Below are 57671 nucleotides of genomic sequence, written 5' to 3' on the forward strand. Positions count from 1 at the left end.
AGTGTTCCAGTGCCCTGTGCAGGGCGTCGACGGCCTTGTCCCACGAGGCCCGCACATCACGTGACGCGTTGAAGCCCCCGGCGGCCTCGAGGGCGCAGTAGCCGTGGAAGGTGCTGCGCAACAGGCGTACGGCGTCGGTGAGATCGGGCTCTTCGAGGCCGTAGGCGCGCAGCATGCCGTAGGTGATCTCGGCGGTGCGGCGCATCGCGCGGGAGTCGGCCGAGAGGGGCTGGTCGAGCCGGATCTGGGTGGCCGCGTACCGTCCCGGGTGCTTCAGCGCGTACGTCCGGTAGGCGCCGGCGAAGGCGGCCAGCGCGTCCTTGCCCGCGCATCCGGCGACGGCCGCCGCGATGTGGTCGATCATCTCCTCGCCCGCCAGCAGGGCGAGTCGGGTGCGCAGGTCCTGCACGTTCTTGATGTGCGAGTACAGGCTGGCGTCCTTCACGCCGAAGTGGCGCGCGAGGGCGGAGACGGTGACGTTCTCGTAGCCGACCTCGTCGGCGAGGTCGGCCGCCGCCGCGACGACCCGCTCGACGGTGAGCCCGGCACGGGCCATGCGCGTCTCCTTACCTAGAGGTCCTAGGTAACACTCTAGACCACCTAAGTGGGGTCGTGAAGAGGCGAGTTGAGTGGGGGGCGTGGCCGGGCGTCCGGCCTACGCCTCGGCGGCGACCCGGTCGACCCAGTCCAGCATCAGGGCGTCGAACAGCTCGACCTGCTCGATCTGGAGGTTGTGTCCGGCCAGGTCCAGCGTCGCGAAGCTCGCCCGCGGGTAGTGCGGCAGCAGCTCGAACTGGTCGAGGTAGCCGACGCTGGAGTCCTGCCGCCCGGTCAGGATCAGGGTCGGCCGCGGGAACGGCTCGCCGCCTTCCGGGCCCTCGGTGAGCTGCCAATGCCGCCGGACACGGGTCATCGCCTCCGTGTCGGCCACGTCGAGGCCGGACAGGATCTCCTCGCGGAAGCGCCGCGCCGTGTCCGGGGTCTGCACCACCGTGACCTCCTCGAACTCCTCGGCGACCCGCGGGTCGAGCGAGTCGAGCAGGCCGGGTTCGGTACGCAGCACCTGGTGGGCGGGGACCCTGCGTTCGGGGTGCTCGACCGCGTCGGCGAGCGGGCAGATCAGCGCCAGCCCGAGGACCTGCTCGGCCCGCGTCCTGGCGAGCGCGCGGGCGAGATAGCCGCCGTAGGACTCGCCGACGAGCAGGAACGGCTCGCTGCCTATGGTGCGGTCGACGAACTCCTCCACCGCCCGCAGCATGTCGTCCGAACTCGCCATGGACGGCGGGGCGGGCGACCTGCCCATCGCGGGGAGATCCGGATACAGCCGCCGGTACCCCTCGCGTCGCGCGAAGACCGGTTCCACGCAGCCGAGCATCAGGCGATGGTCGGGCGTCCAGCCGTGCAGGGCCAGGACGGGGCGACCGGCGCCCTTCTCGACGAAGTGCAGGGTCGTAGAGGTGTTGTCGGGCATGACGGATCCTCCTCGGTCAGGGGTGTGGTGACAGCCCGAGCATCCTGCCACCTGCCTCTGACAACGCGATCGCGCTTCGTGCCGAGGCGGCCCTCGGACCGAGCGGCTCATCGTGAGCCGCCTCGGACATCACCGCCTTCGGTGGGCGCGGTCGTCGTACTGTGGTGCGCCTTGACGTTCGCCGGTCGGGCGACACGGGGGTACGGGGGAGTTGGCCGGTGGGGGAGAAGCGGGCGGGTGGGCGTGAGCGGGACTTCCGGATCTTCTGGGGTGCGCTGACGCTCTCCGTCCTCGGGGACTCCTTCGCCCTGATCGCGCTGCCGCTGCTGGTGCTGGAGGCGACCGGGTCCGTCGCGCGCATGGGGCTGCTGACGGCGGTCGGTGGCGCGGCGATGGTGCTGTCCGGGGTCTTCGCCGGGGTGGTGGTGGACCGGGTGGATCGCAGGAAGTTGCTCATCGCCTGCGATCTGGTGCGGATGGTCCTGTACGCGCTCGTGCCGCTGGTGTGGCTCGCCGGGCCGCGGATCTGGCTGCTGTACACCGTGCTGCCGCTGTGCGAGGCGGTCGGCATGGTGTTCTCCGTCGCGTATGTGACCGTCGTACGCGGCCTGGTCGACGCCGACCGGATCACCGAGGCCAACGGCCGGTTGAACGCGACCGCCGCCGCGGCGGGGGTGGTCGGCCCGCTCGGCGCGGGTGTCGTGGCGGCCTGGGCGGGACCTGCGGCGGCGGTCGCGGTGGACGCGGCGAGCTTCGGCGTGTCGGCGGTGTGTCTGAGCCTCGTACGGTTCCGGCAGGGCGTGTCGCCCGAACCGGCCGTGGACCGGCAGGGGTGGTGGCGGGATCTGCTCGCCGGGGCGTCGTTCCTGCGACGCCATCCGGTACTGCGTGTCCTGACCTTGCTGCTGTTCCTGTTCAGCTTCCTGGAGTTGGGCCTGAACGACCTGATCATCTACCACCTCAAGCACGACCTCGGGCAGGGCGACGGGACCGTCGGCGGCGTCCTCGCGATCGGCGCGCTGGGCACGATCGCCGGGGCCCTGCTGGTGGCCCGGATACGCCGCCGCCTCGGCTTCGGCCCCACCTGGATCGGCGCGGTGATCGTCAGCGGCTGTGCGCTGGGCGGCATCGGTCTGGCCGGTGGGGTAGCGTCCGTCGCCCTGCTGACCGCGGCGTTCCTGGGCAGCGACAGCATCGCGGGCACATGCTCGATGTCCCTGCGCCAGGAGGTGACCCCGGAGCATCTGCTCGGCCGGGTCACCTCCGCGTTCTGGACCATCCACTACGCGGCGGCCCCCATCGGCGCGGCCGTGGTCACCTGGGCGGCACAGCGCCACGGCACCGCGGTGGTGGGCGCGGCCTGCGGCACGGCATGCGTGGGCATAGCGGCACTGGCCCTGTTCACCCCGGTACGTTCACGCCGCCCGGAGGCCGCGCCCGAGGGGGCGTGAGGGTGGGCGAGCCAGGTCAGTCCCGCGCGCTCCGGGTGATGCGGTACAGCACGTTCAGACGCAACGGCCCGTCGGGCGCGGTGAGATCGTCGAAGTCGTCGTCCGGGTTCCGGGTCATGCCGATCCGGCGCATCACCGCCTGCGAACGGAGGTTGGCGACCGTGGTCACGGCGAGGATCTCGGGAAGCCCGAGCGTGTCGAAGCCGTGGGCCAGGACGGCCCGCGCGGCCTCGGTGGCGTAGCCGTGGCCCCAGGCCGAGCGGGCGAGCCGCCAGCCGATCTCGACTCCGGTGAACGGCATACCGTCATCGACCCGGTCCAGGCCCGCGAAGCCGATGAACCCACCGCCGGCCCGCTCCTCAACTGCCCACCAGCCAAAGCCTCGACGGTCGAACTCGGCCCGGTAACGAGCCACGGAGGCATCGCTCTCCGCACGAGTGAGCGGGTCACCCAAGTGCTCCCGCACCTCGGGGTCGGCGTTCATCGCCGCCCAGGGCTCGAGGTCGGAGTCACGCCATCGACGCAGAACAAGGCGATCGGTACGCAGGTCAACCATGCCGACCAGTCAAGGCGAGACGGCACGTTCCCACAACCGGATTGATCCATCAGGTCACTTCGGCCGCTCCGCCTCCGTGAAGACGAAGGAGAACTCCCTGGGCTCGGCACGCAGGAAGTACTGCGGTAGGGGGCCCGGTCCGCAGGACTGGGTGCCGATTCCGTGGTGGGCGTGGTCGAGGTTGAGCCATACCGTGTCGCCGGGGGTCAGGTCGGTGAGGTGGGTGGCCCTGTCCAGTTGCTCGTTCGTCCAGCGTCGGGCGCTGAACCAGAACTCCGGGTCACCCTCGATCCTCAGGCCGCCGATCTCCGCCCAACGGACATCGGCACGGGCGCCGTTCTCCTGCGGGCGGACGTACGGGGTCTGGAGATCTTCTACGGTGGCGCACCAACGGCCGAGCTGAGACGCCGACTTGGTGTCCGGGTAGCCCTCGCCAGGGCCGCCGCCGAACCAGCGCGCCCGGTCCGCCGTACCCGGCAGCCCCAGCCTGATGCCGAGTCGCGGCAGCGGGACCGTCCATTCGCCCTCGGGCGCGACGGACACCGTCAGCTTCAGGCGGGTGCCGTCCGAGGTCCATCGGTATGTCGTGGTCAAGCCCGACTCCCGGGCCGCGGGCGCTACTCGGGTCCGTACGGTCAGCGCGTCGTCGCCCGGCTCGACCGCGTCCAGGCGGTGCCGCATACGGTGCAGGCCCAGCTTGCGCCACAGCAGGCCGTAGCGGGGGTCGGACTGCCACGGCGCGCCCAGGTCGTTGTCCGTCGGCGCCCGCCACACGTCCAGGCGGAGCCCGGTCACCTCGACTCCGCCGACGCTCCTGAGCGCACCCGTACGCGCGTCGAAGGAGGCCGGGCCGAGGCTGATCCGCTCATCGACGGACACGGGGGTCTCGGTCGGGGCGACCCGCACGGGTGGCCGCGTGGAGAGGGGGAACTGGGCCCAGGCGACCGGGTGTTCGCGAGGGGCCCACGCCGTGTCGGTCGCGAGCACCGCCCTGACCGTCCACCCCGTCTCACCGCCGCGCGCGTCCGGCGGCGGCTGCGGCAGCTTCACCACGGCCGATTCTCCTGGCGACAGGGCCGGGACCGGCAGCGGGCCCGACTCGACCGTCTCGCCGTCGACTTGACAGGACCAGGAGAACGTCAGCGCCGACAGGTCCGCGAAGTCGTACAGGTTGCGGATCCGTACGGCTCCGCCCGTCCCCTCGTCCTCGATACGGACCGGCTCGATCACCTTCTTGTACTCGATCAGCCCCGGCGACGGCGTCCGGTCGGGGAACAGCAGTCCGTCGCAGACGAAGTTCCCGTCGTGCAACTCCTCGCCGAAGTCGCCACCGTAGGCGAAGCCGAGGCGTTCGTCCCTGATGCCGTGGTCGATCCACTCCCAGATGAAGCCGCCCTGGATCCGGTCGTACGTCTCGAAGAGCCGCTGGTAGTCGGCGATGCCGCCGGGGCCGTTGCCCATCGCGTGGCCGTACTCGCAGAGAATGAAGGGGAGTCGGCGGCGCTTGAGGGTGCCGCCGTCCAGACCTCTGCCGATTCGCTCCACCTCCCCGTGGTACGCGTACATCCGTGAATACACGTCCACATCACGGCAGTCGATGTCTCCCTCGTAGTGCACGAGCCGCGACGTGTCCCGGCCGTGGATCCACTCGGCCATCGCCGTCAGACCCCGCCCGGTGCCCGCCTCGTTGCCGAGGGACCACAGGATCACCGCCGGGTGGTTCTTGTCCCGTTCGACCATGCGGGCGGCGCGGTCCAGGAGGGCCGGGGTCCAGCGGTCGTCATCAACGGGGTTGTCCCGCCAGGCCTGTTCGATGAAGCCGTGGGTCTCCAGGTCGCACTCGTCGACGACCCACAGCCCCAACTCGTCGCACAGTTCGAGGAAGGCCGGGTGCGGCGGGTAGTGCGAGGTGCGCACGGCGTTGATGTTGTGCCGCTTCATCAGCAGCACGTCCGCGCGCATGGTCTCCAGGTCGAGCGCGCGCCCCTTCTCCGGGTGCCATTCATGGCGGTTGACGCCCTTGAAGAGGATCGGCCTCCCGTTCACCGTGATCCGGCCGTCCGTCAGGGCGACCGTACGGAAGCCGATCCTGAGCGGTACGCGTTCGCCCTCCGTGGTCAGCACACCGTCGTACAGCGTCGGGGTCTCCGCGGTCCACGGCTCGACGGGCACGGTCACCGGCTCGCCGGTGGCGACCTCGATACCGAGCGCCGGGACGGTGACCCGGCCCGCGACATCCGAGTCGACCTTCAGCGTGCCCTCGCCCCGGACATGGTCGTACGCGGCGTGCACGAAGAAGTCGAGGACGCCGCCCGCGGGGCGATGCAGCAAGGTGACGTCCCGGAAGATGCCCGGCAGCCACCACTGGTCCTGGTCCTCCAGATAGGACCCGGCCGACCACTGATGGACCCGGACCGCCAGCACATTGCCGGTCGGCCGCAGCAGATGCCCCACCGCGAACTCGTGCGGCAGCCGCGAGCCCTGGAACGCACCGAGGTCCGTGCCGTTCAGCCAGACGCGGGCGCAGGACTCGACGCCGTCGAAGCGGAGAACGGCCCCGCCGTCCGAGGGCCAGCTCTCCGGCAGGTCGAAGACGCGCAGATGGTCACCGGTCGGGTTCTCGGTCGGCACCCGCGGCGGGTCGACCGGGAAGGGATAGAGGTGGTTGGTGTAGATGGGGGCGCCGTGGCCCTGGAGGACCCAGTGGCCCGGGACCGAGACCTCCGCCCAGGCGCCCGCGTCGAAGCCGGGCTCGGCGAACGCGTCGTCCTCGGCGTCGGCGGTGGCGGACAGCCGGAAGCGCCATCGGCCGTTCAGCGAGAGGGACGCCGCGTCCGAGGACGCGTACCAGGCACGCGGCGGCAGGAACCCCCTGCCCGGCGCGACATCCTCGATGTAGTCGGTGGTGGTACGGATGCGGAGGGACATCGGCATCGGTCTCCTGGACGAGATCGGCGTGTCGCTGCTGTCTGAGCCAGGGACCATCCTGCACGCAGTCCCCGAGACCGCGCCTCACCTTGCGCCCGACACCTCGCGAACCGGTCCGCCGCGGTCGTATACGAACACCGGGCGACAACCAGCCCACCCACTCGGTAGCGTCGCGCTCATGACACAGCCGCCCCACCCCTCCGTCCTCCCGCAGACCGAACTCACCCGCCACCGCCGCCTACGGGAGCAGGGCAGCCGCCGAAGGGCCGATCTCGACGCCATCCTCGACGCGGGGTTCATCTGCCACCTCGGCGTGATCGTCGAAGGGCGGCCCCTGGTCGTGCCCACGGTGTACGGACGGGACGAGCGCGTGCTGTATCTGCACGGCTCGGTGGCCAGTCGGAGCATGGCGGGCGGCGCCCCCGTATGCGTCACCGTCACCCATGTCGACGGACTCGTCCTCGCGCGCTCGGTGTTCGAGCACGGCGTGAACTACCGCAGCGCGGTCATCCACGGCACCGCCCGCAAGGTCACCGACCCGGACGAGAAGCTGGCGGGGCTGCGCCGGCTCACCGAGCACGCGACACCGGGGCAGTGGTCCTACGCCCGGCAGCCCAACCGCAAGGAGCTGGCCGCCACCACCCTGCTCGCCCTCTCCCTCGAGGAAGCGTCGGTCAAGATCCGTACGGGCGCCCCCGACGACGGCGACGGACCCGACGCCGAGCTGGGCATCTGGGCCGGAACCCTGCCGCTCACCGCCACCTGGGGCGCCCCCGAGCCCGACCCGCTGCTGCCGCCGGACACCCCCGTACCAGCCCACCTCGCGCGACGCGAAGGGACCCGGCACGGCTGACGCGCGGCCCGGGGCATACCGTGAGGAGTCGAATGCCCGAGCCGGGAGGAGATATGGATGGGTAGCCGCACCGCACTGGTCGAGGATCTGATGGAGCGATTCCCGCATGTACCGCGGGAAGCCGTCTTCAAGGAGGACCTGCTGCGCGGAGGCGTGGCCTTCGACGCCTCCGCACTCAGCGACAACGAGAGCGGCGAGGTCAAGCCGAAGTCGTACTTCATCTTCTCCTTCGACCACGGCACCCTGCCCGAACTGGGCGAGGCGGCACTGCGGCGCCCGCCCGAGGAGATCATCCTCACGGGCGGCCCGTACGACCTGCGCCGTACCGTCGTCTCGGTACGCGTCAACCCGGCCTCGCCCTACCGGGTGGCCGCCGACGAGGAGGGGCTGCTCGGCCTCTACCTCGACGGCAAGCGGATCGCCGACGTCGGCGTCCCGCCGATGCCCGAGTACTACCGGCACACCCTCTCCAACGGGAAGTCCGTGATGGAGGTGGCCCCGACCATCCAGTGGGGCTATCTGATCTACCTGACCGTCTTCCGCGTCTGCCAGTACTTCGGCGCCAAGGAGGAGTGCCAGTACTGCGACATCAACCACAACTGGCGCCAGCACAAGGCGGCCGGGCGGCCCTACACCGGGGTGAAGGACGTCGAGGAAGTCCTCGAGGCGCTGGAGATCATCGACCGGTACGACACCCAGAAGGCCTCCACCGCCTACACCCTCACCGGCGGCGCGATCACCTCGAAGGTCGCGGGCCGGGACGAGGCCGACTTCTACGGGCACTACGCCAAGGCCATCGAGGAGCGCTTCCCCGGACGCTGGATCGGCAAGGTCGTCGCGCAGGCCCTGCCGAAGGACGACGTACAGCGGTTCAAGGACTACGGGGTGCAGATCTACCACCCCAACTTCGAGGTGTGGGACCGGCGGCTGTTCGAGCTGTACTGCCCCGGCAAGGAGCGCTACGTCGGCCGCGACGAGTGGCACCGGCGCATCCTGGACTCGGCGGACATCTTCGGCGCGCGCAACGTGATCCCCAACTTCGTGGCGGGCGTGGAGATGGCCGAACCCTTCGGCTTCACCACGGTCGACGAGGCGATCGCCTCGACCACCGAGGGGCTGCGCTTCTTCATGTCGAACGGCATCACGCCCCGCTTCACCACCTGGTGCCCGGAGCCGACGACCCCGCTCGGCAAGGCCAACCCGCAGGGTGCGCCGCTGGAGTACCACATCCGTCTGCTGGAGGCCTACCGCGCCACGATGGACGACTTCGGTCTCTCCTCGCCGCCCGGCTACGGCCCGCCCGGACCGGGCCGCGCGGTGTTCTCCGTCAGCTCGTTCATGGACAGCCTTCCCGCACGGGACGACGCCGATGGCGCCAAGGATGCCGATGGCGCCGGGGAGCCGTCGCGCGCGTGACGCCCTGACCGGGGTGGGGTGTTGAGGGTCGTCGATGCGACGGACCCCGACGCCCCGCCCCGGTGGGGGTACGAACCCCCGTGCGGGACCCACGATTTCGTCGGCATCGCGAGCATCGCTGTCGGCCGCGAGCACGTGCATCCGATTCTCATCTCGGTGCCTCACACTGCCCTCATGTACATCACGGGGGAGGGCGCCGACCCGGCGTCCAGGCGTGTCACCACGCCCATGACGCAGGGGGACGCGCGCCGTTGAAGACGTATCTACGACGTTTGCCGCTGCGTGCGCGGCTCGGGCTGCTCGCCGCCGCCGCTGTGGCGGTCGCCGTGTCGGCGGTCGCGGTCGCCGCCTGGCTGCTCACCGAACAGCAGCTCAACAGCCAACTCGACGCCAACCTCCGCAGCGTACGGGCATCACCCGCCTACGTCGCAGAGCTTCTGAGGAGCTGTCAGTTCCAGGAGTCCGCGACCGAGCCGAACGCGGGGGACCGGACGCCGACTCCGTACACGGTTCAAGTCGTCACCGGCGACGGGACGGTGTGCACCGCTCCCGGCAGCTCCGCCATAGAGGTCGACGCCGGCGACCTCGCGGTGGCCCGCGGATTCCAGCGAGACGCCTTGCACGACGCCGAGTCCGAAGACGGGCAGGCGATGCGGGTCGCCACGTCACGCCCCGACGGACCGGCCGAACCGGGCGGGAACTACGCGGTGTCGATCGCACAGCCGTTGAGCGTGACGTCCAAGCCCCTGGACGGTCTCGCGTGGCTCCTCCTGGGGGTCGCGGGGGTGGGCGTCGTGGGCGCGGCGACCGCCGGGGCCGGTATCGCCCGTGCCGGGCTGCGCCCCATGAAGCAACTCACGGACGCCACCGAGCACATCGCCAGGACCGAGGATCTGTCCGTACGTATCCCGGTCGACGGCGACGACGAGATCGCGCGTCTCGGGAAGTCCTTCAACGCGATGACGGCCGCGCTGGCTTCGTCCAGGGAACGGCAACAGCAGTTGATCGCGGACGCCGGACACGAGTTGCGCACCCCGCTGACCTCGCTGCGGACCAATATCGAGCTGCTGATCCGCAGCGAGAAGACGGGCAGGGAGCTGCCCGCGGGCGTACGCGCGGATCTCCTGACGTCGGTCGGGGCCCAGATCGCCGAACTGGCCGGTCTCATCGGCGACATACAGGAGCTGTCCCGGCCGGACGCCGCGCCGGGCAGCGCGTCCCGGCAACTCGTCGCGCTGCACGAGGGTGCTGAGCGTGCCCTGGCGCGGGCGAAACTCCGGGGCAAGGAGGTGAAGTTCACCTGCGAGTTGGAGGACTGGTTCGTCTGGGCCGAGCCAGCCGCGCTGGAACGCGCCGTGGTGAACTTGCTGGACAATGCGGTGAAGTTCTCACCGGCCGGAGGCGCGGTCTCGCTGCGTCTCGAAGCGGGGCGGCTGTCGATCGAGGACGAGGGCCCCGGTATCCCGGCGGACGAACTCCCGTACGTCTTCGAGCGCTTCTGGCGCTCGCCCTCGGCGCGCAGCCTTCCCGGAAGCGGCCTCGGTCTGGCCATCGTCGCCAGGGCGGTCCACGCCTCGGGCGGAACCGTCGGGCTGCACCGGGCGCCCGGTGGCGGCACCTTGGCCGTCATGACCATTCCGGGAGCGCGGACTCCGCCACCGCAAGCCCCTCCAGCCGCTCCAGTTCCTCCCGTCCCTCCGCAGGCGCAGAGCCGGTTGCCGTCCTGAGCGGCAGGGGGTAATTCGCTGGCAGGTGGCCGATCGGGCGCGTTAGGGTGGCGGTCGTACGCCGGGACCGGATCGTGGTCGCCGGTAAGCGCCGGTGATTGCCGGTAACCGCAAGGGATGAAGGGGGTGTTGACCGATGACTGTTCTTGCGACGGGCGCTGCCCGCCTTCAGGAGTTCATCTCGTCCACCCCCGTGGCCATCGGCTGACACCCATCCACAGGCGCGCCCCCGCGCGCCCGCCGGGGCCACCCTTGTGAAGGGTCTCCCTTGACTTCCCTCTCCATGCAGTCCGCTTCTTCCGCGCTCGCCCCGTACGGCTGGGACGACGCGTGGGCGGAAGCGTTCGCCCCGTACGACGCCGAAGGGCTGATCGCCGGGCGGGTCGTCCGCGTCGACCGCGGCCGGTGCGACGTGATCACCGCCGACGGGGTGATGTACGCCGACACCGCCTTCGTCACCCCCCACGACCCGCTGCGGGTCGTGTGCACCGGCGACTGGGTCGCCGTCGAACCCGGGGGCAACCCCCGCTATGTACGGGCGTATCTGCCGCGCCGTACGGCCTTCGTGCGCTCCGCCTCCTCCAAGCGGTCCGAGGGGCAGATCCTCGCGGCCAACGTCGATCACGCGGTCGTCGCCGTGTCGCTCGCCGCGGAGCTGGACCTCGCCCGGATCGAACGCTTCCTCGCGCTGGCCTGGGAGTCCGGGGCGCAGCCGGTCGTGGTACTCGCCAAGGCCGACCTGGTGCCGGACGCGGCGACCCTCTCGTACCTCGTCCAGGACGTCGAGACGACCGCGCCCGGTGTGCCGGTCCTGCCGGTCAGTTCGCAGCGGGGGGAGGGGCTCGACGCCCTCGCCGCGCTGGTGTCCGGCAGCACGTCCGTACTGCTCGGGCAGTCCGGCGCGGGCAAGTCGACCCTTGCCAACGCGCTGCTCGGCGAGGACGTGATGACCGTCCAGACCACGCGGGACGCGGACGGCAAGGGGCGCCACACCACGACCACCCGCAATCTGCTCGCCCTGCCCGGCGGCGGCGTCCTCATCGACACACCCGGCCTGCGCGGGGTCGGGCTCTGGGACGCCGAGACCGGTGTCGGCCAGGTGTTCTCCGAGATCCGTGACCTGGCGGAGGGCTGCCGCTTCGACGACTGCGCCCATGACAGCGAGCCCGGCTGCGCGGTGCGCGCGGCGGTCGAGGACGGGGAACTGCCCGAGCGGCGGCTGGAGAGCTACCGGAAGCTGCTCCGGGAGAACCAGTGGATCGTCGCCAAGACGGACGTGCGGGTACGGGCGGAGCGGCGGCGTGAGTGGAAGCGGAAGGGTGCCGAGGGGAGGGCCGCGATGGAGGCGAAGCGCGGGCGGTGGCAGTAAGACCGGTCCAGGGGTGGGGAGTCGGCTCGTCCGGCTCCCCACCCCACCCCTCAGCCGGTCGGCCCCGCCAGGCGGGCGCGCAGTTCGTCGAGGTCGGCCACGAACCACGTCTGCCGCCCGCGATTGCACTCCCGTACGAAGTCACGCAGGGCCGAACTGGCCTCCGTATGACCGGAGATGTCACCGACCACCGCCAGGCCCATGCGGTACTGCACGAACTTCTGCACGATGTCTCCGGCGACGCGGGTACGGAGCTGGAAGAACGCCTCGTCGAACCGGTCGGCGGGCACGGCCACCCACGCGGCGCCCTGGTAACCGGCGTTGCCGATGAGATCCGTGGCATCCCGTTCGCCGCAGATCGGGTCGCCCTCAGGGGCGCATATCAGGACGGGGGTGTCGTGGATCTTCTCCAGGGTGCTCATGCCGGCCAAGGCTAGTTCGGCGGGCGGGCCACGGCGATCGCATTTGGCGCCATCGCCGTGGTCCCCGTCGTAATTACGGGATCCTCAAGCCCCTTCTCAACACGAAGGGGTGACAGGGTGTTTGTTACCCCGTCGGCGTGTCCCGGGCAGACATGGATCGCCGGTCCCGTGCCAGGGGCCGCCCGTGAAGAGAGTGCTCCGTATGATCCAGTTGCCGCGCGCGTGGGTAACCCGGCGCCGTTGCCTCGCTGTTCTGGCCCTCACCCTGCTGTCGACCACGGCTGCCTTCCCGGGCGCGTCCGCCCGGTCCGAGACGGCCCCGCTCTGGACCGGCACGTGGGAGGCCGCTCCCTCCGGGACCGCTCCCGAGCTTCCGGACGCCTCCATCCGCAATGTCGTGCACACCAGCGTCGGCGGTGTCGCCGCCCGTATCCACGTCTCCAACCGCCTCGGCACCGCGCCGTTGCGACTCGACGCCGTCACCGTCGCGTTGCGGCGTCCGGGCCCGAACGCCGGACCCGACGCGCTGCCCGGCTCCGTGCGCGCGGCCACCTTCGGCGGGGCCGCCTCCGTGACCGTCCCGGTGGGTGAGGACCGGATCAGCGACCCCGTCGACTTCCGGGTCCCGGCGGACAGCGACCTCCTCGTCACCGTGCACGCCCTCGCCGGTTCCGGCCCGGCGACGTTCCACGAGACCGCGCTCCAGACCGGCTTCGTCGCGCAGAGCGCCCAGCGGGCCGCCGACGTCGACGGAGCCGCGTACACCAGGACCGTCTCCCACTGGTACTACGTGAGCGGCGTCGATGTCCTGCGTCCGTCCGACGCGGGCAGTGTCGTCGCGTTCGGTGACTCCCTCACCGACGGCACCGGATCCACCCCTGGCACCAACCACCGCTGGCCGGACCGGCTTTCACAGCGCCTGAGCGCGCTGCCGGAGAGCCGAAGGCCCGGTGTGCTGAACGCGGGCATCGGCGGCAACCGTCTCCTTCTCGACGGAACGGGGCCGAACGCGCTCGCCCGCCTCGACGCCGACGCCCTCTCCCGCGGCGGGGTGCGCACCCTGATCGTCCTGGAGGGCATCAACGACCTCATCGTCGCCCCGTCCCAGAGGGACCCGGCCGCCTACGCACGGGCGTACCGGCAGATCGTGGCCCGCGCACACGCCCTCGGTGTCCGCGTCATCGGCGCCACGCTCACGCCGCTCGGCGGCCACAAGCTCTGGAGCCCGGAGCGGGAGAGCGTACGACAGGAGATCAACACCCTGATCCGGGGCCAACTCTTCGACGCGGTCGTGGACTTCGACGCCGTCGTCCGTGATCCGGCCCGTCCCGCCCGCATCCTGCCCGCCTACGATCCGGGCGATCACCTTCACTTCAACGACGTGGGGATGAAGGCACTCGCCGACACGATCGATCCCGCGCTGCTCGGTGGATGAGGCGAAGCTCGGACGAAGGCGAAGGCGCGTACAGGCGTTCCTCGCCGGTCAGTTCCGCGCCACCCAGCCCCGTTCGTAGGCGTGCCAGCCGAGTTGGAGCCGGGTCGTCACCCCCGCCAGTTCCATCAGCCGCTTCACGCGGCGCTGCACTGTCCGCAGCCCCAGGTCGAGTTGCTTGGCGACGCTCGCGTCGGTCAGCCCGGCGAGCAGCAGGGACAGGACCTGTAGATCGGTGCTGTCGGGGCCGCTCGGTCCGTCCTCGGTGATGTCGGGCGCTTCGAGCCGTAGCGGCAGCGCGCCCTGCCACACCGACTCGAAGAGGCCGCAGAGCAGTTCCAGCAGTCCGCTCGCGTGGACGACGAGCGCGGCCGGTTCCGTGATGGGGGAGGTGAGCGGCACCATCGCCAACGTCCGGTCGGCGACGACCAGTTTGGTCGGCACCGCGTCGACCACCCGTACCTCCTCGTCGCGGCCGAGCGCGGCGGTCAGTTCGGTGATGCCGTGGGGCTGGTCCAGCACGGTCCGTTCGACCACCACCCGGTAGCGGACGCCGCGGTCGGTGGCCTGCTCCTCCGCGTCGTTCTCCATACCGGACACGGCGACCGGGGCGCCGGTGACGAGGGCGCAGACCTCCTCGGTCGCGCCGAGTTGGAGCTGGAGGAAGCGCTGGGTGACCGCGGCGGCGCCGATCACCACCTCGACCAGGTCGTGCACCGCGGGTTCGGCCGCCGCCGCGCGGTACTCCTCGGCGAGCAGCGCCGCCGCCAGCTCCGCCTTCTCCAACTCGTGCCGCCGCTGGGTGAGCAGCGCGCCGAGGGCGACGCCGGGCGGTGCGGCGACCCAACGGCCGGGGCGCGCCGTCGACTGGGCCGCCAGGCCGTGGCGCTCCAGTTGGCGCAGGGCGCGCTCGGTGGCATGCGTGCCGAGGGTGAGCCGCCGCGCGAGATCGGACACATCGGCGGCGCCCACGGACACCAGTGCCCGGTACGCCGACTCATGCGTCTCGTCCAGGCCTATCACTGCCAGCATCAGCCGTCGTTCCTCCCGAAAGACCACCTTTGCGGTGCGGCACCGTGGCGGAAACCGGCCACGGCACAATCCCGCCTCAGCACAGCGTCGCCGTAGCCCCTTCCCCTCTGCCAAAGTGGCATCACCGCTGAACAACCGCGGTCCGCCAGAGCCGGATCGAGCCTACTCGACGGACAGGACGCGGAAGTTCCGCCTGCGCAGGGGAGATTGGGGACGCGCGTACCCGACGGACCCGGGCAGCACACCGGGTCAGGTCGCCCAGGCACCGCCGGGCGGTTTCCCCGTGGGGGGTGGAACCGTCCGGCGGCCGTTTCGGAATGGCCGAATTCCTCTCGTCCCGCCGCCCTATCAGACGGAAGCTCCCCTTCAATCGATTTTCCGCTTGCCCCATTTTCATATGGCCCCCACGAGGGACAATCGAGGGCATGAGCCAGCAGGGGGAGAAGCCCGACGAGCACGAGGGCGACTGGTGGGGGCAGTTGTACGACGACGCCACAGGGGACACGGCTGACACCGCATCGCCCCCGCCCGCCTACGACGCCGAACCCACCACCCTCCCGCCCGCCGACCCGGACGGCCTCGCGGACCTGGTCGCCGACACCGTGCTGGACGGCGCGCGGTACGGGACCTCCACCCTGCGCGCGGCCTCCGTACGCGGCGACCGCGCCCGCGACCGGGGCGAGCCGCGCCGGGACTCCCTGCTCATCGCCCGCTTCGGCACGGGCGAGCAGGCGCTCGTCCTCGTCGCCGTGGCGACCGGCGCTCCGGACACGCCCGGGTCCCACCGGGCCGCCGCCGAGGTGTGTCACTGGATCGGCCGGGCCGTCGGACGCAGCCATGCCCGCCTCGGCGAGGACCTCAGGGCCGCCCGGCGCGGCGATCTCAAGTCCGGCCTGCACCGGCTGACCGACCGCGGCCTCGGCAGGCTGCGCGCCCGCGCCGCCGAGCAGGGCGTCGAGCCCGAGGAGTACACCGCCTCCCTGCGCTGTCTGCTGCTGCCGGCCGACCCGTCCTGCCGTACGCGGGTGTTCTTCGGCGTAGGTGCGGGCGGCCTGTTCCGGCTGCGGGACGGCGCGTGGCAGGACATCGAGCCACGGGCGGCCGACGCGACGGGCGACGCCGTGGTCGGCTTCGGCGGGGGCCGCCCCGCGCAGCCCGCCGAGGGCGACCGGCTCACCATGGACCTGGGGATCACGACGCCCCCGAGCCCGTACGAACCGGCCCCCGAGACACCCCGGGCCCCCTTCCGCTTCCGCGCCTCCATCGCCCGGCCGGGTGACACCCTCCTGCTGTGCAGCGGCGGCCTCGCCGACCCGCTGCGTGCCGAACCGAGCCTCGCCGAGCACCTGACGCGTCGCTGGTCGACGGGCGAACCACCGGGACTCGCCGCCTTCCTCGCGGACACCTCGGTACGGGTGAAGGGTTACGCCGACGATCGCACGGCCGCCGCTGTTTGGGAGGCGTGATCCCGGCCGCTGTGGATTGATGGAGCCAAGGCCCTGTCGCCGGGCTGCCGCCCGCCGGGCGGACGACGGCGGTCCCGGCGGTCCCGACGGCGGGATCTCGAACCGAAGGGGTGCATGGATCCATGGCCAAGCAGAACGTCGCCGATCAGTTCGTCGACATCCTCGTGCGCGCCGGAGTCAAACGCCTGTACGGGGTGGTCGGCGACAGTCTGAACCCGATCGTCGACGCCGTACGCCGCACCCCGGCCCTCGACTGGGTCCATGTCCGGCACGAGGAGACCGCGGCCTTCGCGGCGGGTGCCGAGGCACAGATCACCGGGAAGCTGACCGCGTGCGCGGGCTCCTGCGGCCCCGGCAACCTCCATCTCATCAACGGCCTGTACGACGCCCACCGCTCCATGGCCCCGGTGCTCGCCCTCGCCTCGCACATCCCCTCCAGCGAGATCGGCCTCGGCTACTTCCAGGAGACCCATCCGGACCAGTTGTTCCGTGAGTGCTCCCACTACAGCGAGCTGATCTCCAACCCCCTCCAGATGCCCCGGCTGTTGCAGACGGCGATCCAGAACGCGGTCGGGCGCAGCGGGGTGAGTGTCGTCTCGCTGCCCGGTGACATCGCCGACCAGCCCGCCCCCGACAGGCCCGCGGAGACCGCGCTCGTCACCTCCCGGCCCACGGTCCGCCCCGGCGACGAGGAGATCGACAGGCTGGTCGACATGATCGACCGGGCCGAGAAGGTCACCCTCTTCTGCGGAAGTGGCACGGCGGGCGCGCACGCCGAGGTCATGGAGTTCGCCGGGAAGATCAAGGCCCCGGTGGGGCACGCCCTGCGCGGCAAGGAGTGGATCCAGTACGACAACCCGTACGACGTCGGCATGAGCGGACTGCTCGGCTACGGCGCCGCGTACGAGGCGACCCACGAGTGCGATCTGCTGATCCTGCTGGGCACCGACTTCCCGTACAACGCCTTCCTCCCCGACGACGTGACGATCGCTCAGGTCGACGTACGGCCGGAGAACCTGGGCCGTCGCTCCAAGCTGGACCTCGCGGTGTGGGGCGATGTGCGCGAGACCCTGCGCTGTCTCGTCCCGCGGGTGAAGCCCAAGGAGAGCCGGCGCTTCCTCGACAAGATGCTGAAGAAACACGCGGACGCTCTCGAGGGCGTGGTGAAGGCGTACACGCGCAAGGTCGAGAAGCACATTCCGATCCATCCCGAGTACGTGGCCGCGGTGTTGGACGAACTCGCCGAGGACGACGCGGTCTTCACCGTCGACACCGGTATGTGCAATGTGTGGGCCGCCCGCTATATCTCCCCCAACGGCCGTCGGCGCATCATCGGTTCGTTCTCCCACGGCTCGATGGCCAACGCGCTGCCGATGGCGATCGGCGCGCAGTTCACCGACCGGCGGCGGCAGGTCGTGTCGATGTCGGGCGACGGCGGATTCTCCATGCTGATGGGCGACTTCCTGACCCTCGTGCAGTACGACCTGCCGGTGAAGGTCGTACTGTTCAACAACTCCTCCCTGAGCATGGTCGAGTTGGAGATGATGGTCGCCGGACTGCCCTCCTACGGCACCGCCACCAAGAACCCCGACTTCGCCGCGGTGGCCCGCGCGTGCGGCGCGTACGGCATCCGCGTCGAGAAGCCCAAGCAGCTCGCGGGCGCCCTGAAGGACGCCTTCCGGCATCAGGGCCCGGCCCTGGTCGACGTGGTCACCGACCCGCACGCCCTGTCCATCCCGCCCAAGATCAGCGCGGAGATGGTGACGGGCTTCGCGCTCTCCGCCTCCAAGATGGTGCTCGACGGCGGTGTGGGACGCATGGTGCAACTGGCCCGCTCCAACCTCCGCAACGTGCCCCGTCCGTAGCGCGGTGCGCCCCTTCGTGTGGGAGACGTCTCGGCCCCCTTATGTCTGGGCTTGCCCCTGCGGGGGCATGGATTCCGTGGACGTGTTCGAGCACAAGGGGTTTCCACAGCCACGTGCGGGGGGTCATGAACAGGCGAACACGAGGGGGTGGTCCCGTGGTCTTCGGGGCCAAATCGGCGAGTACGACGAAGAAGCCGACCGACAGTGTCACCGTCCGGCCGGGCGACGGCGCCGCCGTCCGGGCAGGCGGCACCCATCTCAGGCGTCGGCTGGGGCGCGCCGATCTGAAGGCGGTACCCGAAGCGCGCAGGGCGCTGCGGGAGTTGCTCGGGCAGTGGGGGAGGCCGGGCTGTTCCGAGACGGCCGAACTGCTCACCAGTGAACTGGTCACCAACGCGCTCATCCACACCGACCACGACGCGGTCCTGACCGCCACGGTCTCCTCGCACGGACTCCACGTGGAGGTACGGGACTTCGTGGCAGGCAAGCCGAAACCGCAGGCGCCGAGCCCCGAGGAGGGCACCCACGGCAGGGGCTTGCTCCTCGTGGAGTCACTGGCCGACGCGTGGGGCGTACGGGCGCACGGCGTCGGGAAGTCGGTCTGGTTCGAACTCGACGCGGACGCGGCCTGAACAACGGGAAGAGGGCGCGGCGTTGTGCCGCGCCCCCTTCCCCTGAACCACATCCGGTCTAGCCGAACTGCTGCTCCAGGTCCTTGAGCTTGCGCTCCAGGGAGTCGAGCCGGGGCAGCGCCATGGTGTCGTCTTCGGCCGTGAGGTCGACGGTGACGGCGTCAGCGGAGGACTTCCGGACCGGCTGGAGCGACGGACGCGCGGGCGAGGTCAGTTCCGGCGCCGCTATGGCAGGCTCCGAAGGGACCGGCTCGTCCGCGCGCTCCACGGTCTGCACCTCGACCTTGCGCCCGCCGTTGCCCCCGCTCAGCGGGCGGTGACCGCGGCGGACCGCCTTGAGGTGCGCCCGCTCGAGCCGCTGCTGCTCGCGCCGACGCGTCTTGTCCTGCTCCTTCTGGCGCTGCTCGTCGCGGACCTCGTCGACGGCCTCGTCCAGGCTGCGCACGTTCTCCAGCAGCATCAGCGACCAGGCCTTGTACGTCTCACGGGGCGCCCGCAGCCAGCGCACGATACGGATCTGCGGCAGCGGCCTCGGCACCAGGCCCTGCTCGCGCAGCGCGGCGCGGCGGGTCTGCTTCAGCGCGCGGTCGAAGAGCACCGCCGCCGACAGCGACATGCCCGCGAAGAACTGCGGGGCGCCCGCGTGGTCGATACCGCGCGGGGCGTGCACCCAGTTGAACCAGGCCGCGGCCCCGGCGAACGTCCACACGAGGATCCGGGAGCCGAGCGCCGCGTCACCGTGGCTGGCCTCGCGCACCGCGAGCACGGAGCAGAACATGGCCGCGCCGTCCAGGCCGAAGGGGACCAGGTACTCCCAGCCGTCGCTGAGGCCGAGGTTCTGCTCGCCGAATCCGACCAGACCGTGGAAGGAGAGCGCCGCGGCGACGGCCGCACAGCAGAACAGCAGTGCGTACGACGCGATGCCGTATATGGCTTCCTTGCGCCTGCGGCGCTCCTCGCTGCGCTCCCACGAGTCCTCGGCGACCTTCGGGCTCTCCTTGGACCGCTTGCCGCGCGCGATCACCGCCACCGCCACCAGCACACCCAGGAGCAGTATGGCGCCCGGAAGCAGCCAGTTCAGCGATATGTCGGTCAGTGTCATCTAGGGTCCCTTGCCTGGGGATAGGGCGTAACGCCCGCCATAGTGGCCCAACCCCGCCTGCCCTCAGGGGGTTTCGGGGCAAGAGGCCGCCGGGGAAGCGCAAGGGGATGCCCGCAGCGGCGTTCTGCTCGAACTGCCGCTTGAGGGGCGGGAGTTGAGTGCGACCGAGACTACCCGTACGGCTGGTTCCACGTGAAATTCCTGCGGCGAATGAGGACGTTGTGGAACGCGCGTGTTCCGTATGGGGGCTCGTTCGTAAATGATCTTACGGGACGCGGCGCACGACCGGTCCCCGGACAGGGCACTAAGGTGCTGGACGGGCGGTATAACACCCCATATGCGACCCTGCGCGCCGCCCGGCGCGACGAGAACCGGAGGAGGACCGTTGGAGCAGGCCCGTTCCCGCATCTCGGCGGACTCCGCCGAGACGGCGGCCCCGCAGGTCCCTCAGCAGGCCCCTCGGCAGGTCCGCGACCAGGGCGCCGCCACCCGTGGTGAACACACCCACAGCGAGCCGCCGATCCCACAGCCGCGCCCGCTGGACGCACGCCCCGTCGTCCAGCGGGCCTCGGTGCGCCGACAGGTACTCGACGCCCTGCGCACCGCGCTGCTCGCGGGGGAACTGGAGCCCGGCGAGGTCTACTCGGCGCCCGCGCTCGGCACGCGCTTCGGGGTGTCCGCGACCCCCGTACGCGAGGCGATGCAACAGCTCGCCCAGGAAGGCGCCGTCGAGGTCGTCCCCAACCGGGGCTTCCGCGTCGTCGTGCGCGACGCCCGGGAACTGGCCGAACTCGCCGAGGTCCGGGCGCTGATCGAGGTCCCCGTGATGCTGCGGCTCGCCCGCACGGTACCGGCGGAACTCTGGGCGGAACTGCGTCCGTTGGCCGAGGCGACCGTCCGGGCGGCGTCCTCCGGGTACCCGGCGACGTACGCCGAGTCCGACCGCGCCTTCCACCACGCCGTGCTCGCCCTCGCGGGCAACGAACAGGTGACGCGGGTCGCGGAGGATCTGCACCGCCGCGCCCAGGGGCCGCTGCTCGGCGGTCAGCTCCCGCGTGGCCGCGCCGAGTTGCTCGCCGACGCGGCCCAGCACACCGCGCTCCTGGACGCGCTGGTCGCCCAGGACCTCACGGTGGCCCAGTCGTTGGTGCGGGAGCACTTCACGGGGGCGGTCTGAGCGCGGGACCGACCATGTACGGATCACGAAGGGGCGGCCCCGGTGCGTGCGTTCAGGACGCGGCCGGTTCCGGTGGCGGCTCCGTCGCGGCCAGTTGACGCGCCAGCCAGGTCGGCACTCCGCCGAGGAGCCGGAACAGTCGGCCCGCCTCGGCGCGCAGCCGGGACGCCTCCGGTTCGCTCTCGGTGTCCGCGAGCGACACCAGCGCCGGGGCCGTACCGACGAGATAGCCCAACTCCTCGCGGATCCGCAGCGATTCACCGAACCCGTGCCGTGCCTCCGCCCGGTCGCCGTCGCGCAGGGCGAGCCCGGCGAGATGGCGCCAGGTGAAGGAGAGCAGCAACGCGTCGCCGTGCGCGGCGGCGTTCGTGTGGGCGCGCTGATAGGCGGCGCGGGCCGCCTGCGGGGAGCGGGCCAGGTTCTCGGCGAGCAGCCCGCGCCGGAAGTCCAGCACCGCGCGGTCCGGGGAGCCGGGCGCCACCAGCGCGGCGGCCCGGCCCAGCGCGACCCGCGCCTCGTCCGCGCGGTCGCGCACCCCGTGCAGCGTGGCCGCGTACGCCAGTTGGCCGCGCTCACAGGCCGCGGCGCCCCGCTCCTCGTCGCTGTGAGCCCGCGCCTCGGCCGTGCGCAGCGCGTCCTCGGCCTCCTCCCACCCGCCCTCCGTGTACAGACACCGCTCGACGAGCAGCGCGGCCCGCTGGAGCGAGGCCTCCGCCGTCTGCGAGGTGAGGAGAGCAGCCGCGTCGGCCCAGCACGCGCGTGAGCGCAGCCGCCATACCGCGGTCTGGAGAGGATCGTCGGAGGTCGTTCCGGAACCAGACATGGCGGTATGCGCCACATTGCCCTCCCAGAGCACGCCATTGAGCTGTTGAGTGGTGGCGGCATTCCAGCACCAATCGCGGCGCGGGGCCAAGGGGGCGGGTGAAAGAATTCACAAAGTTCGGGGACTTCGAGGGGCCGCGGGTCGCCGGATCGGCGGCGGTACGGCCTCAACTCATGCGCAGGGCCAGGAAGAAGTCGAGCTTGTCCTCCAGACGTGAGAGGTCACGGCTCGTCAACTGCTCGATGCGGCCGACCCGGTAGCGCAGCGTGTTGACGTGCAGATGGAGCCGGGTCGCGCAGCGCGTCCAGGAGCCGTCGCAGTCGAGGAACGCCTCCAGGGTCGGGATCAGCTCCGCGCGGTGCCGACGGTCGTAGTCGCGCAGCGGGTCCAGCAGCCGGGCCGTGAAGGCGCGGCGTACGTCGTCGGGGACGAACGGCAGCAGCAGGACATGGGAGGCCAGCTCCTGATGCCCGGCCGCGCAGACCCGTCCGGGACGGGCGGCGGCGACCCGGCGGGCGTGCCGCGCCTCCTCCAGAGCGCCGCGCAGCCCCTCGGCCGAGTGCACCGCGGCGCTGACGCCCAGCGTGATCCGGCCGTCGCCGTCGAGCCCGGCGGACAGCGGGCCCCGTACGGCCTCCAGCAGGGTGTCGGCGAGGATGCCCGACTCCGGTCCGCCGTGGTCGGAGGGGACCGCGGGCAGGGGGACCAGGGCGATCGCCTCGTCACCCACGTGGGCCACGGCGATACGGTCGGACTGCTCCGGGCCCGACGGCGGGTACTCCTGGCCCGACGGGTCCGTGGCGGGGCCGATCAGGATCTCCTCCAGGAGCGCCTGGGCGACCGGTCCGCCCTCGATCGAGCCGCCGTCCCACTCGACCTGGGCCACGACCACCTGCCAGTGCGGCGCCGCCCCGAGTCCGGGCAGCAGCACGGGCGCGGCCACCCGCAGCCGGGCGGCGATCTCGGCGGGCGCGGCGCCCGTCTGCGTCAGCTCCAGGACCTCCTGGGCGAGACGGCGCCGCACGGTGCGTGCCGCGTCCCGCCGGTCCCGCTCCACCGCGATGAGCTGGGTGACGCCCTGGAGCAGATCGAGCCGCTCGGCGGGCCAGTCCCCGGCGTCCGCCTCCACGGCGAGCAGCCAGTCGGACAGCACGGTCTCGCGTACGTCCCGTACGTCGCGTACGTCTCGCGCGTGCGGCGAAGCCTCGCCCGCGCTCGGGCCGCCGCCGGGCACCGGGCCGCCGCCGGGGATCGGGAAGAGCGAGTACGTCGTCGTCCCGGCCGTCACCCGGTGCGGTCCGCGGCGGCCGGTGCGCACCGCGGCCAGATGCTCGGCGGCCAGCGCGGAGCGCACCTCCGCCGGGAGACCCGGTGTCGGCCCGGCGACCGGGCGGCCGACGGGGGAGAGTACCCAGGCGCGCAGGTCCAGGTCCGAGCAGAGCAGATCCAGGACCACGTCCGGGCCGCCGCCCGCCGGGCCGGAGGTCATCATCCTGCGGTGCCGGTCCACCACGGCCGCGAGGTCCCCGGCCCGCTCGCCGGAGACCTGGCGTACGACGTGCTCGGTGATCGTGGCGAACGCCACCGACTCGTCCACGGCGAACACCGGCAGTCCGTGCCGGGCGCAGGCGTCGACCAGGTCCTCGGGGACGCCGCCGAACTCGGCCGTGCCCGCGGCGAGCGCGGTGACGCCCGCACCGACGAGGGCGCGGACGAACGCGTCGGAGTCGGCGGCGCCGTGCCACCAGGCCAGGCCCGAGAGGACCAGTTCACCGCCGGAGAGGTATCGGCTGGGGTCCTTGAGGTCCGTGGTCATCACACCGCGCACGGTGCGGTCCAGCTCGTTCTCACCGCCGAGCAGGCGCAGCCCCAGCGCATCGGTGTTCAGCAGTGCGCGCAGCCGCATGTCTCGTCGCCGCCGTTCTTGGTCTTCTGCGGGTGGTCTTGCGGAAGCGGGGCCTTCGATTCCCGCCGGTTGTGGGGGTGTCCGGAGGGGTGTGGGAGGCGCCGGCGGCTTCCGTTCATATGAATCTACAAGATGGGCGCCCTGGCCAGCCAACTCCTTCATGGTTTCCGTGACTGACTCCGCTGGAACACACAGCGGTGTACTGACACGACTCACCGTGAACAGAAGGACAGAGGGCCGGTCATGGACTTCCTTCGCCCCGCCAGTTGGGAGGAGGCGCTCGCCGCGAAGGCCGAGCACCCCACCGCTGTCCCGATCGCGGGCGGCACCGACGTGATGGTGGAGATCAACTTCGACCACCGGCGGCCCGAGTACCTGATGGACCTGGGCCGGATCGCCGACCTGCGCGAGTGGGAGGTCGGCGCGGAGAGCGTGCGGCTCGGGGCCTCGGTCCCGTACACCCGGATCATGGAGAACCTGCGCACCGAGCTGCCGGGGCTGGCCCTCGCCTCGCACACGGTCGCCTCCCCGCAGATCCGCAACCGCGGCGGCGTCGGCGGCAACCTCGGCACCGCCTCCCCGGCCGGTGACGCCCACCCCGCCCTCCTCGCGGCGGGCGCCGAGGTCGAGGCCGAGTCGGTACGCGGCTCCCGGCTCATCCCCATCGACGCGTTCTACACCGGGGTGAAGCGCAACGCGCTCGCGCCCGACGAACTGATCAGGGCGGTGCGCGTCAAGAAGGCCGACGGACCGCAGCAGTTCGCGAAGGTCGGCACGCGCAACGCCATGGTGATCGCGGTGTGCGCCTTCGGCCTCGCGCTGCACCCGGAGACCCGCACGGTCCGCACCGGCATCGGCTCGGCCGCGCCCACCCCGATCCGCGCGGCGGTGGCCGAGGAGTTCCTGAACGCGGCGCTGGAGGAGAGCGGCCTCTGGGACAGCGGGGAGGCCATCTCCCCTTCCGTCGCACGGGAGTTCGCCGATCTGTGCTCCGGCGCCTGCAACCCGATCGACGACGTCCGGGGCACGGCGAGCTACCGCCGTCGCGCCGTCGGCGTCCTGGCCCGCCGCACGCTGAGCTGGACCTGGGAGTCATACCGAGGAACGTCGCGCGGCGTCGAGGGAGTTGCGTAATGCGTGTCCACTTCACGGTCAACGGACGTCCGCAGCAGGCCGATGACGTGTGGGAGGGCGAGTCCCTGCTCTACGTCCTGCGCGAGCGGCTCGGCCTTCCGGGCTCGAAGAACGCCTGCGAGCAAGGCGAATGCGGCTCCTGCACGGTCCGGCTCGACGGCGTACCGGTGTGCTCCTGTCTGGTCGCCGCCGGGCAGGTGGAGGGCCGCGAGGTCGTCACCGTCGAGGGGCTCGCGGACCAGGCCAGGCAGCGGTCCGACGCCGTGAGTACGGACTCCCGGCGCAGCGAGGGCGGCGAACTCGCCCCGATCCAGCGGGCGTTCATCGACGCGGGCGCCGTCCAGTGCGGCTTCTGCACACCCGGCCTGCTGGTCGCCGCCGACGAGATGCTGGAGCGCAACCCGAACCCCACCGACGCGGACATCCGCGAGGCGCTGTCGGGCAACCTGTGCCGCTGCACCGGCTACGAGAAGATCATGGACGCGGTCCGCCTCGCGGCGGCCCGGCAGGCCGAGGGGGTCTGAGCATGCCGAACGGCACTCCCACCCGGATCACCCAGGGCACCCGGATCACCCAGGGCGCCACGGCCAAGGGCGGCATCGGCGAGTCCACGCTCCGCCCCGACGGCGCCCTCAAGGTCACGGGCGAGTTCGCGTACGCGTCCGACATGTGGCACGAGGACATGCTCTGGGGCCACATCCTGCGCTCCACCGTCGCGCACGCCGAGATCGTGTCGATCGACACCGGCGAGGCCCTCGCCCTGCCCGGTGTGTACGCCGTCATGACGTACGACGACCTGCCGACCGAGGTGACCCACTACGGCCTGGAGATCCAGGACACCCCGGTCCTCGCCCACGGCCGGGTGCGCCACCACGGCGAACCGGTCGCGATGGTCGCCGCCGACCACCCGGAGACCGCGCGCCGCGCCGCCGCGCGGATCAAGGTGGAGTACCGCGACCTCCCAGTGCTCACGGACGAGGCGTCCGCGCTCGCCCCGGACGCGCTCCCCCTCCACGAGAACCGGACGGACCACCACGCGCCCCATGTCCCGCACCCCAACATCGTCCACCGCCAGCCGGTCCGCCGCGGCGACGTGCGCGAGGCCCGCCGCCGGGCCGACGTGATCGTCACGGGCGAGTACGTCTTCGGCATGCAGGACCAGGCCTTCCTCGGCCCCGAGTCCGGGCTCGCGGTACCGGCCGAGGACGGCGGCGTCGACCTGTACATCGCCACCCAGTGGCTGCACTCAGACCTCCGCCAGATCGCCCCCGTGCTCGGCCTGCCCGAGGACAAGGTACGGATGACCCTCGCGGGCGTCGGCGGGGCCTTCGGCGGCCGTGAGGACCTGTCGATGCAGATCCACGCCTGTCTGCTCGCGCTGCGCACCGGGAAGCCCGTCAAGATCGTCTACAACCGGTTCGAGTCCTTCTTCGGCCATGTCCACCGCCACCCGGCGAAGCTGCGCTACGAGCACGGCGCCACGAAGGACGGCAAGCTCACCCATGTCGCGGCCCGCATCGTCCTCGACGGCGGCGCGTACGCGTCCTCCTCCCCGGCGGTGGTCGGCAACGCGGCCTCGCTCGGGGTGGGCCCGTACGACGTCGGCGACGTCGACATCGAGGTCCTCGCCCTCTACACCAACAACCCGCCCTGCGGGGCCATGCGCGGCTTCGGCGCGGTCCAGGCGTGCTTCGCCTACGAGGCCCAGATGGACAAGGTCGCGAAGCAACTCGGCCTGGATCCGGTGGAGTTCCGCAGACGCAACGCGATGTCGCAGGGCTCGCTCATGCCGACCGGCCAAGTGGTCGACTCCCCGGCCCCGGTCGCCGAACTCCTGCGCCGGCTCAAGGCGTTGCCGATGCCGCCGGAACGTCAGTGGGAGAGCTCCGAGGGTACGGACGTACGGCAGTTGCCCGGCGGTCTGTCCAACACCACGCACGGCGAAGGCGTCGTCCGGGGCGTGGGGTACGCGGTCGGCATCAAGAACGTCGGCTTCTCCGAGGGCTTCGACGACTACTCCACCGCCCGGGTCCGTATGGAGGTCGTCGCGGGCGAGCCCGTCGCCACCGTGCACACGGCCATGGCGGAGGTCGGCCAGGGCGGTGTCACCGTCCACGCGCAGATCGCCCGCACCGAACTGGGCGTCGCCCAGGTGACGATCCAACCGGCCGACACCCGGGTGGGGTCGGCGGGTTCGACCTCCGCGTCCCGTCAGACGTACGTCACCGGCGGCGCCGTGAAGCACGCGTGCGAGCTGGTACGGGAGCAGGTCCTGGAGCGGGGGCGCCGCACGTTCGGTGCGTCCCATCCCGCTTGGTCCACAGCCGAGTTGCTGCTGGAGGACGGCAAGGTCGTCACCGACGGCGGGGAGGTGCTGGCCGACCTGGTGGATGTCCTCGGGGACGAGGCGGTCGAGGTCGAGCGCGAGTGGCGGCACCGGCCGACCGAGCCCTTCGACCGGCACACGGGCCAGGGCGACGGCCATGTGCAGTACAGCTTCGCGGCACACCGCGCCGTGGTCGAGGTCGACACCGAGCTGGGCCTGGTCAAGGTGGTGGAACTGGCCTGCGCGCAGGACGTGGGCAAGGCGCTCAACCCGCTGTCTGTGCGCGGCCAGATCCAGGGCGGCACGACCCAGGGCCTGGGCATCGCGCTCATGGAGGAGATCGTGGTCGACCCGCGCACGGCACAGGTGCGGAACCCGTCCTTCACGGACTACTTGATCCCCACCATCCTCGACACCCCGACCATCCCCGTGGACGTACTCGAACTCGCCGACGCCCACGCCCCGTACGGACTGCGCGGCGTGGGCGAGGCCCCGACGCTCTCCTCAACTCCCGCCGTACTGGCGGCGATCCGCGAGGCGACGGGCCTGGAACTGAACAGAACGCCGGTACGCCCCGAACACCTGACGGCAAGCTGAACCACGGGGTCGCACCGACGACGGGACGTTGCTCCCGGCGGGGCGAACCATGCGGCGGCCCGGCCGGAAGCCTTGGTCCGAGCGGCGAAGTCCTAGCCGAACTCGCCGTCCCGGACACCGTCCCGGAACGCTGCCCACTCCTCCGCGGTGAACCGCAGAGCGGGCAGGTCCGTACGCCTGGAGTCACGTACCGCTACGGCTCCGTCACCGAGGTCCGCGACCTCGACGCAGTAAGGACAAGGGCATCCTGGCCTGTTGCTCTTGCTGCTCTTGACCCAGAGTGCGTCCGCCAGATCACGCGCGTACAGTTCGTCCTTCTTCGCGCTCATCGAACTGTCCCTTCACCGTTCAGTAGAGCGTCCCCCTCCATCACCTTCACCCCGGCTCACCGGAGGTGCAAGCTCGCTGAGTCGGCCTGTGGCCGCCTCATGGGCCAGAGTCTCGCCCCCCCACCGGCTACCTCGCCGGACTCCGCTTACGCGGCGCCATGATCTGGATCCGCAGCCTCTGACCCGGCACGTGATCTGAACCTGGAACAGTCCCTAGGGGAAGCTCACACCGTATCGCTGCCAGGCGTTCCAACTGCCATTGAGATTACGGTACTTGGACCACCAATTTCCGTCGGTCCCGATCACCCCGATGAGAACGGTGTCGCCTTGCCAAGAGCGCTGAGTGACCACGCCGGATCGGGCCGTTCCACCAAGCGATTCCCAGCTCGACCATGTGGTCTGCTGTTCGTTGGTCCATCGGGTCCACACCGCGGAATCCGTGCCTATGACGAACTGCTGAAGCACGCCATTGTCGAACTTGTACTCTGCGATCGTGTACTCGCAGTTGATGGTGACGCCGCCGAACTTGCAGCTCTGAGCCTCGGCGGGAGCCGCCGCCACAAAGATAGCCGCTGTCGCGGCAATCGCCATGACGCCGGATTTCAGCTTCCTGAATCTCATAATTGTCTCCAGAGTGGTCGATCGTGTCGTATGCCGGCGCGAGCCGGATTGCGAGGCGGTCCCCATGCTGCCCAACGACGCTTGCGTTTCGCTGGCGTGCCGCTGTCGCCTTCCCCGACCGATCGGATACGGCAGTGGCCCCGAGGCTGCGGGCGAGATGCTCGGCCGTTCGCGCGGCAGGGTGACCGGGAGAGCCCCATGCCCCCACATCACGCCAGGGGTGATGACCATGCGGCGCTCGGGCTGGGGTCTGCCCACCGTGACGCGTTCACCGGTTCGTTCGTTCACGGTGTACGTTCGTGTACCGATCCCTTGGGGGACCATCTGATGTGCACCGCCCTTCGCAAGAACTCCGCTCTCGCCGCCGTTGCCGCGCTCGCTCTGGCGCTGAGCGCATGCGGTGGTGGTGGGGGCACCAAGGTCAACGGCGATGCCGTCAACGGCAGTTCGGTCGGCGTGAGCAGTGGGCGGCAGAGCGAGAAGGCGAGGCCTTCGCGCGGCGCCAAGAAGTCCCCTGAGTGCAAGGTCACTTCGCTCGGGTACGCCCTCAAGCGTGAGTTCGCCGGGCAGCAAGGTGACCATCTCCTGATCACGGCGGTCAACAAGTCCGGCACCGCCTGCACCGTGCGGAAGTTCCCGATCGTCACCCCGGGCCAGACGGGTGGCAACGTGCCGCTGGACAGGAAGCAGGACGATCAGCCCCCGCAGCCCGTACTGGTTCCGGCCGGTGGCACGGTCTACTCGGCGATCCTCATCTACGACCCCAAGTCCGAGGACGGTCGGTTCTCTTCCCTCCGGCTGTCCCTCGCCAGGAACAACGCCGAGGACTCGCGCGCCTTCGTCACCCTGAAGACGCCCGGCGAGGTGAAGTACGCGACCAAGGAGCGTGACAGCCTCACGGTTCTCTCCTGGAGCCCCAAGAAGCCGTACGACTTCTGACGGCCGTGCGGACAGGTGGTCAAGTGCCGTTACCCGCGAGGTAATGGCGTCCATCCGGCCCTGTCGGCGACAGTGGTGGTCCCGCCGCACCGGTGGATCCGAATTCCTGATCGGAGTGATGACTCATGTCCATGGCCACATCCACATCTGCCGGTACCCGCGCGGTCGTGGGAGAGCTGCTGGCTCGCATCGGCGAGGGCGATCCCGTACGTATCGCCGAGATGTACGCCGAGGGCGTCGACTGGAAGGTCGACTGGCCCGAGGGAGAGCACGGCCGGACCGCGACTCCGTGGATCCGCCACCGTTCCACCCGTGCGGACGCCGCCGCCCACTACCGCGAGCTGGGCGAACACCACGTGCCCGAAGACGTGGCGACCGAGATCGAGCGCATCCTCGTCGACGGCGACGACGCGGTCGTGCTCGGTGAGATCCGCCAGACCGCCCGTTCCACCGGCCGCGCCTACCGCGCCCGGTTCGCCCTGCACCTCACCGTCAAGGACGGTCTTGTCACCCGGCACCATGTCTACGAGGACAGCCTCGCCGTTGCTCAGGCGTTCGACCAGAAGGCGTGAGGTGAGCAGTCCCGGGGAAGCGGTCACCGCGCGGTCCGGGGCTGCTTGCGGGCGAGGACGTACGCCTGTGGGGTCCTCTCCGACTCCTCCGGCGCACGCGTCAGTCGGGCCACCTCCTCGAAGCCCGAGCGGTTCAGGAGGTCGGTGATCAGGTCCGGTGGGAAGCGGTGGACGTCCAGGGACAGGTCGTGGCCGTACGCGTGCTCCAGGTGTACGGAGTCGTCGCCCACCTTGTAGGCCAGGAGAAGGTGACCGCCCGGCGCCAGCACTCGGTTGAACTCCGTGAAGAACGCCGGGAGTTCGCGCGGCGGGGTGTGCACCAGGGAGTACCAGGCCAGGGCGCCGGCCAGGGTGGCGTCCGTGATGTCGAGGGCCGTCATCGTCCCCACCTCGAACCGCAGCCCGGGGTGGGACTTCCGGGCCACGGCGACCATCTGGGGTGACAGGTCGACACCGAACGCGTCCAGGCCCAGCCCGGCCAGATGCGCGGTCACCCGTCCAGGCCCGCAGCCGAGATCCCCGACCGGGCCGCCCCCTCCCCGCAGCACCCGCTCCGCGAACGCGCCCAGCATGGCCCGGTCGAAGATGTTCGTCGCCAAGTCGCCCCGGAGCAGCCGCTCGTAGTCGGCGGCCACGGTGTCGTACGACGCCTTGGTGGTGTGGAGGCGCGAGGTCTCGGTCATGGGGCCGGACCCTAACCGGCGCCACTGACACCGGCGTTCGGATCCCGCCAAGGCTGCCCGTGGCCCCCGTTCTGACGAGGCGTCAGGGGCGGTACACCGCGCCGGGTTCCGCCTTCCCCGGTGCGAGCAACTGGGGCACGGTCACGAACACATAGCCCCGTTCCTTGAGATCGTCGATGATGCCGGGGACCGCAGGCACCGTGCCCTTGTAGATGTCATGGAGCAGGATGATCCCGTCCCGCGACGCCTGATCCCGTACCCGCTTGCGGATCAGCTCGGAGTCGTTCGTCGTGTAGTCCTTGGCCGTGACGCTCCACAGCACCTCGGCGAGGCCCTGCTCGCGGGTGATCTTGTGCACCGTGTCGTTCGTACGGCCCTGGGGCGGGCGCATCAGCGTGGGCTTGTGGCCGGTGAGCTTCTCTATCGCGTCGTTGGGCTTCGTCAGCTCGTCGCGTATCGCCTGCGTCGAGATGTCGGTGAGTATCTTGTGGTCCCAGGTGTGGCTGGCCACTTCATGCCCCTCGGCTGCCATCCGCCGTACCAGTTCGGGGTACTTCTCGATGTGCCGCTTGCCGAGCAGGAAGAACGTGGCGGGGACCTGCTTCTCCTTGAGGATGTCGAGCAGCCGCGCGGAGTTCTCGCTGGGCCCCGCGTCGAAGGTCAGCGCGATGCACTTGGCCTTACGGCAGTCCACGGTCCCGAACTTGGCCGGCGCCCCCTTCGCGGCGTCCGCGCGGACGGTGGCGGGCGCGGTGGTGTGCAGCGTGGTGCACCCCGTGAGCGCCAGGGCCGTGGTGAGCAGAAGGGCCGCGGCAGGCAACCCGGCGGCGCGGTTGATCGTCTTCCCCGTCGAAAGCATGCGCGTGACTCTACATGCCGCCCTGCATACCGGGCGTGGGTGCATCAGTGCTGCTCAGACGGGTGCTAAGGGCGCTTTGGATGTGTCCCACCTAACAGGCCGGGCAGGCCCGGCGAGCGGGTGTGACCGACTCAGGTGAAGCGGGTGCGACCGACTCAGAGGTGTGCCGCGTGGTCCGGGACATACCTCTGCCGGTCGCGCGGCGGGCGCTCGTACCCCGTCGCCGGTGGGCGCGGCGGCAACTCCAGTACCGGTGGCCGCACCTCGTGATACGGCACGGATCCCAGCAGATGCGCGATCATGTTCAGGCGCGCCCGGCGCTTGTCGTCGCTCTCCACGACGTACCACGGCGCCTCGGGGATGTCGGTGTGCACCAGCATCGTGTCCTTGGCCCGGGAGTACGCCTCCCAGCGGGTGATCGACTCCAGGTCCATCGCGGACAGCTTCCACCGTCGTACCGGATCGGTCAGGCGCCGCTGGAACCGCTCCTGCTGCACGGCGTCGCTCACCGAGAACCAGTACTTGCGCAGCAGGATCCCGTCCTCCACCAGCATCCGCTCGAAGATCGGGCACTGGTGCAGGAAGCGCTCGTACTCGTCCTGCGTGCAGAAGTCCATCACGCGCTCGACCCCGGCCCGGTTGTACCAGCTCCGGTCGAACAGCACGATCTCCCCGGCGGACGGCAGATGCGCGATGTACCGCTGGAAGTACCACTGGCCGCGTTCGCGGTCGGTCGGCGTGGGCAGGGCCGCGATCCGGGCCACGCGCGGGCTGAGATGCTCCGTGACCCGCTTGATCGTACTGCCCTTGCCCGCCGCGTCCCGCCCTTCGAAGACGACGACCAGCCGGGCGCCCGTCGAGCGCACCCACTCCTGTAGCTTCACCAACTCCGTCTGGAGACGGAGCAGTTCACGCTCGTACAGCTTGCGCGGCAGGGTCGCCGCCTTCTTGCCGGCCATGTCGTCTCCCCGCGTCGATGACCCGCCTCGGAACCGTACGGAACGGACAGCAGCACCGTACTGACTTGTGACGGGCCGCGCACCCCGGACGGCGGCCGCACCGGGCCGTGTGCACAGGGCGGCGTCGAGGGCGCGCGGAGCGTCGGGCATCCTGAATAGGTTCAAGACATGGGGAGCAAGGTGAAGGAGCCGTGGTGACCGAGCGCTGGCAGGGGCGGCAGGACGGGACCCCCGGGGCGTCTCCGCAACTGCGGTTGGACGAGCTGCTGGACGGCCTCCAGGAGCAGGTCCAGCAGGTGCGGGCGGCCCGCGACAGGATGCGCCCGCTGCTGGACGCGGTCCTGGCCGTCGGCTCCGACCTCGACCTCGGCGTGGTGCTCCACCGCATCGTGGAGTCCGCCGCCACCCTGGTCGACGCCCGGTACGGGGCGCTCGGCGTGCTCGGCGACGACGGCACGATCAAGCAGTTCCTCACGGTCGGCATGGACGCGGAGACCATCGCCCGGATCGGACCGTATCCGCGCGGCGAGGGCATTCTCGGCCTGCTCATCCGCCATCCCGAGCCGCTGCGGCTGGCGAACCTCGCCGAGCATCCGGCGTCCGCGGGCTTCCCGCCGGGGCACCCGCCGATGACCAGCTTCCTCGGCACCCCGATCCAGGTGCGCGACCAGATGTTCGGCAACCTGTATCTGACCAACAAGCAGGGCGCCGCCCAGTTCGACGCCGACGACGAGGCGGTGCTGCGCACGCTCGCCGCGGCGGCCGGTGTCGCGATCGACAACGCCCGGCTCTACGACGACGCGCGCCGCAAGCAGCGCTGGCTGGCGGCGAGCGGCGAGCTGACGCGGGGGCTGCTGTCGGGCGGGAACCCCGGCGAGGTCCTGGAGTCCGTCGCCACCACCGTGCGCGAGCTGGCCGGCGCCGACCTGGTCACCCTCGCCGTACCGGTGGGTGACAGCGGCGAACTGGTCGTGGAGGTCGCCTCCGGCAAGCGGGCCGAAGCGCTGCGCGGCATGGTGCTGCCGGTCACCAACCTCGCCGCGAAGGTCTTCGCGTCCGGCGAGACGATCATCAGCGAGGCCGTCAGCACCGACCCGCGCATCGAGGCCGGCAGCGCCAAGGTGGCGGACGTGGTGGAGCTGGGCCCGGCCTTCTTCGTACCGCTCGGCACCCGCGACCATGTGCGCGGCGTCCTGCTGGTGGCGAACGTGCCCGGCGGACCCACGTTCCCGGAAGAGGTCGTCGACATGGTCACCGGGTTCGGCAACCAGGCGGCCCTGACGCTGGACGTCGCCGAGCACCGGCGCGACGCCGAACGCATGCTGGTCCTGCGGGACCGCGACCGGATCGCCCGCGATCTGCACGACCTGGTCATCCAGCGGCTCTTCGCCGGGGCGCTCTCGCTCCAGTCCACGCTGGGCCGGGTCGCCGACCGGCCCCAGGTGGGCGAGCGCATCGAGCGGGTCGTGGACGACCTCGACGACACGATCAAGGTCATCCGCTCCACGATCTACGCCCTGCGGGAGAGCGACCGGGCCCGGGGCAGCGGGCTGCGCGCCCGACTGGTCGCGGCCACCGACCGGGCCGCCGAGGCTCTCGGCTTCGCCCCCGCGCTCCGGATGACCGGCCTGCTCGACACCGGCGTTCCCGCCGACTACGCCGACCATCTGCTGGCCGTGCTCGGCGAGGCCCTGTCCAACGCGGCCCGCCACGCCCGCGCCACGTCGGTCGACGTGACCGTGGAGACGTCCGGTACGACGCTTCGCCTGCGCGTGGCCGACGACGGTCGGGGGATCGACCCCGTCGTCACCCGCCGCAGCGGCCTGGCCAATCTGCGCAGGCGCGCGGAGGACCTGGGCGGCACCTTCACCCTGGACGCGAACAGCCCGAGCGGCACCGTGGTCGAGTGGGTCGTCCCGCTGCCCGCGTCGTCGTGAACCCCCTTCCGCGGGCGGGGTGTTCGGCTACGGGCCGGGGTGCCGCTCGGCCGTGAGGTGCGCGGAGGCGCGCGGCGTGCGCCCGCCCTCGGGCCCGTAGCCGAACCGGACCAGCAGTTGGGGGAAGCACCGTCGCCTCGGGCCGCCGACCGCGGCTCTCAAGTCCGGCCACTCCATGACCTGATGCAGCATCGAGGTGCGCACGCCGTGCACGGTGGCCACCAGCAGGACACGCTCCAGCGCCTGCCCCGCCCGCAGCCAGTCCTCCGGGCGGTCGCGCAGGGTCCACAACAGGGCCACCTGCGCGTGCCGTTCGAAGCGCAGGGCCGGGCGCACACCGGGCAGCGGACCGGTGAAGTCCCGCATCGGTATCCGCCCGCTCGCCTCCCGCGGGCCCAGGGCGGTGACCGGAATTCCGTACGGGTCCCGGTCGTCGGGGGCGTTGACCCAGGTCCGGGCCTCGGCGGTACGGGCCGGGTGACAGGCGTTGCGCGCCTCGGCGGTGGCGGCGAGGCGCAGCAGCCGCCGGGTCCCGACGATGTCGGGGACGTCCAGCCGGGAGTGCTCGACCCGCGCGGCGGCGATCATCTCCGTCACGATGCGCTCCGGCACCGGGCGGCCGGTGAACGGCATCCGGCTGGTGTGGCGCCGTTCCACGGCCTCGTACAGCGCGCGGTACGACGGCTGCCCGCCCGGCTGGGCCGTCAGCCGTACGGTGGCCAGCAGATCGGGGTCGTCGCGGTCGGGGAGCAGGTCCACGACCGGAGCCCAGCCCAGATGCGCCGCGGCGACCCGGAGGTTGAAGACGGCGGCGCCCACGGACACATGCAGGGCGCGCCGCTCAGGATCAGCCAGCGGCAGGGGGCGCCTGCGGTCGGCGCGCACCTCGATCGCCCGGGTGACCGGGTCCATCCCGAACCGCCAGGGCTGGGTGTTGTGGATCGACGGTGCCGCGACCGCCGCGGACATCAAGGTCTCCAGGGCAGCCGCGTCGACTTCGGGCGTCTGCATGAGGGTTCCTTCATCGGATGCGCGGCGGGGCCATGCGTCCGGCCGCCCGAGAGCCAGGGCAGACGTGGCGGGCGGCCGGACGCTGATCTGACCGGAGGAGAACGGCCGTACCACCACGCGCCTGCCCTGGCCGGGACGGGGGACAGGACCGGGTCGGCGCTGGGTGCGGTCGTCCACGCGAGTACCTCCGGTTCGATCACCCTCAGCATGCCGCGCCGGGCCCGCCCGCGCCCTCTGCCGACCGGTCCCCGCACAGGGACCATTGGGCCCTGTCGCCGCGCGCCCGGCCGGGAACCAGGACTGCCGGGCGCGCGGTGACAGAGCTTGATCACCCCTTCCGTGCGCGGCCGCCTGCGCGCCTGCCCGGACCGCGGTGGCGGTGCAGCTCGATGGCCACCGGGGCGGCGGTGAAGACGGAGGAGTAGGTGCCGACCGCGAGACCGATCAGCAGGGCCAGGGCGAAGTCGGTCAGCGAGTCGCCGCCGAGCAGGGCCAGGGCGGTGAGGATGAACGCCGCGCCCATACCGGTGTTGACGGTGCGGGGCAGGGTCTGGATGACCGCCTGGTTGGTGACGCGTGCGAGCGGTGCCTTGGCGTCGCGGCGCCACAGTTCCCGGATGCGGTCGAAGACGACGACGGAGTCGTTGACCGAGTAGCCGATGACCGTGAGGACGGCGGCGAGGAACAGTCCGTCGATCGGCTTGCCCAGCCAGGCGAAGACGCCCGTGAGGATGAGGACGTCATGGGCCAGGGCGACGACCGCGGCGGTGCCGAACACCATACGGAACCGGGCGGCGAGATAGAGGAGTTGGGCGCCGAGGGCCACGGCGAGCGCGATGAGCGCGCCCTGGCGCAGCTCCTTGCCGAGGCTGGGCCCGATCAGCTCGTCGCGGACCTTCTCCGTCTTGCCTCCCAGGTCACGCACGGTGTCGGTGACCGTGGTCTCCTCGGCGTCGGTGAGCCGGTCGGTGCGTACGGTCAGACCGGTGTCCCCGGAGGACTGGACGACGGCCTGGGGGAATCCGGCGTCGGTGAGGGCGCCGCGGGCCCGGTCGGGGTCGACGGGGGTCGTGGTGGAGTACTCGATGAGCCGGCCCCCGGTGAACTCGACCCCGAACTCCAGGCCGCGGACCGCGATTCCGGAGGCCGCCAGGACGAGGACGACACCGGAGGCGGCCAGCCAGCGGCGCGGGCGCCGCATCAGGTCCGGGGCCCGCTGGTCGAGGCGGTCGCGGACCACGCCGGTGTGCGCGATGCCGGTGACCCGGGGGCGGCGGCGCAGCGCCGGGCGGGCCGCGGCGTACTCGGCGAGCACCCGCGTGATCACCAGCGCGCTGACCATGGACGCGAGGACGCCGATGCCGAGGGTGACACCGAAGCCGCGGACGGGCCCGGAGGCCAGGAAGAACAGCAGCCCGGCGGCGATCAGCGTGGTGATGTTGGAGTCGGCGATGGCGCTGAGGGCGTTGCGGAACCCGGCGGCCAGGGCCGAGCGCGGCGTGGGGCGATGGCGGGAGGCGTACTCCTCACGGGCGCGTTCGAAGACGAGCACGTTGGCGTCCACGGCCATGCCGATCGCCAGCACGAACCCGGCGAGGCCCGGCAGGGTCAGCGTCGCGCCGAGCACGGCGAGGGCGGCGTAGGAGATCAGGCCGTAGCAGGCCAGGGCCACGGTGGCGAGGACGCCCATGAGCCGGTAGACGGCGATGATGAACAGCGCGGTCAGCGCGGTGCCGAGGGCGGCGGCCCAGGCGCTCGCCGTGATGGCCTGCGCGCCGAGGGTCGGGCCGACGACGCGCTGTTCGACGGTCTCGACGGGTACGGGCAGCGCTCCGCCGCTGATGAGCAGGGCCAGTTCGCGGGCCTCCGTGTCGCTGAAGGCGCCGGTGATCTGGGTGGAGCCGCCCCCGATACCGGACCGGCAGGCGACGGACGGGTCGACCTGGGGCGAGGAGATGACGGTGTCGTCCAGCACGATGGCGACGCGGCGGGCGGGGGTGCCCGCCGGATGACAGGCGGCCTCCCCGGTCAGCCGGGCCCACCCGTCGCGTCCGGCGTTCCTGAAGTCGAGGGTGACATGCCATCCGGCACCGTTCTGCTGGTCGAACAGGGATTCGGCGCCCTTGACGTCCTTGCCGGTCAGCGAGGCGGCCTTCAGCCGCAGCAACTGGCCGGACTCGTCGGGCAGAACGCGTTCCCCGGTGCCCTTCGATTCGGCGCCCTTCGACGGGGAGTTGCCGTCGGCCTCGGTGCCCTTCGGCTGGGCTGTGTCATCGGCCTCGCCCAGCACCGAGTGGAAGGTGAGCTGGGCGGTGCGGCCGAGGACGTCGGCCGCCTGCTTCGGGTCCTGTACGCCGGGCAGTTCGACGATGATCCGGTTGCTGCCGGAGCGGACGATGGTGGGTTCGGCGACGCCGAGCGCGTCGACCCGGCCGCGCAGCACCTCGAGGGCGCGGTCGGTGGCCGCGCTGTCTGCGTCGGCGGTGGGGGTGGAGCGGGTCTCCAGGACGATCTGGGTACCGCCCCGCAGGTCGAGTCCGAGACGGACCGGCACGGCGAGGGCGGCGTACAACGACAGGGCGATCACGGCGAGAGCGAGCAGCGCTCTCACCCGTTGGGAACGGGTCAACAGGGGCCTCCAGCAGGGCACACCACGGCCGCGGCGGGGCGCGGCCGAAGAAGGGAAAGGGGGTGTCAGGTGCTGGACGGCGTGGGCGGTGCCCGCCCGCGGTCATGGGTGGTGTGCTCCGCGAGCGGAGGCGGCTGCTCGGCGGACGGGGGCGCCCGCAGGGGCTGCGCGGGGGTGGCGGTCGTGCCCCGGGGCAGGGTGACGACCTGACCGGGCGGTGCCGTGCGCTCGCCGAGGGGGTCGCGGTGGGCCCTGGCCCGGGTGGTGCAGGTGGTCGCGCACGCGTCGTCGGCGAAGGGCGTGGTGTCGTGCGCGTGGGCGACTGCGGCCACGGACACGGACATGGACGTACCGGTCGGCGCCGGGTCGGCGGGGGAGTGCCGCGCCGGGGTGCCGAGTACGGCGAACGCGGTGATGAGCGCGGTGACAAGCGCCAGCAGGACGGCGACCGGCGTACCGGTCGCCGCCCTGGCGGGACGTCCGCGGGCGGTGGGCGAGGCCTCGGCCATGGGTCAGGGCTCTATGAGGCCCGCGCGGATGGCATAGCGGGTCAGCTCCAGACGGTCGCGCAGCCCGAGCTTGTGCAGCAGGTTCGCCCGGTGGCGCTGGACGGTCTTGACGCTGATGACCAGGATCTCGGCGATCTCCTTGGACGAGTGGCCCTCGGCGACGAGCTTGAGGACCTCTTCCTCGCGGGCCGTCACGATCTGGTCGGGGGCCTCCTCACCGTGGCGGACGCGGTCGAGGTAGTTGCGGATCAGGGCGGTGACCGCGCCCGGGTAGAGGAAGGGCTCGTCGCGCATCGCGGCCCGGCAGGCGGCGACCAGGTCGCGGTCGGCGACCGACTTCAGGACGTAGCCGCAGGCGCCCGCCTTCAACGCCTGGAAGAAGTACTGCTCGTTGTCGTGCATCGTCAGCATCAGGATGCGCAGGCCCGGCTTGAGCGCGGCCAGTTCGCGGGTCGCCTGAAGCCCGGTCAGCCGGGGCATGGCGATGTCGAGGACGGCGAGGTCGATGTCATGGGTGCGGGCCATCTCTATGGCCTCCGCCCCGTCACCGGCCTCGGCGACCACCTCCAGATCCGGCTCCCGGTCCAGGATGAGCCGGACGCCGCGCCGTACCAGCGCGTGGTCGTCGGCCAGCAGGATACGGATCTTGGACGGGGCGGGCATGGTCACGGCTGCTTCCTGACTAGGGGCACGGTGAGCTGGATCCGGGTCCCGGTGGGGGACGCGGGGGTGATGTCGAGGGCGGCCCCGATGAGCAGGGCCCGTTCGCGCATGCCGCGGATCCCGGCACCCTCGCACGAGGCCACCGTCCCGCGGCCGTCGTCGCTCACGGCGAGGACCACCGCGCCGTCGGCGCGGCGCAGGCTCACCTCGACGCGTTCGGCGTCCGCGTGGCGGGCGACATTGGTCAGGCTCTCCTGCGCGACCCGGTAGAGCACCAGCTCCGTCTCCGGATCCAGCGTGGGCAGGTCGGCTTCGAAGCGGCGCACGACGCGCAGCCCGGTGTGGGCGGCGAAGTCGGTGGTGAGCGAGGTCAGGGCGCTGATCAGGCCGAGATCGTCCAGGACGCCCGGCCGCAGCCTGCGCACCAGTCGGCGGACCTCGTCCAGGCTCTCCCGGGTGATCTCCTGAACCTGCTGGAGTTCACCGCGCAGCGGTTCGTCCGCCTCGTCCGCCGACCGCTTGAGCGAGAGCAGGATCGCGGTCATGCTCTGGCCGACCTCGTCATGCAGCTCCTGAGCGATACGGCGCCGCTCGGCCTCCTGCGCGAGCAGCACGCGCGCGCTGCTCGCGGCCCGCTCGGTCTCCAGCCGGTCGAGCATGGCGTTGAAGGTACGGATCAGCTCGGCGACCTCGCCGTGCCCGCTGGCCGGGAGCCGCTGGCCGGGGCGCAGCAGGTCGACGGTCGTCATGAGCCGGGTGAGCCGGTCCAGCGGGGCCAGGCCGAACCGCAGCAGGGCCGCGTTGGCGACGAGCATGACGGCGAGACCGCCCACCAGGATGACCGCCTCGGTCAGCACGACCGGGACGGAGACGGTCACCGGAGCCCACAACAACAGCGCGGTCGCCGTGCCCAGCACCACCGCGTTGAGCCCGAAGATCCGCCAGAACAGGGACACCGGGGTACGCCTTCCTTTCCTGCCACGGTCTGCCTCAGCGCCGGTCGCGACCAGCCGCGCACCCCGGAAGCCGGGCGCGGGCGCTGAGCCACGGCCAAGCCTGCCCGCCGGTCCGCGCGCGGTCGATGGGATCTGTCCCCCATTTCCGCGAGCGCGCCCCACCCATCCGGCCACCCCGCGGCCACCGGATGGATCTCCCGTCCCCCGACAGATGGGTGCTGTGACCGATGGGTATTCGCCGCCGGATCGTCCAAGGTGAGAGCGGGGCCGAGCAGTCAGTCCCGCTGCGTCAACCGTAGCCGGACTGCTCGCGGCCCCGTCGACTTGCCCTGATATACGCACCGACTCTGAAGGATCCGCCATGTCGCTCGATACGTCCCGGACCGAACCGAGCCCCGAGCGTCCGACCGCCCATGAGGCCCGCCAGCGCCTCGAGCACGCCCGCAACGCACGGCTGACCCAGCTCCAGGCCCTCACCGAGAACGGCCGCTCCGCGGAGGACGACCTCATGTCGGCCCAGAAGGACGGCATCCAGGAGGTGCTCAAGGAGATCGACGAGGCCCTGGTCCGGGTCCAGGACGGTACGTACGGCACCTGCCTGGGCTGCTCCCGGCCGGTCCCGGCCGAACGCCTGGAGATCCTGCCGTACACGCGCTACTGCGTCTCGTGCCGGCGCCGCACCGCCTGAGTAACGCGAGCACCGCCTGAGCGTCGCCGTCCAGCCTTCCTGTCCCGCCCTGCCCGAGGGGTGAAGTGGTGAACCAGCAGATCATCGGGGACCGCAGTACGGTCCTGTCCGCCGAGGACCTCGCCATGCTCCGTGAGAGCCTGCACGAGCAGCGCCTGTTCCGTCGGGAGCAGCTCCACCAGATCACGGCCGCCGCCGCGACCGGTGAGGGGGAGCCGCCCGCGCGGCAGGACGCGGCGCAGCTCGAGGTGACCGTCAAGCTCGCCGCCTCCGCCCGTATGGTCCTCAGCGACGTGGAGGCGGCCCTCGAGCGGATGGCGGAGGGCCGCTACGGGTCCTGCCACCTGTGTCGGCGGCCCATATCCCGCGACCGTCTGATGATCGTGCCGCAGGCCCGCTACTGCGCCCGCTGCCAGCAGGTCAGGGAGGCCGGCCGGTGACCACGGCACCGCGTTCCCACCCCACGCCCGCCCGGCACAGACCCTGGCCGTTGTGCCGGCAGTGCAGCGGCGTCGCCCTCGACCTGGGCAGCGTCCGCACCCGCGCGTGGATCGCCGGCCGGGGACTGATCCTCGACGTGCCCACGGTGACGTCCCCGGCCACCGGCGCCGTCCACCCCGTACGGCGCGGGGCCATAGTCGACACCCCGGCGGCGGCCGTGATGCTCCAGGACCTCCTCGCCCGTCGGCTGTCCCGGATCGGCTCTCCCCTGGTCATCGTGGCCACGCCGGTACTGGACGGGGTCGCCTTCCGCAGCGAGGTGCGCACCGCGCTGGAGGTGCTGCGACCGCGTACGGTGCTGACCGTTCCCGCCGCCCGCGCCGTCGCCGCCGTCGCGGGTGTGGACCTGTCGTACCCCCTGCTCGTCGTGGACATAGGCGCGCACCTCACCGAGGTGGTCCTCCTCACGGACGGTTCGGTCGCCGACGCGCGCCGGACGATGCTGGGCACCAGCGACCTCACGGACACCACCTCGCACACGCAGATCACGGACGCCGTGGTCGGCATGGTGACCGCGATGGTGCGACAGGACCGCACCTCGCTCACGCTCGAAGCGCTGCGGCGCGGTGTCCTGCTGGCGGGCGGTGGTGCGCTCCGACCGGAGATCACCTACGGTCTCAGCGGCCGGTTGCACGCCCCGGTGAGGCCCGCGCCCGCCCCGCACACCGCCGCCGTACGAGGCGCCGCCACGCTCCTGGAAGCGGCTCATTCGCACCCCTCCACCACGGGCGCGGTCCGCACCGTCCTGCACCTGAACTAGTTCCGCACCCCCGTCCCCCCTCGTCCTCGCACGCGGGCAGCTTCCGGCTGCCCGCGCGCACCGTTTCGGCATACGAACGTCGGCATACGACATACGAGCTTCGGCATACGAGCTTCGGCATACGGAAGGAGAGATACGCCGTGGCCGGTGAGATCCCCCAGGCCCAGCCACCCCCCGAGGCAGCTCCGCGCACCCTGTGGTGGCGGTTCCGGCGTAACCCGCTGCGCCGCCGCACCGATCTGCTGCGCGCATGGAACGGCCTCGCCCTGCTGCTGGCCCTGCTGGTGGTGACCCCCACCGTCATGCTGCTGGTCGGCAACGCCGCGTACCACGATCTGCGACGGACCGCCGAGCACGACGCCCGGACGTCGCACCGCACCCCCGCGGTCCTCGAACACGACGCGCCCCGCCACCCGGAGCCGGGTTCCGACGAGGCGAACAAGGCGCTGTACCCGGTCACGGTCCGCTTCACCGCCCCGGACGGCCGCGCGCGCACCGCGAAGACCGGCGTCACACCGGGCCTGCCCGCGGGGAGCCGCGTCCACGTCTGGGTCACCGACGAAGGCACGCTCACCGAACCGCCGTTGACGAGGCGTCAGATCCGGGACAACGCCATCGGCTGGGCCCTCCTCGCCGCCATCGCGACGGCCCTCACCGGCGCGGGAGCGTACGGCGTGGTCCGCCGCGGACTGGAGCGGCGCGACCTCGCTGCCTGGGACTCGGCCTGGACCACGACGGCCCCGCGCTGGACCGCGCCCACGGAGCGCTAGAGCCGGGGCGGCGGGACTCTCGCCACAGGCTCTAGTGTGCGCGCCATGACGAAGCCGAGCCCCCGTGTCCGCCGTGCGGACCCCGCCGCCCCCGTCCTCACCACCCGCGCCCTCAACCGCGCCACCCTCGACCGTCAACTACTCCTGAAGCGCGCGCCGTTGTCGGCGAAGGCGGCGGTCGAACACCTCGTCGGGCTCCAGGCGCAGAACGTCAAGCCCCCGTACTACGCGCTGGCGGCCCGGCTCGACGGCTTCGCCCCGGAGCATCTCTCGCGGCTCATGGCCGACCGCGAGACCGTCCGTATCGTCACCCTGCGCTCCACCATCCACACCCACACCGCCGACGACTGCCTCACCCTGCGGCCGTGGGTGCAGGCCGCCCGTACCCGCGAACTCACCCACTTCCGCAAGGGACTTGCCGGGGTGGACCTGGACCGGCTGGCCACGCTCGCCCGTGAACGCGTCGAGACCGAGCCGCGCACCATGGCGCAGTTGCGCGAGGAGCTGCGCGTCGAGTGGCCGGACGCCGACCCAGGGTCCCTCGCCGTGGCCGCGCGCTGTCTGCTGCCCCTCGTCCAGGTCACCCCACGCGGTCTGTGGGGCCGCAGCGGTCAGGTCGCGCTCACCACGGCCGAGCACTGGCTGGGCCGCCCCGTCGCACCGGCCCTCGCCCCGGACACCGCCGTCCGGCGCTACCTCCGCGCGTTCGGCCCCGCCTCGGTCAAGGACATGCAGAACTGGTCGGGCCTCACCTGCCTGCGTGACGTATTCGACGGTCTGCGCCCGGAGTTGGTCACCTTCCGCGACGAGCATGGCCTCGAACTCTTCGACCTCCCGGACGCGCCCCGGCCCGACCCGGACACCCCGGCGCCGCCGCGCTTCCTGCCCGAGTTCGACAACCTCCTCCTCTCTCACGCCGACCGCTCCCGCGTCATACCTCCGCACCTCAAAGGCCGTAGCCGGCAAGGCAATCAGGCCTACCCCACGCTCCTGGTCGACGGGTTCCTCGCGGGCCTGTGGCGGCTCGCGGACGACACACTGACGATCGAGCCGTTCGGCACGCTCGGCGCGCGACAGCGCGGGGAGATCGTCGAGGAGGGGGAGCGCATGCTGGCGGCGACGACCGGTTCGCCGTCCGGCGGCATACGGTTCGGCACGGTGGCGACGGCCTGACGGCCCTGAACAGGGCCATGGATAGGGGGCGTTGCGGGCCGCTCGTGGAGGCTCGCAACGCCCCCTGGCTGGTGTGCTGCCGGTGGGGGGTCGCACGGGCGGGGGCCCACTCACGGAAGCCTTGGGGCCTGCCTTCCGTGTGCCCGTGCGAGCGGCACACGCATACGCTAGAAGCCGGAGCGGTCCCCTCCCAATGAGGGAACCCCCTAGCGGAAGCGGGCAGGGATAACCCTCGGTCTCCGCGCGTAAACCAGCCCAGGTGGCGGTCGGGTGAGGAATCAGCCAGAGCGGTGCCCGGCCGCCAGGCGCACGATGTCCACCCGCGAGCGGATGCCCAGCTTGCGGTAGACGCGGGTCAGGGTCGCCTCCACCGTCTTGACGCTGATGAACAGGCGGGCGGCGATCTCCCGGTTCGTCGCACCCTCCATGACCAGCGTGGAGACCTGCCGCTCCGTCGCGGCGAGCACGTCGAGCGCCGCGGGGGCCAGTCCTGGTTGCGGCGGTCCCGTCACCGCGGCCGTCTCCACCTGGCGCAGCCACGGCATCGCACGGCAGCGGCGGAAGAGCCGCGTCGCCTCGTCGTACGAGGACGGTCCCGGCCGCTGGGCCCGCAGATCCGCCAGCGCGTACGCCGCCCGCGCCTCCTCCAGACCGTGGCCCAGCTTGCCCAGTCGCTCCTGAGCATGCGTCAACTGGCGTATCGCGACGGCTGTTTCGCCCCGCGCCGCCCGGACCAGGGCCTGCGCCCGGTCCAGTACCGCGAGCACGCTCTCGCGCCCGAGCCGCAGTGCCCGGGTGCGCGTGGCGTCGATGACCTCCTGCGCCTCGGCCGGCTCCCCGACACGCACCAGCGCCTCGGCGAGGTCCCCGTGCCAGCGTCCGCGCGCCGGATCGGTGACCCCGAGGCCCTCCTCCAACTCCCGTACCCTGCGCAGCGATCGCACCGTCCCCGCCGCGTCCCCGGCCACCAGCCGGGCATGCCCGAGCGCGGCGAGCGCCCGGGACAGATAGAGCACGTCGCCGTCCTCCTCGGCGCGCGTCACGGCCTCCCGGGCCAGGGTCAGCGCCCGGTCCACCTCGCCGCCCGCGGCCTCGGCGAGCGAGGTGAGTGTGGCGCTCGCGGCCTCCCCGATCCCGGTGTCGCGCGCCAGCCCGAGGCTCTCGCGCGCCAACTCCAGGGCCCGCCCGCAGTGTCCGGCCCGCAACTCGGTCTCGGCGAGCCCGCGCAGGAAGTGTGTCTCGGCCTCGACGACCCCGCGCCGCCGCGCCTCGCGCAGCAACGCGCTGATCGTCTTGCGCGCCTCGGTCAACTGGTCGCCCATGATCAGCCAGCGGAACCGGGCGGCGCCCGCGCCGTTGTGGTCGCACGCCACGCGCGGGTCCTGCGGCTCCTTCAGCGCCCGTGCGATCGTCGCGGGCGCGTCCGGATGGCCCATCAGCGTCTCGGTCTGGGCCTGGAAGGCCAGCGCGAGCAGTTCGCCCCGCCGGTCGCCCGCGCGGGCCGCCAGATGCGCGGCGAGCGCCCCCTCCTGGCGGGCCCGCTCGAAGTCGCCCTCCACGATCACCGCGCGCCAGGCGAGTTGGTAGTGCACGAGGGCCAACAGCCGGGGATCGTCGCCCGCGTCGGCCAGCGCCTGCGGGAAGACCGCGTCGACCTCGGCCATGGCATGCCCGGCCGCGTCGATCACGACCATCCACGCCCGTACCCGGTCCGACGGTTCGGCCGCGCTCGCCAGCACCTCGTGGGCGATGTCCCGCGCGAGGTCGGTCTCCCCGGCGGTCAGCGCGTCCTCGGCCGCCCGCAACCGCGGCTCGTGCGGCCCGGGTTCGGCGTCCACGGGGGTGTGCCGGGCCGCGAGCAGTTCGAGCCCGGCGGCCACCGACGGCGCGCCCCGGTCCCGGGCGACGGCCGCGGCCTCGGCGAGCCGCGCCGCCACCCGGGGGTCCGTCCCGGTCGACGACAGCGCGAAGTGCCGGGCCCGCTCGATCGGGTCGGAGACCGCCGTGGACAGCGCCGCGTGCACCGTACGCCGCTCCTGCGCGCCCGCCTCGGCGTACAGGGCGGCCGAGACCAGCGGATGGACGAACCGGACGACGCCGGGCGCGTCCCGCTCCGTCACCACCAGCCCCAGCGCGGTGGCCTGCGCGATCTCCGCCTCCGCGTTCTCCCGGCCCGCCGTGTGCAGCAGCGCCACGGTGGGCCGTGCCCCCGCGCTCGCCACGAGCAGCGTGCGGCGCGCGTCCTCGGGCAGCGCCTCCAGACGGCCGCGGACCAGCGCGCGCAGGGACGTCGGTACGGGCAGCGGCTCGCCAGGGCTCGGCGGCGTCGGGCTCTCGGCGAGAGCGCGGCCCAACTCCAGCGCGAACAGCGGATTGCCGCCACTGGAGCGGTGGATGTCGCGGACCGTGGAGCGGGGCAGCCCGGTGTGGCCGCGGTGGTGGAGAAGCTGCGCGATCTGCGCGCGCGAGAGCGGGCCGACCTTGACCGGCAGCGTGTCCGGCGGGGTCGCGCTCAGACAGCGCTCGTGGATCTGCGCCTGCGGCTCGGTGTGCGTACGCACCGCGCACAGCATCTGTACGGGCGTACCGCCGAGGCGCCGCGCGGCGAAGCCGAGCAGTTCGACACTGGCCGGATCCAGCCACTGGAAGTCGTCGGCGACAATCAGCACCGGGCCGCTCGCGGCGAGCGCCCGCAGCGTCGAGAGCACCGCGAGACGCAGCGCGAGTCCGTCCCGTTGCAGCGTGGACTCCCCGCGGCCGGTGAGCGCGGACTCCAGGGCGGTGCGCTGCGGCGCGGGCAGCCGGTCGGCGACCTCGTCCAGCACCTGGCCGAGCAGGTCGGCCAGGGCCAGGAAGGGAAGATGGGATTCGGACTCGGTCGCCGAGCAGCGCAGGACCGTACGCACCGTTTCGCCGTATTCCGTGCTCAGCGCGCGCAACACGGTCGACTTCCCTGTCCCCGCCGGGCCGTGCACCAGCACACTGCCGCCACCGGCGAGTTGCTCGCGCGCTCCCGCCAGCAACTCCTCCCGGCCGATGACCAGATCGGAGCGGGGTCTCACAGGCTCCTTGAAGTCCCGGCGCACGGTCACCGCTCCCTCCGCGTGTCGTCTCCTGGGGACTATTAGGCACCTGGTGACGGAATTCGGCCAGACTATGGTGAGGCAGATAACAGGGACGTGGCACAAGGGAATTCGGCGTGGCGTCCGGTGAACGGCGAGCCGTCGACGCGGAGGAGCGCGGAGCGGGTCTACGGCAGGAGACCGGCCCGGCGTGCGGCGACCACCGCCTCGCCTCTCGTGTGTGTGCCCAACTTCCGCATGGCGGACCGCAGATACCCCTTCACGGTCTCCGGGCGCAGCCCCAGCCGCTGCGCGGTCGCCGCGTTCGTCGAGCCGCCCGCCACACAGGACAGGACGTCCACCTCGCGCGGCGCCAGCTCCACCGCGTGTGCCGAGGGCTCGGAGGCGGTCGCGCCCGCCAACCGCCCGCACACCTGGAGGAGTTCGGCCCGTACCACCGGATCGTGCACGCGCTGGGCCAGCGCCCGCAGCGCGCCATGGGCCTCACGGACCTGCTCCCAGGCCGCGCCGGACGGCCCGGCGGGCTCGCGCGCCGCGGCCAGCAGGGACTGTGCCTCGTCCCGGACGACCAGCGCCTGCTCCACGTCCCGCGCCGCCTCCACGGCCGCGCTGAGCGTGCGGTCACCCAGCGGCTGGGCCGTCCGCAGCGCCCCGTACAGCACCGCGCGCACCCGTCGGCGGACGACCACCGGCACCGCGAGCACCGACTTGACGCCCTCGGTCGCCACCGCCAGGTCGTACTCATGGCTGATGTGCCGCGAGGTCGAGTAGTCCGTCACCGCGCAGGGCCGGACCAGTACGGCCGCCTTGCCGCCCAGGCCGTTGCCGGTGGCGACGGCCAGCGCGCTGAACGCCGACGTCGTGGTCCCGCTCAGTTCGCTGATCCGGATCTGGGGCCGCCCCGGCTCCACCAGACCCCCGAAGGCGACCGGCAGCCCCGTCACCCGCCGCAGCCGCACCAGCGCGCCCCGCACCATCACCGTCTCGGCTGCGTCTGCCACGTGCCCGCCCCCTTGTCGCGGCGCACCCCCGTTCGGGGGTGGTGAGATCTACATCACGGATTACACGATGTGAGGTAGCTGTCCGGCAAGGAGGACGACACATGACAGCGAACACCGACCCCGCGCCCGCGTTCCGGGCCGCGCGGGACTTCCTGCTCGCGCACCGGGAGGACTACGCGACGGCGTACGCGGGCTTCCAGTGGCCGCGACCGGAGCACTTCAACTGGGCGCTCGACTGGTTCGACGTCATGGCACAGGGCAACGACCGCACCGCGCTGCACATCGTCGAGGAGGACGGCGGCGAGACACGGCTGTCCTTCGCCGAACTGTCCCGGCGCTCGAACCAGGCCGCCAACTGGCTGCGCGAGCACGGCGTGTGCGCCGAGGACCGGGTGCTCGTCATGCTCGGCAACCAGGCCGAGCTGTGGGTGACCGCGCTGGCCGCGATGAAGCTGCGCGCGGTGGTCATCCCGGCCACCCCGCTGCTCGGCCCCGCCGATCTGCGCGACCGGGTCGAGCGCGGCCGGGTCCGGCATGTGCTCGTACGCGCCGAGGACATGGGCAAGTTCGCCGAGGTACCCGGGGACTACACCCGGATCGCCGTCGGCGGCGCGGACGGCGACTGGCAGCGGTTCGAGGACATGGACGCGGCGTCCGAGCTGTTCACGCCCGACGGCCCCACACTGGCCGACGACCCGCTGATGCTCTACTTCACCTCGGGCACCACCGCGCGCCCCAAGCTGGTCGAGCACACCCAAGTCTCCTACCCCATCGGCCACTTGTCGACCATGTACTGGATCGGCCTGAAGCCCGGGGACGTCCACCTCAACATCTCCTCGCCGGGCTGGGCCAAGCACGCCTGGTCCAACCTGTTCGCCCCGTGGAACGCCGAGGCGACCGTGTTCATCCACAACTACACGCGCTTCGACGCGAGTCGGCTGATGGCCGAGATGGACCGGGCCGGTGTGACCACGTTCTGCGCCCCACCGACCGTATGGCGCATGCTCATCCAGGCCGACCTCACCCAACTGCGCACCCCGCCCCGCGAGGCCGTCGCCGCCGGTGAGCCGCTCAACCCCGAGGTCATCGAACAGGTGCGGCGCGCCTGGGGCGTGACCATCCGGGACGGCTTCGGCCAGACCGAGACGGCCGTACAGATCTCCAACAGCCCCGGACAGCCGCTGAAGACGGGCTCGATGGGCCGCCCCAGCCCCGGCTTCCGTATCGAACTGCTGGACCCGGTGACGGGCGCGCCCGGCGCGGGCGAGGGCGAGATCGCCCTGGACCTGGCGTCGCGGCCCGTCGGTCTGATGGCCGGCTACCACGGCGACGCCGACCGCACGGCCGAGTCCATGGCGGGCGGCTACTACCGTACGGGCGACATCGGTTCGCGGGACGAGAACGGATACATCACCTACGTCGGGCGGGCCGACGACGTCTTCAAGGCCTCCGACTACAAGATCTCGCCCTTCGAGCTGGAGAGCGTGCTGCTCGAACACGAGGCGGTGGCCGAGGCGGCCGTCGTGCCCGCGCCGGACGAGCTGCGGCTCGCCGTCCCGAAGGCGTACATCGTGCTCGCCGCGGGCTGGGAGCCCGGACCGGACACCGCGAAGATCCTCTTCGACCACTCGCGGGCGACCCTGGCCCCGTACAAGCGCCTGCGCCGCCTGGAGTTCGGCGACCTGCCCAAGACCATCTCCGGCAAGATCCGCCGGATCGAACTGCGCGAGGCCACGGCCGCCGGGTCCACGGCGGAGTACCGCGAGGAGGACTTCCGGTGACCGCACCGTCGTACGCCCACGGGACCAGCACCACCCCGCTGCTCGGCGACACCATCGGCGCCAACCTCGGCCGTGCGGTCGCCGCGTACCCGGACCGTGACGCGCTGGTGGACGTGGCCTCCGGACGCCGCTGGACCTACGCCGAGTTCGGCGCCGCCGTCGACGAGCTGGCGCGCGGGCTGCTCGCCAAGGGGGTGCGCACGGGCGACCGCGTCGGCATCTGGGCGATCAACTGCCCCGAGTGGGTACTGATCCAGTACGCCACCGCCCGGATCGGCGCGATCATGGTGAACATCAACCCCGCCTATCGCGCCCATGAGTTGGCGTATGTGCTGAAGCAGTCCGGTATCTCGCTGCTGGTCGCCTCGCTCTCCCACAAGACGAGCGACTATCGCGCGCTGGTCGACCAAGTGCGCGGCGGGTGCCCCGAGGTGCGCGAGGTCGCGTACATAGGCGATCCGTCCTGGGACGCGCTCACGGCGGCCGGAGCCGCTGTCTCACAGGAGCAACTGCTCGCTGTGGCAGCGGAGTTGAGCTGTGACGACCCGGTCAACATCCAGTACACCTCGGGCACCACGGGCTTCCCGAAGGGCGCCACCCTCTCCCACCACAACATCCTCAACAACGGCTACTGGGTGGGCCGTACGGTCAACTACACCGAGCAGGACCGGGTGTGCCTGCCCGTCCCCTTCTACCACTGCTTCGGCATGGTGATGGGCAACCTCGCCATCACCTCGCACGGGGCGTGCATCGTCATCCCGGCGCCGTCCTTCGACGCGGCGGCCTCGCTGCGGGCGGTGGAACAGGAGCGCTGTACCTCCCTGTACGGCGTACCGACCATGTTCATCGCCGAGTTGAACCTCCCCGACTTCGCGAGCTACGACCTCTCCTCCCTGCGGACCGGCATCATGGCGGGCTCGCCGTGCCCGGTCGAGGTGATGAAGCGAGTGATGGCCGAGATGCACATGGAGGAGGTGTCCATCTGCTACGGCATGACGGAGACCTCACCCGTCTCGCTCCAGACCCGCCGGGACGACGACCTGGAGCACCGCACGGCGACGGTCGGCCGGGTCCTGCCGCACCTCGAGGTGAAGATCGTCGACCCGGCGACCGGGGTCACCCTGCCGCGAGGCTCGGCGGGCGAGCTGCGCACCCGCGGCTACAGCGTGATGCTCGGCTACTGGAACGAGCCCGAGAAGAGCGCGGAGGCCGTCGACTCCGGGCGCTGGATGCACACCGGCGACCTGGCGAAGATGCGCGAGGACGGCTACGTCGAGATCGTCGGCCGGATCAAGGACATGATCATCCGCGGTGGCGAGAACATCTACCCGCGCGAGATCGAGGAGTTCCTGTACGCGCATCCGAAGATCGCCGACGTCCAGGTGGTCGGCGTGCCCCATGAGCGCTACGGCGAGGAGGTCCTGGCCTGCGTGGTCCCGCGCGACGCGGCCGACGCGCCGACGCTGGAGGAACTGCGGGACTTCTGCGCGGAGCAGCTCGCGCACTACAAGATCCCCAGCAGGCTCCAGATCCTGGACACCTTCCCGATGACCGTGTCGGGCAAGGTACGCAAGATCGAACTGCGGGAGCGGTACGCGGACCGTTAGCGTCCGTCTGTTCTCCGGTGGCCCTATGCCGGGGCGGCGCGGAGGTGGGCCTCCACGGCCACGACCCCCTCGACGCCCTGGCACAGGCCCGCGACCACCGCGACCAGCCGCGGTTGCGAGACCTGACCGCGCAGCAGGACGGCACCGTCCTCGACCTCGACGGTGACGGTGCCCTCCGCCAGGCCGAGGATGCGCCCGAGGACGTCCTGCTCGACCTCGTCGCGGATCTCGTCGTCGGAGCGGATGAAGGTGTTCATCAGGTCGCTGCGGCTGACGATGCCGGTGAGGAGCCCGTTGTGGTCAACCACGGGCAGTTGCTTGACATGCCGGGTGCGCAGCTCGCGCGCGGCGCGGGGGATCGTCCAGTCGGCGCGGGCGGTGAAGACGGGGCTGCTCATGAGCGCGCCCGCGGTCTGGGCGCGGGCCTTCCCCCAGGCGTGCTCGTCGTCGCCGTCCTGCCCGAGGGCATCGGGCAGACCGGTCTCATGGCGCAGGACGTCGGAGGCGGACACGACACCGATCGGGGCGCCGTCGTCGTCGATGACGGGCGCCGCGCCGATGTCGTTCGCGTCCAGCAGGGCGGCGACCTCGTGGAACGGGGTGTCGGCGCGGAGGGTGACGACCTCCTCGGTCATCACATCGCCGATCGTGCGGCGGTTCAGCATGGCATCGATCTCCTCCGCTCCACGACGCGGCGCCCACCGACCACCTCCGGCCCCGCGGACTGACCCACGCCCATCTCCCTCCCATGACAACACCGCCCCGCCACTCCGACCAGTGCCGCCTGGCTTGGCAGGGTGGGCCGAACGGCGGGACACGGAGGAGAAGCGGCTGGCCCGCTGGCGTCGTCAGGGCGTCCCCCGGAAGGGGGTCGCTGTCGCGCGTTCCCGTGCGGGCGGTGCCACGATGGCCGGGAATCGGGAGTCCGCAGCGTGGTGCTCCCGTGCTGTGTGTCCCCACCGACCTGGCCGATGTCGACGTGTGGAGAACCATGATCAGTAGGCGGCGAGTGCTCCAGGCGGGTGTCGCGGGCGGAACGTCCCTGGTGCTCGTCTCCGGTAAGGCGGCCCCGCACGACGGCGGGGAGCTCGATCCCGCCGAGATAGAGAAGTACGCCGCCGACCTCCCGATACCCGAGGTCATGCCGCCGGACGGCGCCGACCCGGACACGTACACGATCGCCGCCCGCCAGTTCCGCCAGCAGATACTCCCCCCGGGCAGACCCGCCACCACGGTCTGGGGATACGGATCGCCCGCGCACCCGGAGACGTTCCGGACCCCCTCCTGCACCGTCGAGGCCACCTGGAACCGGCCGGTCCAGGTGCGATGGGTCAACCAACTGGTCGACGGCAAGGGCCGGTTCCTGCCGCCTCTGCTGCCCGTCGACCCCACCCTGCACTGGGCCAACCCGCCGGGCGGAGTCGCGGGGCGGGACGCGCACCCCATGTTCACCGCGACACCCGGGCCGTACCGAGGGCCGGTGCCCATGGTGACCCATCTGCACGGCGGGACGAACGGCGAGACCAGCGACGGGTACGCCGAGGCGTGGTACCTGCCCGACGCGCACGACATCCCCCGCGGCTACGCGCGCATCGGCTCCTTCTACGAGGAGTTCGCGAAGAAGTCGGAGCAGGCGCACGGGGTGCCCTGGGGGCCGGGGAACGCCGTCTACCACTACGACAACCCCGGCCGGGCCACCACGCTCTGGTTCCACGACCACACCCTCGGCCTGACCCGACTGAACGTGTACGCCGGGTTGGCCGGCTTCTATCTGCTGCGCGGCGGGCCCTCCGACATCGAGGACGGCGTCCTGCCCGGACCCGCACCACGCCTCGGCGACCCACCCGACACGCGTTACCACGAGATCCCGATCCTCGTCCAGGACCGCTCGTTCCGCGCCGACGGCAGCCTGTCCTATCCGTCGAGCCGGGCCGACTTCGACGGGTTCAAGGGCCCCTACGCGCCCGGCAGCGACATCGCGCCGATCTGGAACCCGGAGTACTTCGGCAACGCGATGATCGTCAACGGCCGTACCTGGCCGGTGCTCCGCGTGGAACCCCGGCGCTACCGGTTCCGGTTCCTCAACGGCTGCAACGCGCGCTCCCTGATCCTGAAGACCGTCACCGACCCGGCGGCCCACCGCCCCGCACCGGCGGCGTTCGCCTGGTGGCAGCTCGGCAGTGAAGGCGGCTTCCTGCCCGCGCCCGTCCGACGCGAGGACCTGCTCCTCGCACCGGCCGAACGCGCCGACGTCATCGCCGACTTCACGTCCTTCCCGGTCGGCACCGAGCTGTATCTGATCAACGAGGGCCCGGACGCCGTGTACACGGGCGGAACGCCCGGCAAGGACTTCACCGCGGCGGACGCACGGACCACCGGGCAGGTCATGAAGTTCGTGGTCGAGCCCCTCACCGCGCCGGACCCCTCGACACCCCCCGAGCAGCTCACCCTGCCCCACTTCGAGCCACTGGGCGCGGCCCACCTCACCCGTCGGCTCAGCCTCAACGAACTGCCCTCCGCCCGCCTGCCGCACGTGAGCCCCCGCCAGGTGCTGCTCGGCACCGTCGACGCACAGGGCAAGCCGAAGCCGATGGGGTGGCACGACCCCATCACGGAGAACCCCGCGCCAGGGGCGACGGAGATCTGGGAGTTCCACAACTTCACGACCGACGCCCACCCCATCCACATCCACGAGATCCAGTTCCAGGTCGTCGACCGGCAACCCCTCTCGGGAGGCGCCCGCCGACTGCCGCCGGTGTGGGAACGCGGTTACAAGGACACGGTGTTCGCGTATCCGCACGAGATCACCCGCGTCAAGGTCCGCTTCGGCAAGGCCGGTCGCTTCATGTGGCACTGCCACATGCTGGAACACGAGGACAACGAGATGATGCGCCCCTTCCTCGTCGGCTCCGCCTGACCACGGGATCAGCGACGCCCACTGAAGTCCTGTGTGGGAGCGGCGAGTCGAGAGGGGGCCGGGCCCCTCTCGGTCAGCTTCTCTCCCTCGATGTCGACGTTCGGCAGGACGCGGTCCAGCCAGGCGGGCAGAGACCAGGCGCGGCGGCCGAGCAGGGCGAGGGCGGCGGGCACGATGGTCATACGGACGAGGAACGCGTCGAAGGCGACCGCGACCGCCAGACCGAAGCCGAGCGCCTTGATGACCGGTTCGCCGGAGCCGATGAACCCGGCGAACACACAGATCATGATGATCGCCGCGGCGGTGATGACCTTGGCGCTGTGCCGGAATCCCAGGGTGATGGCCTGGCGCGGGTCGGCGCCGTGTACATACGCCTCGCGGATACGGGTGACGAGGAAGACCTGGTAGTCCATGGCGAGGCCGAAGACGATGCCCACGGTGAGGATCGGCATCAGGCTCATGATCGGCCCCGTCTGCTCGATCCCGAACAGGTCCTTCAGCCAGCCCCACTGGAAGACCGCGACCACCGCGCCGAGCGAGGCGAGCACCGACAGCAGGAAGCCGAGGGCGGCCTTCACCGGCACGAGGACCGAGCGGAAGACCAGGGTCAGTACCAGGATCGCGAGACCGACGACGACCAGGAGATAGGGCATCAGGGCGGCGCTGAACTTGTCGGAGACGTCGATGTTCAACGCGGTGGTGCCGGTGACCATGCCCTGGGCGCCGGAGGCGCGCTCGGTCTTTGCGGCAAGCGCGCGGATGTCGCTGACGAGGCCCTTCGTCGCGTCGCTGGAGGGGGCGCTCCTCGGGACGACGGAGATGATGGCGGTGTCGCCGGCCGGGTTGAACACCGCGGGGGCCACCGCGGCCACGTCGCCGAACGTGCCGATCGCCGACCGCATGTCGGTGGCGGCCTTCCGGGCGGTGGCCGCGTCCTGGTCGGTGACGACCACGGTCAGGGGGCCGTTGAAGCCCTCACCGAAGGACGCCGACAGCATGTCGTACGCCTTGCGCTGGGTGGTGGAGGTCGGCTGGGTGCTGTCGTCCGGCAGGCCGAGCTCCAGCTTCGTCGCCGGAAGCGCGATCACGATCAGGGCCGCCGCGGCGGCGAGGAGGACCAGCGCCGGCCGTCGCAGAATCGTCGCGGCCCACCGCTCGCCGAGCGCCGCCTTGCCGTCACGGCCTCCGCGGCCGACGGCCGTGTCCCGCGTACCCGCGGCGGTGTCGGCGGCGGCACGGTCACGGGCGCGTCCCCGGGAGCGTTCCGGGGCGAACCCCAGCAACGCCGGTACGAGGGTGATCGCGACCAGTACGGCGACGGCGACGGCTCCGGCGGCGGCGATGCCCATGGCGGTCAGCACCGGCAGGTTGACGACGGTCAGACCGACGAGGGCGATCATCACGGTCAGACCGGCGAAGACGACGGCCGACCCCGCGGTGCCATTGGCCCGGCCCGCCGCCTCACGCGCGTCGAATCCCGCGGCGCGTTCGGCGCGGTAGCGGGAGACGATGAACAGCGCGTAGTCGATGCCGACGGCGATGCCCAGCATCGTCGCGAGCGCCGAGGTGCTGCTGTTCAGATCGAACACCGAACTCAGCGCGGTGATCGCGGCCACGCTCACGCCGACCCCGATCACGGCCGTCAGCAGCGGCAGACCCGCGGCGACGAGGGAGCCGAGCGTGATGAGCAGGATGACCGCCGCCAGGGCGAAACCGATGGCCTCGGCGGACGACGCCTGCTGCGCCGGGGCCAGCGCGCTTCCGGAGGCCTCCACGGTCAGACCCGTGCCACGGCCCTTGGCCAGCGCCGCGTCGAACCGCTCGTGATCGCGGTCGGTCAGCCCGGTGGGCGCGGTCCGGTAGACGACCTGGGCGTAGACGGTCGTACCGTCCTTGCTCACGGCGCCGCCGGTGAAGGGGTCGCTCACGGACGCGATGTGGGAGGAGGAACCCTTGAGGTCCTTCAACGTCGAGGTCGTCACGGCCCGGTACCGCGAGTCGGTGATCTTCTCGCCGTCCGGGGCGCGCAGCACCACGCGGGCGGTGGCGCCCTCGGCGTTGGCCGCGGGGAACTTCTCACCCAGCAGGTCGTTGGCGCGCTGGGCCTCGGTGCCGGGCAGGGTGAAGGCGGACGTGGCGCCGCCGGAGCTGTTCGCCGCGGCGGCGCCCACGGCGCCGAGGACGATGACCCAGAGGAACAGCACCAGCCGGCGCCGCTGGAACGCGGCCCGGCCGATCCGGTGCAGGAAGGTGGCCATGAGGGTGGGAGGACTCTCTTCTGGTGCGAATCGGGGCGAGCCGGTCAGCGGGGCTTGACCGAAGGCCGGAGGTCACGAAGGCGACGCCGCCGTCGATCCGTGACGGCGCGCCGATCGGCGGCGCGCCACGAGGAGGGGCACCGACCGCCGTCCTCACCATGATTCCGGCGCGCCACCGCCCGCCACGTCAGCCGTACGTACTGGTCGCACGCCGGTCTGTCGGTCATTCGGCCGACACGGACATCGGCTCACGCTCCTACGCTGAGACCCGTGGACTGGCACCTTCCGCTCACCCCGGCCGTCAGAGGGCTCGTCTCTGTCAGACGGCTCCTGACCGTCAGCGCTCTGCTCGCGTTCGCCCTCACCTGGACCGCGGATCTCATCCTGCTCAGCCGGAGCCCCGACCCCTTCGGTTCCCCCACCACCTGGCTGCCCCTGCTCGTCACCGGCCCGCTGACCGTCCTCGCCGCCCTCGACACCCCCTGGTCACCGTCCCTGGACAGGCGCGTCGCCGTCGTCGTGACGCTCTCCCTCGCGCTGACGCTGTGGAGCCTGGCCGAACCACGCGCCCTGCCCTGGTGGGGAGCGCTGGAGACAACCGGGCTGCTGTTCCTCACCATCCGCACCACGGCACACCCCGGCAGGCCCGCCACGGCAGCCGCCTGGACCCTCGCGATCTGCGCGGACACGCTGCTCCTACCGCTGCGCAGCCGCTCGTGGTCGACGTTCGTCGCCGGGGGCTACGCGCTGACCGTCGCGCTGGCCGTCTGCGTCACCATC

At 71.6% G+C, this 57671-nt stretch carries 48 protein-coding genes (2 of these 48 only partly in view); 25 read left to right on the forward strand and 23 right to left on the reverse strand.

Annotation, left to right across the window (positions count from 1 at the left end):
* Positions 1-556, reverse strand: partial view of a TetR/AcrR family transcriptional regulator gene (locus tag ACZ60T_RS18585; protein ID WP_469666841.1) — the 5' portion only. 53 nt of this gene lie to the left of the window's left edge; only the first 556 of its 609 coding nucleotides appear in the window; the start codon lies at positions 554-556; the stop codon falls past the left edge of the window.
* Positions 557-655: 99 nt separating this feature from the next.
* Positions 656-1471 carry an alpha/beta fold hydrolase gene (locus ACZ60T_RS18590; protein ID WP_469666842.1) on the reverse strand — a complete coding sequence of 272 codons (816 nt, stop codon included), beginning with the start codon at positions 1469-1471 and terminating at the stop codon, positions 656-658.
* A gap of 218 nt (positions 1472-1689) precedes the next feature.
* On the opposite strand from ACZ60T_RS18590, the gene ACZ60T_RS18595 reads away from it, so the two are divergent.
* The gene (locus tag ACZ60T_RS18595; RefSeq protein ID WP_469666843.1) at positions 1690-2922 is read left to right on the forward strand and encodes an MFS transporter; all 1233 of its coding nucleotides are present in this window, start codon (positions 1690-1692) and stop codon (positions 2920-2922) included.
* A gap of 16 nt (positions 2923-2938) precedes the next feature.
* Here ACZ60T_RS18595 and ACZ60T_RS18600 read toward each other — a convergent pair whose 3' ends face one another.
* Together ACZ60T_RS18600 and ACZ60T_RS18605 are read right to left on the reverse strand one after the other, a co-directional pair.
* A complete protein-coding gene (locus ACZ60T_RS18600) occupies positions 2939-3478 on the reverse strand; it encodes a GNAT family N-acetyltransferase (protein WP_469666844.1) in 540 nt (179 codons plus the stop codon).
* Positions 3479-3532: 54 nt separating this feature from the next.
* Positions 3533-6406: a glycoside hydrolase family 2 TIM barrel-domain containing protein gene (locus ACZ60T_RS18605; protein WP_469666845.1), complete on the reverse strand. Its 2874-nt coding sequence runs from the start codon at positions 6404-6406 to the stop codon at positions 3533-3535.
* A 178-nt stretch (positions 6407-6584) separates the two neighbouring features.
* On the opposite strand from ACZ60T_RS18605, the gene ACZ60T_RS18610 reads away from it, so the two are divergent.
* From ACZ60T_RS18610 to rsgA, 4 genes are all read left to right on the forward strand, one after another.
* The gene (locus ACZ60T_RS18610; RefSeq protein WP_469666846.1) at positions 6585-7259 is read left to right on the forward strand and encodes a pyridoxamine 5'-phosphate oxidase family protein; all 675 of its coding nucleotides are present in this window, start codon (positions 6585-6587) and stop codon (positions 7257-7259) included.
* A gap of 57 nt (positions 7260-7316) precedes the next feature.
* On the forward strand, positions 7317-8675 hold the full coding sequence (locus tag ACZ60T_RS18615; RefSeq protein WP_469666847.1) for a radical SAM protein: 1359 nt from the start codon (positions 7317-7319) through the stop codon (positions 8673-8675).
* A gap of 272 nt (positions 8676-8947) precedes the next feature.
* Positions 8948-10402, forward strand: a complete 1455-nt coding sequence (locus ACZ60T_RS18620; protein WP_469666848.1) for a HAMP domain-containing sensor histidine kinase — start codon at positions 8948-8950, stop codon at positions 10400-10402.
* Between the two features lie 283 nt (positions 10403-10685).
* Entirely contained in the window at positions 10686-11771 is a 1086-nt protein-coding gene (gene rsgA / locus ACZ60T_RS18625; RefSeq protein ID WP_469666972.1) for a ribosome small subunit-dependent GTPase A, read from the forward strand.
* A 50-nt stretch (positions 11772-11821) separates the two neighbouring features.
* On the opposite strand, the gene ACZ60T_RS18630 is transcribed toward rsgA, so the two are convergent.
* Complete coding sequence (locus tag ACZ60T_RS18630; protein ID WP_469666849.1) at positions 11822-12193, reverse strand: DUF4180 domain-containing protein; 372 nt, start codon at positions 12191-12193, stop codon at positions 11822-11824.
* 202 nt (positions 12194-12395) lie between these two features.
* On the opposite strand from ACZ60T_RS18630, the gene ACZ60T_RS18635 reads away from it, so the two are divergent.
* Positions 12396-13628: an SGNH/GDSL hydrolase family protein gene (locus tag ACZ60T_RS18635; protein ID WP_469666850.1), complete on the forward strand. Its 1233-nt coding sequence runs from the start codon at positions 12396-12398 to the stop codon at positions 13626-13628.
* Positions 13629-13676: 48 nt separating this feature from the next.
* Here the strand turns inward: ACZ60T_RS18635 and ACZ60T_RS18640 are convergent, their stop codons facing one another.
* Positions 13677-14657 (reverse strand): helix-turn-helix domain-containing protein, encoded by a 981-nt coding sequence (locus tag ACZ60T_RS18640; protein ID WP_469666851.1) that lies wholly within the window; start codon positions 14655-14657, stop codon positions 13677-13679.
* Between the two features lie 425 nt (positions 14658-15082).
* On the opposite strand from ACZ60T_RS18640, the gene ACZ60T_RS18645 reads away from it, so the two are divergent.
* The 3 genes from ACZ60T_RS18645 (at position 15083) to ACZ60T_RS18655 (ending at position 18620) form a co-directional block, all read left to right on the forward strand.
* Complete coding sequence (locus ACZ60T_RS18645) at positions 15083-16123, forward strand: protein phosphatase 2C domain-containing protein (protein WP_469666852.1); 1041 nt, start codon at positions 15083-15085, stop codon at positions 16121-16123.
* A 122-nt stretch (positions 16124-16245) separates the two neighbouring features.
* A complete protein-coding gene (locus ACZ60T_RS18650; RefSeq protein WP_365623341.1) occupies positions 16246-17988 on the forward strand; it encodes a pyruvate dehydrogenase in 1743 nt (580 codons plus the stop codon).
* A 155-nt stretch (positions 17989-18143) separates the two neighbouring features.
* Positions 18144-18620 (forward strand): ATP-binding protein, encoded by a 477-nt coding sequence (locus ACZ60T_RS18655; protein ID WP_469666853.1) that lies wholly within the window; start codon positions 18144-18146, stop codon positions 18618-18620.
* A 58-nt stretch (positions 18621-18678) separates the two neighbouring features.
* Here the strand turns inward: ACZ60T_RS18655 and ACZ60T_RS18660 are convergent, their stop codons facing one another.
* Positions 18679-19722 carry a DUF2637 domain-containing protein gene (locus ACZ60T_RS18660; protein WP_365623339.1) on the reverse strand — a complete coding sequence of 348 codons (1044 nt, stop codon included), beginning with the start codon at positions 19720-19722 and terminating at the stop codon, positions 18679-18681.
* A 385-nt stretch (positions 19723-20107) separates the two neighbouring features.
* Here ACZ60T_RS18660 and ACZ60T_RS18665 point away from each other — a divergent pair, with 385 nt between their 5' ends.
* Positions 20108-20899 (forward strand): GntR family transcriptional regulator, encoded by a 792-nt coding sequence (locus ACZ60T_RS18665; RefSeq protein ID WP_469666854.1) that lies wholly within the window; start codon positions 20108-20110, stop codon positions 20897-20899.
* Positions 20900-20951: 52 nt separating this feature from the next.
* Here the strand turns inward: ACZ60T_RS18665 and ACZ60T_RS18670 are convergent, their stop codons facing one another.
* On the reverse strand, positions 20952-21737 hold the full coding sequence (locus tag ACZ60T_RS18670; protein WP_365623335.1) for a hypothetical protein: 786 nt from the start codon (positions 21735-21737) through the stop codon (positions 20952-20954).
* 151 nt (positions 21738-21888) lie between these two features.
* Positions 21889-23628: a PucR family transcriptional regulator gene (locus ACZ60T_RS18675; RefSeq protein WP_469666856.1), complete on the reverse strand. Its 1740-nt coding sequence runs from the start codon at positions 23626-23628 to the stop codon at positions 21889-21891.
* A gap of 243 nt (positions 23629-23871) precedes the next feature.
* Between ACZ60T_RS18675 and ACZ60T_RS18680 the strand changes: the two genes are divergently transcribed.
* From ACZ60T_RS18680 to pucD, 3 genes are read left to right on the forward strand one after another with little or no spacing between them, the layout of a single operon-like run.
* Positions 23872-24762 carry an FAD binding domain-containing protein gene (locus ACZ60T_RS18680; protein WP_469666857.1) on the forward strand — a complete coding sequence of 297 codons (891 nt, stop codon included), beginning with the start codon at positions 23872-23874 and terminating at the stop codon, positions 24760-24762.
* Positions 24762-25286, forward strand: a complete 525-nt coding sequence (locus tag ACZ60T_RS18685) for a (2Fe-2S)-binding protein (protein WP_469666858.1) — start codon at positions 24762-24764, stop codon at positions 25284-25286. The genes ACZ60T_RS18680 and ACZ60T_RS18685 overlap by 1 nt, the downstream gene beginning before the upstream one ends.
* Before the next feature lie 2 nt (positions 25287-25288).
* A complete protein-coding gene (gene pucD / locus ACZ60T_RS18690) occupies positions 25289-27685 on the forward strand; it encodes a xanthine dehydrogenase subunit D (RefSeq protein ID WP_469666859.1) in 2397 nt (798 codons plus the stop codon).
* A 92-nt stretch (positions 27686-27777) separates the two neighbouring features.
* Here the strand turns inward: pucD and ACZ60T_RS18695 are convergent, their stop codons facing one another.
* Both ACZ60T_RS18695 and ACZ60T_RS18700 read right to left on the reverse strand, forming a co-directional pair.
* Positions 27778-28014 (reverse strand): DUF397 domain-containing protein, encoded by a 237-nt coding sequence (locus tag ACZ60T_RS18695; protein WP_252428116.1) that lies wholly within the window; start codon positions 28012-28014, stop codon positions 27778-27780.
* Between the two features lie 213 nt (positions 28015-28227).
* Positions 28228-28923, reverse strand: coding sequence for a DUF8189 domain-containing protein (locus tag ACZ60T_RS18700; protein ID WP_469666860.1), 696 nt, complete (start codon positions 28921-28923; stop codon positions 28228-28230).
* Between the two features lie 39 nt (positions 28924-28962).
* Here ACZ60T_RS18700 and ACZ60T_RS18705 point away from each other — a divergent pair, with 39 nt between their 5' ends.
* Positions 28963-29574: a DUF4232 domain-containing protein gene (locus tag ACZ60T_RS18705; protein WP_469666862.1), complete on the forward strand. Its 612-nt coding sequence runs from the start codon at positions 28963-28965 to the stop codon at positions 29572-29574.
* A gap of 131 nt (positions 29575-29705) precedes the next feature.
* Entirely contained in the window at positions 29706-30146 is a 441-nt protein-coding gene (locus ACZ60T_RS18710; protein WP_469666864.1) for a nuclear transport factor 2 family protein, read from the forward strand.
* A 23-nt stretch (positions 30147-30169) separates the two neighbouring features.
* Here the strand turns inward: ACZ60T_RS18710 and ACZ60T_RS18715 are convergent, their stop codons facing one another.
* The 3 genes from ACZ60T_RS18715 to ppk2 form a co-directional block, all read right to left on the reverse strand.
* Positions 30170-30829, reverse strand: a complete 660-nt coding sequence (locus ACZ60T_RS18715; RefSeq protein ID WP_469666865.1) for a class I SAM-dependent DNA methyltransferase — start codon at positions 30827-30829, stop codon at positions 30170-30172.
* Positions 30830-30911: 82 nt separating this feature from the next.
* Complete coding sequence (locus ACZ60T_RS18720) at positions 30912-31688, reverse strand: polysaccharide deacetylase family protein (RefSeq protein WP_365623317.1); 777 nt, start codon at positions 31686-31688, stop codon at positions 30912-30914.
* Positions 31689-31843: 155 nt separating this feature from the next.
* Positions 31844-32647 carry a polyphosphate kinase 2 gene (gene ppk2 / locus ACZ60T_RS18725; RefSeq protein WP_365623315.1) on the reverse strand — a complete coding sequence of 268 codons (804 nt, stop codon included), beginning with the start codon at positions 32645-32647 and terminating at the stop codon, positions 31844-31846.
* 194 nt (positions 32648-32841) lie between these two features.
* On the opposite strand from ppk2, the gene ACZ60T_RS18730 reads away from it, so the two are divergent.
* Positions 32842-34584 carry a GAF domain-containing sensor histidine kinase gene (locus ACZ60T_RS18730; protein ID WP_469666866.1) on the forward strand — a complete coding sequence of 581 codons (1743 nt, stop codon included), beginning with the start codon at positions 32842-32844 and terminating at the stop codon, positions 34582-34584.
* A gap of 27 nt (positions 34585-34611) precedes the next feature.
* Here the strand turns inward: ACZ60T_RS18730 and ACZ60T_RS18735 are convergent, their stop codons facing one another.
* The 5 genes from ACZ60T_RS18735 to ACZ60T_RS18755 all read right to left on the reverse strand — a co-directional run bounded on the left by ACZ60T_RS18735 (position 34612) and on the right by ACZ60T_RS18755 (position 40352).
* Complete coding sequence (locus ACZ60T_RS18735) at positions 34612-35595, reverse strand: Acg family FMN-binding oxidoreductase (protein ID WP_365623311.1); 984 nt, start codon at positions 35593-35595, stop codon at positions 34612-34614.
* Positions 35596-35923: 328 nt separating this feature from the next.
* On the reverse strand, positions 35924-38224 hold the full coding sequence (gene secD / locus ACZ60T_RS18740) for a protein translocase subunit SecD (RefSeq protein ID WP_469666867.1): 2301 nt from the start codon (positions 38222-38224) through the stop codon (positions 35924-35926).
* A gap of 65 nt (positions 38225-38289) precedes the next feature.
* Entirely contained in the window at positions 38290-38733 is a 444-nt protein-coding gene (locus ACZ60T_RS18745) for a hypothetical protein (RefSeq protein ID WP_469666868.1), read from the reverse strand.
* A gap of 3 nt (positions 38734-38736) precedes the next feature.
* The gene (locus ACZ60T_RS18750; RefSeq protein WP_252428563.1) at positions 38737-39396 is read right to left on the reverse strand and encodes a response regulator; all 660 of its coding nucleotides are present in this window, start codon (positions 39394-39396) and stop codon (positions 38737-38739) included.
* 2 nt (positions 39397-39398) lie between these two features.
* Entirely contained in the window at positions 39399-40352 is a 954-nt protein-coding gene (locus tag ACZ60T_RS18755; protein ID WP_365623305.1) for a HAMP domain-containing sensor histidine kinase, read from the reverse strand.
* 361 nt (positions 40353-40713) lie between these two features.
* Here ACZ60T_RS18755 and ACZ60T_RS18760 point away from each other — a divergent pair, with 361 nt between their 5' ends.
* From ACZ60T_RS18760 to ACZ60T_RS18780, 5 genes are all read left to right on the forward strand, one after another.
* On the forward strand, positions 40714-41040 hold the full coding sequence (locus ACZ60T_RS18760; RefSeq protein ID WP_252428543.1) for a TraR/DksA family transcriptional regulator: 327 nt from the start codon (positions 40714-40716) through the stop codon (positions 41038-41040).
* A 65-nt stretch (positions 41041-41105) separates the two neighbouring features.
* Positions 41106-41480: a TraR/DksA family transcriptional regulator gene (locus tag ACZ60T_RS18765; RefSeq protein WP_469666870.1), complete on the forward strand. Its 375-nt coding sequence runs from the start codon at positions 41106-41108 to the stop codon at positions 41478-41480.
* Positions 41477-42301 carry a rod shape-determining protein gene (locus ACZ60T_RS18770; RefSeq protein WP_469666872.1) on the forward strand — a complete coding sequence of 275 codons (825 nt, stop codon included), beginning with the start codon at positions 41477-41479 and terminating at the stop codon, positions 42299-42301. Before ACZ60T_RS18765 ends, ACZ60T_RS18770 begins: the two co-directional genes overlap by 4 nt.
* A 140-nt stretch (positions 42302-42441) precedes the next feature.
* A complete protein-coding gene (locus ACZ60T_RS18775; RefSeq protein ID WP_469666874.1) occupies positions 42442-43071 on the forward strand; it encodes an Rv1733c family protein in 630 nt (209 codons plus the stop codon).
* 45 nt (positions 43072-43116) lie between these two features.
* The gene (locus tag ACZ60T_RS18780) at positions 43117-44244 is read left to right on the forward strand and encodes a winged helix DNA-binding domain-containing protein (RefSeq protein WP_469666875.1); all 1128 of its coding nucleotides are present in this window, start codon (positions 43117-43119) and stop codon (positions 44242-44244) included.
* Between the two features lie 278 nt (positions 44245-44522).
* Here the strand turns inward: ACZ60T_RS18780 and ACZ60T_RS18785 are convergent, their stop codons facing one another.
* Together ACZ60T_RS18785 and ACZ60T_RS18790 are read right to left on the reverse strand one after the other, a co-directional pair.
* Positions 44523-47336: a helix-turn-helix transcriptional regulator gene (locus ACZ60T_RS18785; RefSeq protein WP_469666877.1), complete on the reverse strand. Its 2814-nt coding sequence runs from the start codon at positions 47334-47336 to the stop codon at positions 44523-44525.
* A gap of 158 nt (positions 47337-47494) precedes the next feature.
* On the reverse strand, positions 47495-48304 hold the full coding sequence (locus ACZ60T_RS18790; protein ID WP_469666973.1) for a helix-turn-helix transcriptional regulator: 810 nt from the start codon (positions 48302-48304) through the stop codon (positions 47495-47497).
* A 125-nt stretch (positions 48305-48429) separates the two neighbouring features.
* Between ACZ60T_RS18790 and ACZ60T_RS18795 the strand changes: the two genes are divergently transcribed.
* Both ACZ60T_RS18795 and ACZ60T_RS18800 read left to right on the forward strand, forming a co-directional pair.
* Positions 48430-50109, forward strand: a complete 1680-nt coding sequence (locus ACZ60T_RS18795) for an AMP-binding protein (protein WP_469666878.1) — start codon at positions 48430-48432, stop codon at positions 50107-50109.
* On the forward strand, positions 50106-51716 hold the full coding sequence (locus ACZ60T_RS18800) for an AMP-binding protein (protein ID WP_469666880.1): 1611 nt from the start codon (positions 50106-50108) through the stop codon (positions 51714-51716). The genes ACZ60T_RS18795 and ACZ60T_RS18800 overlap by 4 nt, the downstream gene beginning before the upstream one ends.
* A 23-nt stretch (positions 51717-51739) precedes the next feature.
* Here the strand turns inward: ACZ60T_RS18800 and ACZ60T_RS18805 are convergent, their stop codons facing one another.
* Positions 51740-52381 carry a CBS domain-containing protein gene (locus tag ACZ60T_RS18805; protein ID WP_469666881.1) on the reverse strand — a complete coding sequence of 214 codons (642 nt, stop codon included), beginning with the start codon at positions 52379-52381 and terminating at the stop codon, positions 51740-51742.
* 326 nt (positions 52382-52707) lie between these two features.
* On the opposite strand from ACZ60T_RS18805, the gene ACZ60T_RS18810 reads away from it, so the two are divergent.
* Positions 52708-54633, forward strand: a complete 1926-nt coding sequence (locus tag ACZ60T_RS18810) for a multicopper oxidase family protein (RefSeq protein ID WP_469666883.1) — start codon at positions 52708-52710, stop codon at positions 54631-54633.
* A gap of 8 nt (positions 54634-54641) precedes the next feature.
* Here the strand turns inward: ACZ60T_RS18810 and ACZ60T_RS18815 are convergent, their stop codons facing one another.
* On the reverse strand, positions 54642-56891 hold the full coding sequence (locus ACZ60T_RS18815) for an MMPL family transporter (protein ID WP_469666884.1): 2250 nt from the start codon (positions 56889-56891) through the stop codon (positions 54642-54644).
* 270 nt (positions 56892-57161) lie between these two features.
* On the opposite strand from ACZ60T_RS18815, the gene ACZ60T_RS18820 reads away from it, so the two are divergent.
* A protein-coding gene (locus ACZ60T_RS18820; protein ID WP_469666886.1) for a sensor histidine kinase crosses the window boundary here: on the forward strand, positions 57162-57671 show its 5' portion. Its footprint extends 708 nt past the window's final position; the window shows 510 of its 1218 coding nt (coding positions 1-510); the start codon lies at positions 57162-57164; its stop codon lies beyond the right edge, outside the window.

Source organism: Streptomyces sp. NPDC104371 (assembly GCF_055583785.1).

Bases quoted from the DNA above. Each gene is read 5' to 3' on its own strand.
- ACZ60T_RS18645 (WP_469666852.1), top strand. From the start codon at position 15,083: ATGAGCCAGCAGGGGGAGAAGCCCGACGAGCACGAGGGCGACTGGTGG.
- ACZ60T_RS18750 (WP_252428563.1), bottom strand. From the start codon at position 39,396: ATGCCCGCCCCGTCCAAGATCCGTATCCTGCTGGCCGACGACCACGCG.
- ACZ60T_RS18680 (WP_469666857.1), top strand. From the start codon at position 23,872: ATGGACTTCCTTCGCCCCGCCAGTTGGGAGGAGGCGCTCGCCGCGAAG.
- ACZ60T_RS18810 (WP_469666883.1), top strand. From the start codon at position 52,708: ATGATCAGTAGGCGGCGAGTGCTCCAGGCGGGTGTCGCGGGCGGAACG.
- ACZ60T_RS18735 (WP_365623311.1), bottom strand. From the start codon at position 35,595: ATGCAGACGCCCGAAGTCGACGCGGCTGCCCTGGAGACCTTGATGTCC.
- ACZ60T_RS18715 (WP_469666865.1), bottom strand. From the start codon at position 30,829: ATGACCGAGACCTCGCGCCTCCACACCACCAAGGCGTCGTACGACACC.
- ACZ60T_RS18720 (WP_365623317.1), bottom strand. From the start codon at position 31,688: ATGCTTTCGACGGGGAAGACGATCAACCGCGCCGCCGGGTTGCCTGCC.
- ACZ60T_RS18615 (WP_469666847.1), top strand. From the start codon at position 7,317: ATGGGTAGCCGCACCGCACTGGTCGAGGATCTGATGGAGCGATTCCCG.
- ppk2 (WP_365623315.1), bottom strand. From the start codon at position 32,647: ATGGCCGGCAAGAAGGCGGCGACCCTGCCGCGCAAGCTGTACGAGCGT.
- ACZ60T_RS18705 (WP_469666862.1), top strand. From the start codon at position 28,963: ATGTGCACCGCCCTTCGCAAGAACTCCGCTCTCGCCGCCGTTGCCGCG.
- ACZ60T_RS18650 (WP_365623341.1), top strand. From the start codon at position 16,246: ATGGCCAAGCAGAACGTCGCCGATCAGTTCGTCGACATCCTCGTGCGC.
- pucD (WP_469666859.1), top strand. From the start codon at position 25,289: ATGCCGAACGGCACTCCCACCCGGATCACCCAGGGCACCCGGATCACC.
- ACZ60T_RS18760 (WP_252428543.1), top strand. From the start codon at position 40,714: ATGTCGCTCGATACGTCCCGGACCGAACCGAGCCCCGAGCGTCCGACC.
- ACZ60T_RS18710 (WP_469666864.1), top strand. From the start codon at position 29,706: ATGGCCACATCCACATCTGCCGGTACCCGCGCGGTCGTGGGAGAGCTG.
- ACZ60T_RS18790 (WP_469666973.1), bottom strand. From the start codon at position 48,304: ATGGTGCGGGGCGCGCTGGTGCGGCTGCGGCGGGTGACGGGGCTGCCG.
- ACZ60T_RS18780 (WP_469666875.1), top strand. From the start codon at position 43,117: ATGACGAAGCCGAGCCCCCGTGTCCGCCGTGCGGACCCCGCCGCCCCC.
- ACZ60T_RS18795 (WP_469666878.1), top strand. From the start codon at position 48,430: ATGACAGCGAACACCGACCCCGCGCCCGCGTTCCGGGCCGCGCGGGAC.
- rsgA (WP_469666972.1), top strand. From the start codon at position 10,686: ATGCAGTCCGCTTCTTCCGCGCTCGCCCCGTACGGCTGGGACGACGCG.
- ACZ60T_RS18590 (WP_469666842.1), bottom strand. From the start codon at position 1,471: ATGCCCGACAACACCTCTACGACCCTGCACTTCGTCGAGAAGGGCGCC.
- ACZ60T_RS18745 (WP_469666868.1), bottom strand. From the start codon at position 38,733: ATGGCCGAGGCCTCGCCCACCGCCCGCGGACGTCCCGCCAGGGCGGCG.
- ACZ60T_RS18630 (WP_469666849.1), bottom strand. From the start codon at position 12,193: ATGAGCACCCTGGAGAAGATCCACGACACCCCCGTCCTGATATGCGCC.
- ACZ60T_RS18610 (WP_469666846.1), top strand. From the start codon at position 6,585: ATGACACAGCCGCCCCACCCCTCCGTCCTCCCGCAGACCGAACTCACC.
- ACZ60T_RS18605 (WP_469666845.1), bottom strand. From the start codon at position 6,406: ATGTCCCTCCGCATCCGTACCACCACCGACTACATCGAGGATGTCGCG.
- ACZ60T_RS18675 (WP_469666856.1), bottom strand. From the start codon at position 23,628: ATGCGGCTGCGCGCACTGCTGAACACCGATGCGCTGGGGCTGCGCCTG.
- ACZ60T_RS18640 (WP_469666851.1), bottom strand. From the start codon at position 14,657: ATGCTGGCAGTGATAGGCCTGGACGAGACGCATGAGTCGGCGTACCGG.
- ACZ60T_RS18635 (WP_469666850.1), top strand. From the start codon at position 12,396: ATGATCCAGTTGCCGCGCGCGTGGGTAACCCGGCGCCGTTGCCTCGCT.
- ACZ60T_RS18660 (WP_365623339.1), bottom strand. From the start codon at position 19,722: ATGACACTGACCGACATATCGCTGAACTGGCTGCTTCCGGGCGCCATA.
- ACZ60T_RS18600 (WP_469666844.1), bottom strand. From the start codon at position 3,478: ATGGTTGACCTGCGTACCGATCGCCTTGTTCTGCGTCGATGGCGTGAC.
- ACZ60T_RS18805 (WP_469666881.1), bottom strand. From the start codon at position 52,381: ATGCTGAACCGCCGCACGATCGGCGATGTGATGACCGAGGAGGTCGTC.
- ACZ60T_RS18815 (WP_469666884.1), bottom strand. From the start codon at position 56,891: ATGGCCACCTTCCTGCACCGGATCGGCCGGGCCGCGTTCCAGCGGCGC.
- ACZ60T_RS18695 (WP_252428116.1), bottom strand. From the start codon at position 28,014: ATGAGCGCGAAGAAGGACGAACTGTACGCGCGTGATCTGGCGGACGCA.
- ACZ60T_RS18685 (WP_469666858.1), top strand. From the start codon at position 24,762: ATGCGTGTCCACTTCACGGTCAACGGACGTCCGCAGCAGGCCGATGAC.